Source organism: Pontibacter saemangeumensis, assembly GCF_039541895.1.
Taxonomy (GTDB): domain Bacteria; phylum Bacteroidota; class Bacteroidia; order Cytophagales; family Hymenobacteraceae; genus Pontibacter; species Pontibacter saemangeumensis.
Genome location: NZ_BAABHC010000014.1, coordinates 635309 through 692979, shown reverse-complemented (window position 1 = coordinate 692979; position 57671 = coordinate 635309). Strand labels below are relative to the sequence as shown.

The window sequence follows — 57671 nt, the reverse complement described above, 5'->3', positions numbered from 1 at the left end:
CAACGCAAAACAACAGGACAAGACAGGAGTGGGAAGCATTGTCACCTGGCCGCCACCGACTAGAGGCAGCGGGGTGGCTTCTGCTCGCTGATGAATGGAAGCAATGCGCTTTAAGGCCGGAAAACAGGTTTTATGCTAAAAAGGGGCAGTCACCGAGGAACCTTCGAAATTAGAGAATTGATCTACAATTCATTGCTCTCTTGGCTTGCCTCAAAAAGTACATGCAGCTTTTGCTGTAACAGCTCCTTGTCCGGCAGTTGGGTTTTATACTCGGCTACCAAGGCCGGGGAAAGGTTCCTGCTCAAGGCGTACTCAACTACCTCCGTATCCTTGTCTTTACAGAGCAGGATACCAATGCTGGGGTTCTCGTTTCTTTTCCTCACGTCCCTATCCAGGGCTTCTAAGTAGAAATTAAGCTGCCCCAGATGCCCTGGTTTGAGTTTGTCCGCCTTCAGCTCAAAGGCAACCAGACACTGCAGCCCCCGGTGATAAAACAGCAGGTCAATGTGAAAACCACTGTTCCCGACCTGCAACCTATACTCTTCCCCCACAAACAGAAAGTCCCTGCCCAGCTCCAGAATAAAGCTGTTCATCTGGGCCATAATGCTTTCTGCAGCGCCCCCTCGCTATGTGTCTCCGATAGGTTCAGGAACTCGAATACATAGCTATCCTTGAAGACATTAGCTATATCCTGGTTCATTCCTTTCAATACGGGTGGCTGATTCTGGTTTTCCAGCATAATCCTTTCGAACACGCCGCTGCTGATCTGCCTTTCCTGTTGCTTCACACTGTACTTCTCCTGCATGCAAAGGCGCAGATAGAACTCGCGCTCTTCCTCTGTCCTGGTCCGTGACAGCAAGACCAGGTGGTGGGGCCAGCTTACCCTGGCCAGTATACTGTCCCTCAAACTGCTCGGACCTAATTGTGTCATTGGCGATGACACAATTTCAAAATCCTGGTCTGGCTGCGTTAGTGGTCCTGCCGATGGCGCTAAACTGCTTTTGGAGTAGGTGTCATAGAACTGCTTCATACGGTACAGCACCCTCCGATTAAAGCCTTTTAGCTCCGGATGATTTCGTTTTATATGTTCCGCAAGTTCATCCACTGTTTTCTCACCCCAACTGGCAGAGGCAATCCGCCTGCTGATGTACTCCCCCTCCTGCCAGAACAGATTGATTAATTCCGTGTTAACGACCTTCAAGGCATTGCTTCTGGCCTGCTGAATAAGGGTGGTTATCTCAGAGATTTGGTCCTGTGACATGGGAGGTATCTGGTAAAGTGAATAACTGCAAAGGGACCTCACCGAACACTGCGTGCATGTGTTGGATTGCTTGCTCAACCTGGACTTGGGCTATCAAGCCTCCTGACAACTGACCACATTTCAATTATCTTTTCTAAACCCGCTTCCTGTTTTTGCAGTCCTGACATGCTCTTAAACGGCATTGCCAAACAGGTAGCTTGTACCCACAGCAGCAACAGCACGTAAAGCGGGAGAGGAAGCCTTTGCTTTGATGGTAGGATACTTGATTACAGCTGATGCTTTTGAGGTGTTCTTTGTAGTTTCTATCATCAAAGTTTCGGCTTCAGATTCTGATAATGAAATGTCCTGATGAGGAAAGATCGTCTGAGGCACTTTCTGCGGGGCCAGCGGAAGGCACAGGCCCCTGGAATTTGCTGAATTAGAAGAGTTACAACTCATATATGCGTCCCCACAATAGAATGGACAGCTTCAACATGTGCGGGAGAAGAGTGACTTAATCGGAAAAGGGATGAACGGGATATGAACACGTGCTGCACCTTGCTTTCCCCACCACAGCATGAGCCGGTATGGGGGATCATATATAAAATGGAAGAGAATCCAAAGAAGAGTAAGAGGCATACAAAAACGGTACTGCCAATGTAAAGAGCGTACAAAGGCTAATTCTTATGAGTGAGCAGACAGAAGAACGTCAGTCAAGGGTTGCTGAACTTGAAAAGAAGTTGGCAAATGCTGAGCGGGAGTTAAACATTGAAGCAGCCTTGGAGCGGGTGCGCGCAAGGGCAATGGACATGCATCATTCCTTTGAGTTGAGTGATGTGTTGTCTGTGCTCTTTGAGCAGTATGATCTTTTAGGCATTCACCCGGTGTTCTCTCATCTCACTTTGTTTGATTTGGAAAACAACAGGTTCTCTTACAGGACTACCGGAAGGGATGGCAAGCGGGTACAGGCGGAGCAAATAATTGATCTTGATGCGATAGATGCCTGGAAAGACAGTGTGGAGAACTGGAAGAAAGGCGGTCCCAATCAGGTTAATAGCCACGTGTACCCAAAGGAGATTCTTCCACAGGTGTTTCAGTTGTTCCAGGAAATCCTTTCAGCCGTGCCTCCGGAAGCAAAGTTTTACCCGGAAGATTTCCCGAACGGGTTATTCATTACCCAGGGGTACTGCAGATTCGGGTATGTCGGGTTTGGGCATAACAGGCAGGCGACAGAAGAGGAGAAGGAAGTTGTAGGAAAGATCGCCATTGAATTCGAAAGACTATACCAGCGTTTCATCGACCTGCAAAGAGCAGAAGCCCAGATAAGGGAAGCCCATATTGCAGCTTCCCTGGAACGGGTGAGGGCAAGTGCCATGGCGATGCGCAGCAGCGATGATGTAGGAAATGCCACAGGGGTCTTGTTTAACGAACTGGATAAGCTTGATATTTCGCTGTTGCGCTGTGGCTTGATCATCATCGATGAAAAAGAAAAGACAATGCAGGTCTGGAGGGCCACCACCACCAAAGACGGCACCATCGGTCAGGTAACCGGTAAAGTTTCCATGGCTATTCATCCGATGCTGGAGGCGGCTTATGACAGCTGGAGGCGGAAAGAGTCTTTTTTGCGGTATGACTTATCCGGTGATGACGTGGTGAATTATCAGAGGGCGCTTACAAATCATGCGCCACAGTTCACAAAGAGCGTTACGCCGGAAAGGCAAACCAGCTCAACTTTCTTTTTCGACGAAGGGGCTCTTTTCGCTTTTACCAAAGATCCGCTGGGCGCAGACACATGTGCTGTCCTGCAAAAATTTGCAGCGGTCTTCAGCCTGACGTACCGTCGTTACCTGGATTTGAAAATCGCAGAAGCGCAGGTCAGCGAAGCCATCAGGCAGGCTTCGCTCGACCGGGTGCGGGCTGAAATAGCATCGATGCGTACAACGAGCGATCTTGAAAAAATTACCCCGCTGATATGGAATGAGCTCACCATACTTGGCGTTCCTTTTATACGCTGCGGCGTGTTTATCATGGATGACGGGCAGCAACTCATTCACACCTATCTTTCCACACCCGACGGGAAAGCCATTGCGGCCTTTCGTTTGCCTTACAGCACACCCGGAAACATCTCGCAGGTAGTGCTTCAGTGGCAGAAGAAAAAGCTGTACACAGACTACTGGGATGAGGCGGCCTATACCGAATTTGCCACTAACTTAGTAAAGCAGGGCGTACTTGCATCGCGCGAGCAATACCTTCGTACGTTCCCCCGGAGTGGGTTTTATTTGCACTTTATCCCTTTTTTGCAGGGAATGTTGTACGTGGGCAATACCACCCGCTTAGGTGAAGAAGAAATCAAGCTGATTCAGTCCCTGGCGGATGCCTTCTCTACAGCCTATGCTCGGTACGAGGATTTTAATAAGCTGGAGGTAGCCAAACAGCAGGTTGATAAGACCCTGCTCGACTTAAAACAGACCCAGCAACAGTTGATCCAATCCGAGAAAATGGCTTCGCTTGGACAGCTCACAGCAGGCATTGCACACGAAATACAAAACCCCCTTAACTTCATCAACAACTTTTCTGATGTCAATACAGATTTGATTGCTGAGATGAAGGAAGAAATCGGGAAAGGCAATTTTGAGGAAGTGAAAGCCATTGCAGGTAGTCTGGAAGAGAACGAAAGGAAAATAAACGACCATGGCAAACGGGCAGACGCCATTGTAAAAAGCATGCTGCAGCATACCGGAACCCGTAAGGGCCAAAAAGAGCCAACCAACATCAATGGCCTGTGCGAGGAGTATTTGCGGTTGAGCTTCCATGGCCTTCGGGCAAAAGACAAGGCATTCAATGCGGAAATAGAAACGGACTTCGATGAGAGCATTGGCCGGATAAATGTCGTTCCCCAGGAAATAGGAAGGGTATTATTGAACCTGTTCAATAACGCGTTTTACGCAGTAAATGAGAAACAAAAACTGGATGGAACGTTTAAACCAACCGTAACCGTAGCGACCAGAATTGAAAACGGGATGGCTGTCATAAGGGTCATAGACAATGGCACTGGCATTCCGCAGCATATCGTTGACAAAATCTTCCAGCCTTTTTTCACCACCAAGCCAGCCGGGCAAGGCACTGGCTTAGGTCTGTCGATGAGCTATGATGTGGTAAAGGCACACGGCGGGGCAATAAAGGTGGAAACGAAGGAAGGGCAGGGCTCAGTGTTTGTCGTTGAGTTGCCTCTAAAGGATGCCTGACGTTTACGGCTAAAAAGCCATGAACCATAGAATCGGAGTTATGCCACCTGCCTTGCCGTATATAAAAAACACCGGGAGCTAAGTATGCGGGGAATCCGCGATCCGGTTCAGCAGGCGTTACAGGTGAATTTCTTTCGCAACCCCAGGGCGGGTGCTACAGTAAAACAAGGCGCATAAGAGTTGAAATACTTCTTATCCATTTCTTATAAAGGAAGGCTCCCCATCTCGGGGAGCCTTCCTTTATAGCCGTAAATAAAAAAAGGACAATACAGGCTCGTTCTGAAGAACCGCTCCTGAGGAACGGGGCCTGAAACAAAGCAGCGCAGGAAGTATATGGACCCAATTCGTTCTCCAGAAAGCATCAACTCGTTTTTTATAAACCAGATAAAGGGGTACGCCATTTTCGCCACTGACACGGAAGGCATCATCACTGCCTGGAACAAAGGAGCCGAGCGACTGAAAGGATATAGCGAAGAAGAAATCGTGGGCCGCTTCTACGGCATACTGCACCCGTATGAGTACCAGCAGTCCGGCGTGCCTGAGCAGGAATTAAAACTGGCCTTGGAGAACGGAATCTTTGAGAAGGAGGACTGGCGCAAGCGCAAAGACGATTCCCTTTTTTGGGCCAAAGTCATGCTCACGCCGATTTTCTCGGTCGATGGGCAGCACATCGGCTTTACGAAGATCACCGGTGACATCAGCCAGCAGAAAGAGCTGCAGGACAGGCTGGCGGAGCGGCAGCAGAACGCCCTGGAGAACAAGAACAAAGAGCTGAGGAAAATTAACCTGGACCTGGACAACTTTATCTACACGGCCTCCCACGACCTGCGATCTCCCATTACGAACATTGAGGCGCTGATGGAGATCCTGAAAGGGGAACTGCAGGAGACCAATTGCCTGAGCGCTGATACAGAGGAGGTGTTGGAGCGGGTGCTGGCTTCTGTTGGCCGCTTTAAACGCACTGTCGAAGACCTGACCGAGATCAGCAGACTGGAGAATGGCATCCATGAAAACCCTTCTGACGAGATACTGAACGTGAAGGAGGTGTACGAGGAGATCATAGCAGACCTCGATGACCCTATCAAGCACAAACTATGCTTTGTGCAAACGGATTTTCAGGTTCACCAGCTGAAGTTCTCGAAGAAGAACTTCAGGAGCGTCCTTTACAACCTGATCAGCAACGCTGTCAAGTACCGCTCCCCGAAGCGGGACTGCATTGTCAGAATTTATACGAGGCTGGAAGAGCCTTATGTCGTGCTGAGTGTGCAGGACAATGGACTGGGGATTAATAAGCGGCACCGGGAGCACCTGTTTGGCATGTTCAGGCGTTTCCACGACCACGTAGAAGGCACCGGCATAGGGCTGTTCATGGTGAAGCGCATTGTGGATAACGCTGGCGGAAAGATCGAAGTAGAAAGTGAGGAAGGGGCCGGCAGTAAGTTCACGGTTTATTTTAAATCTAGCATGTGAAAACCGATACAGAGCCCAACACATCCTATATATAGTGTACGACCAGAAAGATGCAAGAAAAAGAGATAGAGAAGCCAGGGCATGAGGGTATTCCTGCAGAGGTGCCACAGCAGCGTGAAACCGTGTTGGTAGTGGACGACGATGAGAACTGGTGCTTTGTAGCAAAGAAACTCCTGAAGAAGGCCGCTGTCGGGAAACAGGTTATCACGGCTGCCAATGGCCTGGATGCTTTGGAGAAAATACAGGGCATTGCTGCCAGTGGCGGAAAACTGCCGGAGCTGATCTTGCTGGATATAAAGATGCCCGTGATGGACGGCTTTGGGTTTTTAGAGGAGGTGGCAAAGGCCCCGGAACTAGACCTCCGCAGTACGAGAATTTATATGTGCACCAGCTCGTTCCTGGCCAAAGACCGGGAAAGGGCGGCCTATTACCAGGTTTCTGGCTTTATCACCAAGCCTCTGACGCATGAGGTGCTGGTAGGTATACTTCATGCGGGTTGAGCGGCTAAGAGAAAGGCGGCGGCCTATATAAACCGCACTGTTCACCTTCCATATACTGTTGAGGCGGCGGCCCTTGGAGGCGAAGGGCGGCGTAGGTTTGGGTCTATTTCTCCTAGGAAACAGAGCGCATTCGCTCTTGATTTGGAGTGTTTATCATGCGGAGCATGAGTACCGTAATAAATTTCGTGTGGAAACCCGGTTCTGGCGCGGGAGGATGAGATTATTCAGACAAGCCTTCCACTCAAAGTGAAAGGAAGAAACAGCCTTTATATAGGTTATTTCATATTTAAAGAAATCGTAAAAACAGGTATGGTGCGGAGTGGCTTGTATGAACAAGCCTCTATGCTGCTTTAAGCTGTTCGCTGGCTTTTTTGCACTCAAATTCCACTAATAGCTTTACAAGAACCTTCAGTTCTTTTGCAGCTTGTGAGTCAGATGCCGCATTTTTCAATTGTTCTATGCGTGAAGCAACTGCGTAGTATTGCACTCGTGTCGTAATCATTCGTACCCTATTAAGATTTGATTAAGAATTAAGGGTTTTACGTATTAAACTCACACTTATTTATTTCATTCACCCACAATTTTGAGCCGTTCACCAAAATAAATGACTGTTTTTCTAGTTTTTGTATCAATTCGTCTGTCACGGAGCGGCTTTTAACACAATTTTATGCCGCCTTTACTGTTTCTGACAGCATTTGTTTAGCCGCAAAGTGTGGCTTTTAAAACCGCTACAAGGATCGCATATCTCCCGGCCTTCACACTGCTCGGGCAACAGGGAAATAGCCAAATCGGAGCGTTCGTCTTTCCCTGCCGTCCGCAATTCTGGGCTATCCAAATTTAGAAGGCTGTCACGCTCTTGCTGCAGTTAGCAAAAGCTGATTTGCCGCCGCCCCAGAATTTTCATAGCCGTGCCCTTGGCTGTTCTTCACCCGCATGAAACTTGCTGAAGTTGTTCTCGCTGATTAACTCATGGGCCGCTCATGCTGCCCCTGGCAATAGAAACATTGCTGCTACCGGACTCTGACAAAGCAACACGACTGCAGGCTGCAAACCCGCTGTTCCTTCGGTATTCCAGCACAAATGCCCGTACAGATCGACTGAAAAAGAAAAAAATGCCTACATTAGGGTTTGAATTATGCGCTTTCCCCTGGTTGCGTGTGCCTTGGTTGACTGCAAGGCTGATGCAGGCACGGTGGCTATATATACCTTGCCATTCGGCTGGGTGAGGAAGAGTCGCAGAGATTCTACCGGGTAGCATAATCCGGGGCATACACAGAATAAATTAAAGTTTTTGAAAAATGCTGAAAATTCAATTGAGCCTGTTTTTTGTATTTCTGATGCTGAGTGGCCTGATCGTAGAGCCCAATCGTTCTGAGACACAAGAAGGCAGGGAGGACCTGAGGCGTGCGAAGGCAGTTGCCCAGGAAGGGCCAAGCGACCTGAAGATTACCACCTTTGCCGGCCCCGACCTTACGCCCAGCCCCGCTGCGCTGGCCGTGTCCCCCACCGGGGAGGTATATGTGGGTGTCGATATGATGGGCTCGCTGGGGAAAGAGCCGGGGAAAGGGAGTATCCTCAAACTGGTTGACAGCGATAACGACGGAAAAGTAGACCGCCACACCAGCTTCGCCACAGTAGATAACCCGCGCGGCATCATCTCGCTCGGCAACCAGGTCTTCGTGCTGCACACCACCTTCTCGAAAGAAACAGGGAAAGCCTCCGGCATGGACCTGGTTGTATTCGAAGACGCCGATCAGGACGGTGTCGCGGATGGTCCCTCCAAGCCGCTCATCCAGAACATAAGCTCGCCTAAGTTCCTGCAAAGCCGGGGCACCGACCACGCCACCAACGGCATCCGGATGGGCATTGACGGCTGGATCTATATAGCCGTAGGCGACTTCGGTTTCCATAACGCCGTAGACCGGTCAGGGAAAAAACTGACGATGCTCGGCGGCGGAATCGTGCGGGTGCGGCCGGATGGCACCGAGATGGAAGTATACACGCACGGCATGCGGAACATATATGACGTGGCCATCGACCCCTATATGAATATCTTCGCGCGGGGCAACACCAACGACGGCGGCGGCTGGAACATTCGCTTCAGTCACCAGATCCAGTCCGGGGAGTACGGCTACCCGGTTTTGTTCAAGCATTTCACGGATGAGATCATCCCGGCCCTGGTTGATGTAGGCGGAGGCTCGGGTACAGGCGCCTTATATATGGATGATCCTACCTGGCCGGAAAAATACAACCGCGTTCCGATGATGGCTGACTGGGGAAGAAACCAGCTCTATATACACCGGGTGACGGCAGACGGGGCAAGCTTTAAGCAGAAAGAAGAAGAGTTCATCAAGCTGCCGCAGATCACCGATCTGGATGTGGATGCCTCTGGCAGGGTATATATGGCGGCCTGGGACGGTGCGGGTTACTCCGGCAACCCGGACAAAGGGTTCGTGGTGCGGGTGGTGCCGGAAAACTGGACGTACAAACCCTTCCCTGACCTTGAAAAAGCATCAGTCAACGAACTGGCGGACCTGCTGAAATCAGAGAGCGCGGTGGCACGCTTGCATGCCCAGCAGGAACTCATTACCAGACCAGCCAAAAAGGCAACGAAAGCAGCCTGGAAAGTGGCTGCAGACAAGAAGCTCCCGCTCTATGCCCGCGTAGCCGGCATGTACGCCTATGCGCAGGCGGCTGGCGAAAGCGGCACCAGGAACCTGGTAAAGCTGGCGCAGGAGGAAGAAATGAAAGAATACGCCCTGCGCGCGCTCAGCGACAGGAAAGGGCGATTGGCAGGCGTTCCCATCGAACCTTATATAGAGGGGCTCAAGAGTTCTTCGGAGCGGGTACAGGCAGCGGCCATTATTGGCTTAGGCCGACTTGGCCGTAAGGAGGCCGCCCAGGCGCTGCTGCAGGTGGATGTTCCCGCTTCCTTTGCCGCACCGGCCAAAGGCACGGAAGGCCCTCATGCCACTCCAAACGCAGCCATCGTTCCCGCGCATTTAGCGGTACAGGCCTTGGTGAGCCTGAATGCCGTAGACGCTACCGTGGATGCGATCGGAACCGAGAACTCCACGCTCGCGCTATGGGCCTTGCGCTACATGCACGACCCGAAAGCAGTGGAGGGTTTGATGGCAGCCTACCAGCAGGCCAAAGACGAAAAACTGAAAGCCGAAATCCTCACCACCTTGTCGCGCCTCTACAAAAAGGAAGCTCCTTATGATGGGTCCTGGTGGTGGAGCACGCGGCCAGATACGCACGGGCCATACTACAAGGGCATTACCTGGGAAGCCTCGCCAACTATAGAGAAGTTCCTGAAAGAGGAATGGAATAAAGCAGACGACTCCGGGAAGCAGTTCTTCGCTGATCTAAATGCCAGGCACCGGATGGAGATCACGGAGTTTGGTGGCGAAGAAGAAGCCGTTGCGGCGAAAGAGGAAATCAACGTTGACCTGGAGAAGATCAAAAACCAGAAGGGCCAGGTGGGCAAAGCCTCTATCGAGGACGTGATGCTGGCGATGGCGAAGATAAAAGGAGACCCCGTGAAAGGCAAAAGCCTCTTTACCCAGCAAGGCTGTATTGCCTGCCACAGCATCAGCAAGGGCGAGGCGATGAAAGGTCCCTATATGGGGCAGATCGGCTCTATCATGAACCGTGAGCAGATTGCAGAGTCTATCCTCAAGCCCAATGCATCCATCTCGCAGGGTTTTGCGTCTGTGCTCATCAAGGCCAAAGGAGACAAGACCTATATGGGCTTCATCACCCAGGAGTCGGCGGACCAGCTGGTGTTGCGCAACATCGCCGGCCAGGTTTTCACCATAAAAACCGCGGACATCGTTTCGCGCAAGGAACTGGAGACATCCATGATGCCCGCAGGGCTCGCCAACTCCCTGTCTTACGAAGAGTTTGCTTCCCTCATCACGTTTTTGTCGGAACAGAAAAAGTAAGTTTTCAGGCCAATGCGTTAGCATATATAAGCAAGCGTATTGGCCCGGATGCTATATATAGATACGCAGTAAAATAGCTGCACTGGGCGGGCAAATTTCCCTGTTACGGCTGGGAGGTTCCTCGTCAGTCTATCAAAGTATATATAAACCTTATCGGCAGGATGAAAATGAAAGCCTTACTAAGTACTTGCCTGCTATTGGCGTGCTTCTCGTGCACAACGCAGCAGAAAGAGGACACCACCCAGCAGCAGAATGCTGACCAGGAGCAGGGGGATTGGATCCAGCTTTTCAATGGGAAAGACTTGGAGGGCTGGGACCTGAAAATAAAGGGGCATGCCTTAAATGAGAACTTCGGAAACACCTTTCGGGTGGAAGACGGAAAGATGGTCGTGCGCTATGATCAGTATGACTCCTTTGATGAGCAGTATGGGCATATTTTTTACAAGGAGCCCTTCTCGGCTTACCTGCTGGTAATGGAGTACCGCTTTGTGGGAGAACAGGCAAAAGACGGTCCCGGCTGGGCCACCCGAAACAGCGGTGCCATGCTGCACTCCCAGGCGGCTGCCACCATGGGCCTCGATCAGGATTTCCCCATATCGCTTGAGGCGCAATTATTGGGCGGCAACGGAACGGATGAGCGGACCACGGCCAACCTGTGTACCCCCGGCACCAACGTGGTGATGGGCGACACGCTCTTCACTCCCCACTGCATTAACTCCAGCTCCAAAACCTACCACGGCGACCAATGGGTACGGGCAGAAGTGCTGGTATTGGGCGATTCCATCGTGAAGCACATTGTAGAGGGAGACACCGTGCTGGTATATGAGAAGCCGCAGATCGGCGGCGGGAACGTAAGCAACCACGACCCGGCAGTGAAGAAAGACGGCCAGCTTTTAAAGGAGGGATATATAGCGCTGCAGAGCGAAAGCCACCCGGTGGAATTCAGGAAGGTGGAGCTGTTTAACCTGGAGCAGTATATGGATGATCCGCAAAAAATGAAGAGCGTGCTGCGCGACCTCAAGAAGCGGGAGGCGAAATAAGGGCTGCCGGAAATCAACCGTTATGGGGGGCTGGGGCAATCAGCTAAAAATCACATGTCGCTGTTTCCGGCCCTGGACCCCGGTGCTGGCAGTAGCATAGCAGGAAGGGCACAGGCGCCCTCTGTATCATCCTGTTCGCTTTCAGGCTCTTCTGGACCTGTGCCCGACAAGTTGCTGCTGTTTTCTCTCGTAGTCAACGATCTGCTTCGTTAACCGCTTCAGCTCCTTTGCTTCTTCTGAGCCAGCCGAGACGTCTTTTAACTGTTCTATGCGGCTGGCCACTATGTCGTACTGCTCCTGTGTCGTGATAGAGGTGTGCTCCGGCTCCATAAATCTGCAATTAAGTAACACTTCATTAATACGGTGAAGCAGCTAATTATTTATACTTAAATTTTAGCTTATTTAACAGCATTTAACAGCATTTAACAGCATTTAACAGCATTTAACAGCATTTCTACTTAAAGACAATCCGTAAAAGTACGGTAACGGCTTTACTCCCTCGGGAGCTCGATGTAAAAGGTCGTGCCTTTGCGTTCCTCGCTCTCAAACCATATCCGGCCCTTGTGCCACTCCACAATTGTCCTGATAATGGACATGCCGAGCCCGGTGGACGGCTCCCCTTCGAGGCCCGGCCGGCGGGCGTTGGTGAACTTATCGAAAAGCGTTGCGTGGTATTTCCGTGGTATGCCCACGCCGTTGTCTTTCACTTTAATCAGCACAGTCTCCTTTTTCTCTTCCAGGGTCACGGTAATGGTGCCGCCCTCGGGCGTGAATTTAATGGCGTTGGAAATAAGGTTGTTGATGGCCTGCATCAACTTAAGGTCATCGAACTTTATATAGACATCTCTGCTGGCGGAGACGAAACGGAAGGTCTTGGCGATCTTCCGCTCCGAATGCTGGTACTGCTCCATTACCTCTTCGATACGTGCCGCAATGTTTGCTCTCCGCTTGATTATGTCTACGCCCGTGGTCTCCAGAAACTCATGGTTGGTCAGGTCATCGATCAGCGTGATCCCATGCTCGCTGGTCCTTTCAATCAGGTCGATGAGTTTGTCGAGCGCGGGGCTGCCGTAGGGTTTTGCCTCTTCGGCCAGAGCCCCGGACAGGCTCTGGATCATGGCAAGCGGCCCGGCCAGGTCGTGCGCCAGGATGTGCAGCACAGAGTCCTTCTTATTTGCGAATTTCTTGAGGTAGTCGTTGTAATGCTTGGAGGCCGTAATGTCCTCTACGTACCCGGTGATGCGCTGCTTGTCCGGCAGGTCGCCCAAGAGGAAATGCGTCAGGCACACCCAGCGTTCTTCGTGGCCGGGTAGCGTAAAACGAAACTCGATTTCGGAGCTTTCTCCCTCATTCAACAGCCGCTGGTACGCTTCCAGCACGTACTTCCGGTCTTGCGGGTGAATCATCTTCAGCAAAGAGCCGGCATCAATGGCAGTGCCTTTGGTGATGTTAAAAGTCTCCTCGAAGGCGGGGTTCAGGAACGTAAACTGCTTTGCCCCTACCTCATATATAAAAATGGCCTGCCGGATATGGTTGGCTAAGTGCTCAAGGTTAGTCGTGTTTGAACGTGGCATGCGGTATGGAAACGCGGCTATCCCGCAGGACGCTTCTGAACGAAAGGTAATCAATTATAAATGAACTTATTCCCGCGCTTCCTGCGTCGGGGGGCAAAGCCTGTAGCGGATGCCGTGTTGTGTGGCATGCCGCCGTTACCACAGCCGGAGCCGCTGCCATTACTAGGAATATGCGAAGCAGTAATTTCAGAAGAGAGGTGTTGTTCAGTACAATTTTTATTGTTAAATAGGACGTTGTTATAAAAGTACCTGGATCAGGCAAAGCCAAAGCGTAATCGGAAAGTATGTTAGAAAGGATGAAAGAGGAGACCGACCAGGTCTTCAGAGAAGCGCTGACAGAAGCGTCAGATTTTAAGTTCAGCGCCAGGGTAGCCAACGTGTTTGACGACATGGTCAACCGATCGGTTCCCTTTTATGGGGAGATCCAGCGAATGGTGGCAGAACTGGCGGCAGACCACGCCCAGGAAGGCACCAACGTCTACGACCTGGGCTGCTCCACCGGCACCACCCTGCTCGGCATGGACACCATGATTCCGCCTGATATCCGGTTTATAGGCATCGACGACTCCCCGGAAATGCTGCAGAAATGCGACAGAAAGCTAAAGGAGGCCGGTGTGGTGCGGCCTTATACGCTGCACACGGCAGATATACAGCAGGGCGCCGAGATACAGAATGCCTCCGTGGTGGTGCTGTGCCTCACGCTCCAGTTCATCCGGCCCATCTACCGCGAAAAGCTGCTGCAGAGCATCGCCGAGGGCCTTGTTGCCAATGGGGTGCTGATACTCGTGGAGAAGGTGCTGACGGAGGACAGCGTCTTCAACCGGGACTTTATTAAGTATTACTACAACTACAAGCGCAGGAACCACTACAGCGAGATGGAGATCTCCCAGAAAAGGGAGGCGCTGGAGAACGTGCTGATCCCTTACAAACTCAGCGAGAACGTGCACATGCTGCGCGAGGCAGGCTTCGCCTCCTGCGAAACGTTCTTCAAGTGGTACAATTTCTCAGGCATCATCGCAATCAAAAAATAAATGATATCCATCGGCAACTTCTTTTTCAAATACAGGAACATTCTTTTCATCTTCCTGTACCTGGCGCTCTTCATCCCGTCACCAGACATCTTCACGAAGGATACCTTCGGCCAAAACTATCATCTCTGGCCCATCGTCATCGGCCTGTTGATTACCGTAACGGGGCAGCTCATCCGCGGGGCGACCATCGGCCTGGCCTATATCATCAGGGGCGGCAAAGACAAGAAGGTGTATGCCGAGGAACTGGTGACGCAGGGCATCTTTAACCACTGCCGCAACCCGCTTTATGTGGGCAACATCCTGATGCTGGCCGGCGTGGGCGTATTATCTAACTCCCTTATATATGTGGCGGTGTTCATTCCGCTGTTCCTGTTCATATACCAGGCCATCGTGCTGGCCGAGGAGCACTTTCTCCGCGGCAAGTTCGGGGCAAAGTTTGATGCTTACTGCTCCCGGGTAAACCGCTGGCTCATAAACCCGAAAGGGCTCAGCGACAGTTTCAGCCAGATGCAGTTTAACGCCAAACGCTGGATTCTGAAAGAGTACAACACGCAGTTTGTCTGGCTGGTGGGCATCGCGCTTATTTTGCTCCTGAAGTACCCACAGCTCACCGGCTACGACATGGATGTGCGAAACGTTATACTGCCTGTCGTGATCTTTATGCTGGGCGCCATCTATCTTTCTGTCAGGTACCTGAAAAAGTCCGGCAAGCTGGTGGCTGGTTAAAAGCCGCGGTTTTGTGCTGCGGCAACCGCTATTGCGTGGCAAAAAAGCCGTTGCCGGTGTATTCACCGGCAACGGCTTTTTTGGCGGTCAGTCACCAATCCATATATAGCCTTGAGGGTTTTGGCCTTGCCTGAAATGCCGGGGCCGCTGGTGCTTTATCTGCGGGATATTGAATATATGCTGATTTAATGAACCGCTATATATAAACTTATCAGTTTACACACGCGTAATTCTTCTTTCTCAGGAGTTTTGGATATATTGCTGTGTGCTTTAGGAAGTAAGAAGAATGGTGCTGTACGACAACAGTTTAATAAGGCTAAACTATAATCCCGCTACTGATATTCTGGACGTTGACTGTCCTGATTTCCATCCACTGATCATGGCTGATGTGAAGGAGGCGTTCAATATTATTGTGGATACGGTAAAGCACTATGATGTGAAGAGGCTCGTGATTGATTCGAGCAAAGCCGTGATTGACACCTCAGACAAGGAGCACAGAGAGGTGCTGGTAAAATTTGCCCGCGACCTGATGGGCACCCGCCTGCAGAAACTCGCCCGCGTCGGCACCCAGGACACGCTGCGGGAAACCAACGTAAGCAAAGCGAAAGAGGATGCCGCGTTCAGCATCGCCTTCCAGAACTTCTCCGATAAGGCCGCTGCCGTTGCCTGGCTAAACAAGAGCAGCTAACGCTGTAAAAACAGGCCTGTCCGTCCATGTATCCACACCTGACAAGGGTTTCCTCTCCCCAACCTAATTAATTCATCTCTTAGTCGCACAGCCAGGTAGATGGGCACCCCCTGGTATCCGTTTTTCTGTTGGCGGCCGGTATGCCATGGCTGTGGGGCGCACCGCCCGCTGCCGGGGCGTTTACGCCCCTACCCGCCGCAAATTATCCTTCCCGGTTCTAAACTAATCTTTATCTGAATTGTCTCTTATCCGGCGGCTTTTCGGGGCCTGTGGGCATTGGGAGCAGTACAAATAAGAACTGCTTTAAAACCCCAGTCTGTATAACAGCAGGCATATGAAGCCGCTTTTCTGGAAGCGTAAATTCTTTTTTCAGAGGGTGTAATCATGCAATTTGCAAGGCTTCAGTACGTTACCTATTTGGTCATGATAAAATATGAAGTTGCTTTGTAACCTTTTCGAGGTTTTGGCAATAGAGGTATAAGGTGGAAATGCCCCTGATTGCCAAGCCCTGTTCTGTGGCGGCTGGTATAACTCCTTTTGCCATGGCTCCCACTCCACAGGTTCATAGCCGGAACGAAGAATGCTGCTTTGTGAACCTTAAAATATATTAATATCGTAATACTCACGAAGACGCGAAGCCTATAGTTCACCCTTAACAAAAACCGAATGCATTTTCTTATACAAAAGCACTTTTACATCTGCTGGCTGCTGCTGTGCTTTCTGTTTGTGGGCCAGGCCTTCGGCCAGGCTCCTGTTACGTGTACTGTATCTATCGTGTCACAGCAGGCTTCCAATATATGCGAGGGCGAGAGCATCACCCTGAACGCCGTGCCGGGCGCTAACTTTACGCCTACCGGTTACCAGTGGTACCGGGACGGGGCAGCAATTAACGGCGCCACGGCTGCCACCTACCAATCGAATATAGGAGGTATATATACTGTAGAGGCAACGGGAGCCAGCTGCCAGGGCACCCCTACGTCCGGGGAGTTTTCTGTTACGGTTGATCCTCGGCCGCCAAGGCCTACCTTTAATATCTCTCCCACAGGCGCGATCTGCTCCGGCACCGAGGTTGCTTTCAATGTCGTGAACCCGACCGAGGATGTGATCTACGTCTGGGACTTTGGGAACGGCAACACGGTCTCCAGCACGGGGGCTGTGCCAGTCACGCAAACCTACGACACCACCGGAACAGGTACCGTCCCTTTCAATGTGCAGGTATATGGCGTGAACCGGCAGGGCTGCTCCTCCGACACCATCACACAGACAATTAATGTCAGGCAGGTGCCAGTGGTGTCCTTCACCGAGGAAAACGACTTCCAGGTGTGCCTGCCCGACACCGTGGCGCCCGGCGACACAGCCATTTTTGCCACCATCACCAACGCCACGCAGGCACCATATCTCGGTGACATCGCCCGCTATTATGTAGACTGGGGAGACGGAGAAGGTGAGAAAGAATACCTGGCGAACCAGTTTCCGCTCAAAAACCCCACGGCATATGATTCGGTGATGAACTACCCTATAACCATCCGTGCCGTGAACAAAAATGGCTGCGAGGCAATCTTCACAGAAGAGTTTAAGCTAAGCCAGGAGCCGAAGGCAAATTTCACCATAGACAAAAAGGAGCGGGTGGAAGAAGACCAGATGCCGCCCTGTGTGCCTGTTACTGTAACGCTGGCTGATAGTTCCACAGGGGGTGGGCTTTCCTATATATGGTCTGTGCAGCCGGAGCAGGGGTGGTTTTTTGAGTCCGGTGACTCGACATCAGCTGCACCGGTATTACAGTTTACGGAGTCAGGCGTTTATAACATTGAGCAGATTGTGAGCAACGGCTGCGGCACCGACACCACCTCGCAGAGCGTGGTGATAGGATGGCCGCAGGTGCAGATACCATCCAGTGTAACCAGCTGCGGGCCTATGACGATTGACTACAGCAGCAGCGGGCCTGGCGGCGGAGGCGGTGGCATTCCGGGCGGCGGAGGCTCAGGGGGCGGCGGCCTGTTCGTAGACAAGAACCTGGGCGAGAACGTGACTGTTACCATCACTATCACCGGCCCGACCAGCGTCACACGCACCTTCAACTCCGACACTTTCGATTTTGAGTACGCCTTTACCAGGCCCGGCACCTATACGGTGTCGGTGGAGGCGGTGAACGAGTGCGGCAGCTCCAATGCCATCTATCAAGGGCAGCCCGCGCCCACACAGGAGGTGGTGATTCTGCAGCAACCGGCAAGGCCCACGATACAGGCACCGGGCGCAGTATGTGCCGGCGACACGGTGCTGCTCTCGCCATCTGGCCCGGGGCCTATATATGCCTGGTTTGATTCTGACCTGCCGGCCGCCATCCCGATCGCTACCGGCGAAACATTCACGACGCCGTCGCTCACAGCTGATATCACGTACTATGTGGCCGCGGTGGATACGGCCAATGGCGTGATATGCATCGGGCCCAAAGCACCTGTAGCGATTGACGTGGTGCCGGGCGTTACCAACAACACCATTGAGGGAGACGAAATACGGAGCCTCTGCACGGGTGCAACGCCGGCAGCGCTAACAGGCAGCACACCGTCGGGCGGCGATACGAGCGTGCCCTACAGCTATACCTGGGAGCTGAGCACCACAGGCCCGGGCGAGGGATTCGCGGCGGCACCTGGCGTGAACAACAACATCAGTTATACCCCTACCGCCCCTATCACGGGCAACACGTGGTTCAGGCGCCTGGTATTCTCCGGCAGTTGCACCGCCGACACCAGCAACGTCGTGGCTATAATTGCTGTGGAACCAGTGCCGGCAAGCGCCAACACCATCGGCCCGGCACAGGAAATCTGCGAGGGCGACACACCGGCTCCATTGGTCGGCTCGCGGCCAACAGGCGGTGGCGGAGGGCCCTACACCTATCTGTGGGAGATCAGCACGCAAAGCGCGACGGAAGGCTTCGTAAGCGCACCGGGCACCAATAACGGCGAGAACTACGATATTCCGGCAGGGGCGTTAGGGCAATCCGAAACCTGGGTCCGGCGCGCGGTGACGGCGGGCGGCTGCACGGCTTACTCCGAGCCGATCAAGATCACGGTCTTCCCGGCCATCGCCGATAACACCATCAGCGAAGACCAGGAGGTCTGCACCGGCACCTCACCCCAGGCTATCACGGGTTCTGCCCCGACAGGCGGCAACGGCCGGTACACGTACCTCTGGGAAAGCAGCACGACAGGCCCGGCCAGCGGCTTTGCCCCGGCAGCAGGCACAAACACAGGCCAGAGCTACACGCCCGGCAACATCACCCAAACCACTTATTACCGACGCGTGGTATCGGCAGGGGACTGTACGCCCAACACAAGCGACGTGGTGACCATTAAGGTGAACGAAGGCATCCTGAACAACAGCATTTCCGCGGAGCAGCCTGCCGTATGCGCCGGCCAGACGACTGTTTCCTTCCGGGGCAGCACCCCGACCGGCGGCACCGGCACCTATACCTATCTTTGGGAAAGCAGCACCAGTGGCCCGGATGTGGGCTTCAACCCGGCGCCTGAGGGGGCTGACGGTAACGACGGGATTAATTACACTTCGCCCACGCTCACGCAAAATACCTGGTTCAGGCGCAGAGTGAGCTCTGAAGGTTGCTCGAGGGTGTCTGAATCTGTGCAGATCACGGTTACGCCGCTGCCGGCCAACCCGGTGCTGACGGTGCAGAACGCCACTGCCTGCCCCAACGGCTCTGCTACCCTGGAAGTGGCCAACGCTGACGGCAATACTATCGAGTGGTATACTGCCCCGGACGGCGGTTCGCCCGTTTTTGTAGGACCGTCCTTTGCAACACCCAACCTGACCCAGAGCACTACTTACTATGTGCAGGCGGTTAATTCGAACACCTGCGTCAGTGCTGCCCGCACTGAGGCGACCGTGACCATCGTGGAGCCTGTGGCTGATGCCGGGGAGGATGTAACGATCATCCAGGGCCGGACAACGGAACTGGAGGCTACGGGTGGGGTGACGTACCTGTGGGAGCCGGCAGAGGGGCTCAACAACCCGACCCTGCCCCGGCCGGTTGCTTCTCCCCAGGAGACCACCACCTATACTGTAACCATAACCACAGCGGAGGGCTGTACAGCGACAGACGAGGTGACGGTAACGGTGATCCCCTCCATCATTGTGCCCAACGCCTTCACCCCGAACCGCGACCAGGTGAACGAGACATGGGAGATCGAGAACCGCGAGAATTACCCGGATATGCGGGTGGAGGTTTTCAACCGGTGGGGAAATAAAATCTTTAGCTCTTCGGCTGGATACGGCACGCCATGGGACGGTACCTACAACGGGGAGGTGCTGCCAGTAGCCACGTACTATTACATCATTTACCTCAACAGCACCGAAAAGCCAATTTCCGGTAACGTGACCATTATCCGCTGATTTATGAAGAAGCCGCTTCTACTGATATTCCTATTTACCGCACTGGGTATGCAGGCAATCGCGCAGCAGCGCCCGCAGTACAGCCAGTATATGCTGAACAATTTCCTGCTGAACCCGGCCATTACCGGCATCGAGGATTACGCCGATGTGCGGGTGAGCCACAGGCGGCAATGGATCGGCCTGGACGGCGCGCCTGTTACCTCCTATGTAACGGCGCACACGCCGCTCAACAAGCCGGCCTCGGGTAACAAGTACCACCGCGCCCTGGCCCACCACGGCATCGGCGCCTCTTTCCACACCGACAAGACAGGCCCGCTCCGCAGGTCCGGGATCAGTTTTTCTTACGCCTATCACCTGCCGCTCACCACGTCGCTCAATGTCTCGGCGGGCGCCTCGGCTGGCCTCATCCGCAACTCCGTGAACTCGGCAGAGCTGGAGTTTACGAACCCGAACGACCCGCTCATTGGTGGCGGCAACATCAACAACAACCTCTTCGACCTGAACCTGGGGCTTTGGCTGTACTCCCGCAATTTTTCCGTGGGCGTTGCGGGGGCGCAGCTTCTGGAAGATGTGGGGAGCTTCCAATCGGCGGAGAGCAGGAGCCCGGCCCTGGGGCTGCAGCGACATTATTTCGTGACGGGCAGTTACCGCTTCGAGCCAACGGAAACGCTTGATGTGATTCCGTCCGTGATGCTGAAGCTGGCCGACCCGAGCCCGGCCTCAATTGACGCCAGCGTGCGCGTGCTGTACGACGAGCGCTTCTGGGTGGGCGCCTCTTACCGCCATCAGGATGCGCTGGTTGGAATGGTTGGGGTTTATGTGAGCCCGCTGCTTGATATTTCGTATTCCTACGACGCCACTACCTCCGACCTGAACAGGGTAAGCGCCGGTACACACGAGGTGGTAGTCGGTTTTAAGTTAATGAACAATAACCGCATCATCTGCCCGCAATGGGTGTGGTAACAGCTACCCGCATATAAACTTTCTAATTTACCAAAGCCGCAGCGGCTCCTGTATAGCAGGGGGCCGCTGCGGCTTTTTTGTTGTCTTTTTTTCTGCACTGTACCACTTCCCGTCAAAAAAATATTTTTCCTTTCTTTAGCATTGGTAAATATTAAAATAATTCAATTTTAACAGCTCCTTAAATTGTGTTTATTTACATAATATAAAATAATATAAAGCAAGTATATTTATTTATCGCTATTATTGCATCAATATTACGATACTAAAAAAGTGAAACTTTTTAGTATATATTGCATTGCCCTTCAATTGATTATATTGCAACTCATATAGAGAAGGACATCTGCCCAGAGGTTCACAGAAGCATATATGCGGATGTGAGGAGCTTGGGGTCTGAGGAACCATCTGGAATGAATGCTATCGAAAGCACGTAAGCGATTGATATTATACAATATACATACCTGGGCGCAGCGGTGTGTCTGGAGAAGGAGAATTTATATATACAGAACGTCTATAAGATTATTTAATGAGCAGCTTTTCAGAAAAAGTCATACTCCTGGTAGTTGGCTTTTGCATGGTGTCTCTTGTTGCTTTTGCCCAGAGTGCCCCTTCGCTGGGTGCTGTGTACGAATTCAATGCGCTTGCTTCGCTTAAGGTGAAAAACGAGGGCGGTACCATCGTGAACGCTAGCGTGGGCGCCTCAGATGGTCCGGTAGAAGGCTTTCCGCCCGGAGAGATCCGGAGAGAGAAGCATGCCCAGGACGCCTATGCGAAGCAGGCTATTGTGGAGGCGCGTTCTGTCCAGGCGCTTTTGGGCAGCTACCCTGCAACAGCTACGCTAAACAGCGGGAATCTCGCAGGGGAAGTGATCGTGCCGGGCGTTTACCACATCAGCGGAGACGCCATCATCAACGGCAAGCTTACATTCAACGGGCAGGGTGGTATCAACCCGCTTGTTATCATCAAAGTAAGCGGCAAGCTCAACATCCAGCGCGCAGAGTATGAAATGCTGAACGGGGCAAGCGGCGTTAACCTCTTCTGGGTGGTGGAGGGCGACGTGACGGTGAACAAAGGCGCCTCGGCCCTGGGGAACATCTTCTCCGGGGGAAACATTACCCTAAGCGACGGTGCGCAGCTGCAAGGGCGTTTAGTTGCCACGGAAGGCGAGATCAGGCTGACGAACAGCGTGCTGAACATTCCGGCTGATTTAGAGGTAAAGCTCAGCAAAACGCCAGGGTCCAGGGGTGTGAACACCTACGCCTTCGGGGAGACGATCACCTACACGATCTCCATCAGGAACAATGGCCCGGTAAACGAAAACGGGGTTGCGGTGGCTGATATCCAATATACGGGAGAACTGCTGAGCTATACTTCCTCCATCGCAAATGCACCCTTCAACGGCAGCACCTGGGCGGTAGGGGCTTTCGATTACAAAGAAGAAGCCACCCTCACGATCACAGCCAGAATAAACAAGGCCGGCTCCGGCTACCTCAGGGCGCTCATATATGGCTACGGGATTGACGAGATAAGAAGCAACAACACCGCTGATCTCAGCTTCTGCGTGCTCCTGTCGGAGACCGGGGAGATTACGGGGCCGGGAGAGGTGTGCGTGAATGAAAATTATATATACAGCATTGCCCCGGTGGAGGGTGCCACCCGCTATACGTGGAGCGTGCCCTCGGGGTGGAGCTATACCCTGCTGGGGCCAACCAGCATCCGGGTGAAGGCGGGGACAAACGCGGGGCTGATTAAAGTAACAGCCAGCAACACCTGTGGCGAAGGGCCGGCCCGGGCGTTCGAGGTGGTGTCGCAGGATGGGCCTCCCGCAAAACCAGGGCCCATCAGCGGGCCCGCCGATTTATGCGGCGGCAAACAAGGCATCACCTACAGCATAGCCCCAGTGGACAAGGCCACCAGCTATACCTGGGCCGTGCCGGCCGGTTGGGCTATCCTGCGGGGGCAGGGCACCACAGAAATAGAAGTGAACGCAACAGGAGCCGGGGGGCAGGTAACGGTGCAGCCAGCCAACTCCTGCGGCACCGGCGACCTGCAGGCGCTGCAGGTCGCCGTGTATGAGAATGTGCCGCCCGCCCCGGCGGCCATCCGTGGCACGCCGCAGGGCTGTGCCGGGTCTACAGCGACCTATGCGGTAGACGCCGTGGCCGGGGCCGGGGCAAACGGGTACAAGTGGGGCGTGCCGGCAGGCTGGACGATCACGGCGGGCCAGGGCTCGCGGCAAATAACGGTAAGGGTAGGCACCGCCGCCGGCAATGTGTCAGTGCAGGTAGAGAATACCTGCGGCACCGGCCCTCTGGTTACACTGCCGGTGCAACCCGTGACGGCCGCCCCGATGGCGCTTGGCCCCATCACCGGCACGGCGATGGCATGCACCCTGGAAAAAGGGCTCTTATATGCCGTTGACCCTGTGGCAACGGCGCTAAGCTACGACTGGCGCTTACCGTCCGGTTGGGTAATTACAGCCGGAGCCGGCACAAACCAGATTACAGTGAATGCTGGCAGCAGTGGCGGAACAGTATCTGTGGCCGCAGTCAACGACTGCGGTGCCAGTAACAGGAGCACCTTGGCTGTGCAGGCTTCCCCCAACGCGCCGGCAGTGCCGGAAGCCATTACGGGGGGGCAGTTCGGCTGCGTTGGCAGCACCGGAGCCTACAGTATTGCTGCTGTGGGCGGCGCATCGTCCTATATATGGACGGTGCCAGCAGGGTGGGGCATCATATCCGGGCAGGGCAGCACAAGCATACAGGTGACGGTGGGCAAGGGCAGTGGCAGCATTACAGTGAAAGCGGTGAGCGCCTGTGGCACAAGCCCGGCGACGTCTTTACCCGTTACCCCGGTGGCTTCCGCTCCTATCAACATCCAACTATCAGAGGAGAACAGCAGCGTCTGCGTGGGCGCTACCATCACCATAAAGGCGCTTAACGCTGTAAACATCGGCACATTTGTGTGGGAGGTGCCCGACGGCTGGACGATTACTTCCGGGCAGGGTACCGCGCAACTGACGGTGAAGGCAGGCAGCGCCAGCGGGACGGTGCGTGTGACGGCCACAAACGGATGCGGTGAACTGAAGGTGAGCAAAGAGGTGACTGTCTCTGCGCTGCCGCCCGTTGCGCCGGGGGCTATTACCGGCCCTTCCGCAGTCTGCGAGGCTAGCCTACAGGTATATAGCATCTCGGCAGTAGGCGGTGCCGCTTCCTATAGCTGGACAGTGCCGGCCGGGTGGTCTATCCTGAAAGGCCAGGGCACAACGGCCATAGAGGTAAAGGCGGGCAAGTTGGCAGGCAACATTACCGTGGCGACCGCCAACGGATGCGGGAGCGGCAGTAAAAGCGCCATCCTGGCGGTGGTGTCTACTACCGGTGTGCCGGCAGCCATTGGCGCCATTACGGCGCCACAAAGTGGCTTCTGCCAGGGCACAGCCAACCTCGGCTACAGTATTGCTGCCTTGGCTAACGCGGCCTCCTATACCTGGGAGGTTCCCGCTGGCTGGGTGATTACCTCCGGGCAGGGCACTACCAGCATCAAAGTAACGGCCGGCACCACCCCGGGCAACATCAAAGTTACAGCAGCCAATGCCTGCGGAGCGGGCAGCACAAAGGCAATTCAGGTAGCCCCTCAGGTTTTACCGGTTGCCCCGCTCATCACCTCCGGTCCGACAAACCCCTGTGTAGGCGTCGCAACCATCTATACCGTAGCGGGCACTGGCGGAGTCGATGCCTATATATGGGAGGTGCCAGCCGGTTGGGCCATCCTTTCCGGGCAGGGCACAGCCTCTATCGAAGTTAAAGCGACACGCACGGCGGGCGAAGTGAGGGTGACTGCCCGCAACAGCTGCGGCGGCAGCACTACCACCGAGTTGGGAGTAGTGCCCTCTGAGGGCCTGCCTGCCGCGCCGGGTGCTGTCGAGGGGCCGGCGAGCGCCTGCACAGGCCGGGCGGTTATATATAAAGTCGCCGCTGCCAGCGCCTCCGCCTCCTACACCTGGAGCGTGCCGGCGGGCTGGGAGATCACCTCCGGACAGGGCACAGGGGAGATCACCGTTATTGCCGGCAACAGTGGCGGTAACGTGGCGGTGGCAGCCTCCAGCGGGTGCGGAAGCAGCCAGAGCGCATCGCTGCAAGTCGGTGTGGTGCCAGTGCTGACACCAACGCTCATCATCGACAGCAGCACGCCTTGCGCAGGGCTGGTATACGAAGTGGAGGCGATAGCCGGTGCCGTGGCATATAACTGGGTGGTGCCCACAGGCTGGACGGTCACCTCCGGCGGCGGCACCAACAAGATTACCGTGACGCCCGGCGAAGGCGCAGGCGCGATTACCTTGTCAGTGAGCAACGGCGCCTGCGACAGCGACCCGATCAGCGTGACGCCGAACAGCGAACTGGCGAAGTCCGAGCTGTCTTTCCCGAACGTTTTCTCCCCCAACAACGACGGGAACAACGACACCTGGGTGATCCGCAACCTGCAGAACTACCCGCAGAACCAACTGACGGTGCTGAACCGCTGGGGCAATGAGGTATATAAAGCCAAGGCATATACCGGCGGCTGGGACGGCGATAACCTGAGTGAGGGCACATACTTTTATATAGCCAGCGTGAAGATGTGCGACGGCGGCGAGAAAGTTTTCAAAGGATTTGTGACGATAGTACGATAAAGAGATGGCCAGGAACGGGAAGATAATGAAAATGTTACTCGTGCTGCTGGGGCTGGCAGCGGCCCCGGCGGCGTTTGCGCAGCAGGCACCGCAGTACAGCCAGTATATATTCAACGAGCTGGTGATAAACCCGGCTTACGCGGGCAGCAAGCAGATACTCAACATCAACGCCACTTACCGCAACCAGTGGACCGGCTTTGACGGGGCTCCGACAACCCAGACCATTAGCATAGACGGGCCCAGCTACAACAAACACCTCGGCTGGGGGCTGCATCTGCTGAACGACGAGATCGGGGTGCAGCGCCAGACCGGGGCGTACCTCAACGCAGCCACCCGCATCAGCCTGGACCATTACTCCACGCTGTCGCTGGGGCTGGCGGCGGGGGCGTCGCAGTACACCCTGGACGGCACCCGGCTGACGCCGGGCAGCGAGGTGCCTGACATGGCAGTGCCGCAGACACGCGTGTCGCAGGTATTGCCGGACTTGAAACTGGGCGTGTTCTTTAACACCGAGCGCTACTATGCCGGGCTTTCGGCGGCCAGCCTGATCCCCTTCAAAGACAGTGAAACAGAGATATCCACCCCGCGCCGCCATTACTTCCTGTCCACTGGCTACCTGTTCGACCTGAGCCGCCATGTGCGCCTCAAGCCCAGCATCCTGATCAAGGAGGATTTCCGAAGCCCCACCAGCGTTGACCTGAACACCTTTCTGCTGCTGCAGAACCGCATTTGGGTAGGCGCCTCTTACCGTACGGCGGTGCCCATGTTCACGAAGCAGGAGATGAAGCGCCTGGACAAGCGGAATGCGCTGGCGGTGATGACGCAACTATATGTCACGCCGAAGTTCCGGGTAGGCTATTCCTACGACATCAGCCTGACGGAGCTGAAGAATTACGGGAGCCACGAAGTATCCCTCGGCTACACGTTCCTGCAAAAGAAATACGGCCGCATCCTGACGCCCCGAAACCTATAATATGTACAGCGTATCCCTTATGAAAATCAACTTTACCCTTGCGCTGCTGTGGCTGTGGCTGATGACCGGAGGGCCTGTGGCGGTGACGGCGCAGGACATGAAGCAGGCAGACAAGTATTTTCAGAATTATGAGTTCAGCCTGGCCCTCGAAGCCTATAAGACCATTCTCGAGAAAGGAGAGCCCACCCTGACGGTGGTGCAGCGCATCGCCGACAGCTACCGTATCCTCAACAACAGCCGCGAGGCCGAGTTCTGGTATGCGCAGACCATTGCTTTCCCGGGGGCGGATCCTTCCAATATTTTCCTTTACGCCGAGGCGGCAAAACGCAACGCCAACTACGACAAGGCGAAAAAGCTGTTCCTGGACTATGGCCAGAAAGTGCCGGCGCAGGCTGCCCTGGCGCTGAAGATGGCCGCCTCCTGCGACACCGCCCTGCACTGGATGCAAACGCCAAGGCCGTTTAATGTACAGAAACACGGAAAACTGAACAGCGACGGGGCCGACTTCAGCCCCGTGAAGCTAGCGGATGGCCTGCTGTTCGCCTCTGACCGGCTGATAGCCGATAAAAAGCAGCAGACGGAGCGCAGCAACTGGACGGGCAACGGCTACATACAACTCTATATAGCCAAGGCTACCTCCGACAGCACCTACGGCGCACCGGCCCCGTTGCCACCGAGCGTGAACACGGCCTACCACAACGGACCGGGGGTATACCTCGACAAGGAGCAGGTGCTTTACTTTACCCGCACGCAGGTGGTAAAGCGCAGCGCCGGCCACACCAACCCTGACCCCACCAGCTGGTTCAAGGGCAGCGACAGCCGCACCCACACCAACCGGCACGGCATCTATATGGCGGAGCGGAAAGGGGAGAAGTGGGAGAACGTGAAGCCTTTCAAATACAACAACACGAACGAGTTCTCCATCGGGCACCCGGCCATTACGCCCGATGGCCAGGTGCTGTACTTTGTCTCAGACATGCCGGGCGGTTTCGGGGAGACGGATATCTATTACAGCGAGCGCCAGGCCGACGGCTCCTGGGGAAAGCCCGTAAACGCAGGCAGTGTGCTCAATACCAGCGGACGCGAGAGTTTTGTCAGCCTGGGGGCGGGCGGCGACCTGTACTTTTCCTCCGATGGCCATATGGGCATGGGCGGTCTGGACATCTTCAAAGCCATCGGGGCGCATAAAGCCTGGGCGAAGGTGGAGAACCTGAAGTACCCGCTCAACACGCCGCAGGACGACCTGGGGATACTGACGGACAGCACCGGCACAAAGGGAATGCTTTCCTCCGGCCGCCTTGGGCTGAACGGCTCTGACGATATCTTCACGTTTGAGGAGTACAAAGTCCCGTGCACGCTGATCGGCAGGACCATCGAGCGCTTCACCGTGGCCGGCACTTCGCGGCGGGTGGAAGAGCCGGTGGAGCAGGTGCTGCTGCAATTGCTGGAGGAGGGGAGCGCCACGCCGCTCGAGATCTACTCTGATAAAAACGGCGGCTTCCTATTCCCGGTAAAGGCCGGCACCAACTATACCATCAAGGGCTCGAAACCCGAGTACCTGACGCAGACGCTGCAGATAACCCCCGACTGCCGCTTCAACACGGACTCGGTGAAGGTGGAGATGATCTTTAACCGCAGCACCCCGAACAAACCCATCGTGCTCGAGAACATCTTCTACGACCTGGACAGGCACAACATCCGGCCCGATGCCGCCAGGGAACTGGACAAACTGGTGCAGACGCTGAACGACAACCCTTCTATCCGCATCGAGCTGAGTTCCCACACCGACAGCCGCCAGACCAACCGCTATAACGAGATGCTTTCGCAGCTGCGGGCGCAGGCCGCCGTGGATTATATCATCTCCAGGGGCGTAGACAGGGGCCGGCTGAAAGCGAAAGGCTACGGCGAGACAAAGCTCATCAACCGCTGCAAAGATGGCGTGTCCTGCTCCGAGACAGAGCATCAGGAGAACCGCCGCACCGAATTCACGATCCTGAAGTAGCTGGCTATATCCATATATAAACCGCAGCGTGCGCAGCTCCTGCGGGTGTTGGCTTCTGTGTGCCAGACGATCGCAGGAGCTGCGCACGCTGCGAGGTCCTGAGAGAACGTTAGAACTTCTCCTCCAGCCACAGAAACCCGCTGCTCAGCACGAACAGGACAAAGAACCAGATCAGCGGCACCGGCTCCTCTATATATACTACGGGAGCAACTTCAGAGGAGGCTTTTGTCTGGGCTATATAGGCCAATGTTGCCTGGCGCCTGGCTTGTATCTTGGTGAAATCCCAATCATCAGCATCCTGCACATAAAATAGATAGGGCGGCGCGCCGGGTGCCTGCACCTGGTACCAGCCGCTGCGGTGGGGCCAGAACGTGCCGCTGTACTGTGTAGGCTGCACCGGGTTTTGCGCCAGCGGCATCTTTATATATAAAGCTGAGTCTGCCAGGCTGGTGACGGTAGCTGAAGGTAAAGCAGAACCACTTGCGGAATAATCTATATAGGTAAGTGTGACGGGCCAGTTGGGCTGCGGCACCTGCGGCAAGGTGAGCTGCCAGAACGTTTCCTGCACCTCCTGCTTCGCCACTTCCGACAGCAGGTGCGCCCAGTAGCTGGCATAAATCTCCTCCTTCCCCTCCAATTGCCACGCAAAGGTTTGCGGCACCAGGCTGAGCGCCACTTTTCCCCATCCTTCGCGTTTTGCCCCGGCCAGCAACTGCTCGTTCTGCTCCGTCACCAGCACTGATACGGCGGCGGAATTCACCAGCATATAGGGGGCAGCCGTTGCGGTGGCGGTTACGTTGTCCTCCCAGGAGGCGCGGGTGGTGCGGGTGTCCTGGGGCGCAACTCTTTTCGTCTGGAACGAGGTAAAGAAGGCCGTGCTGCGGTTGGTGGCGGGGGCGTTGGTGATGGTCAGCACACCCAGGCCATCCGCGGTGACGGCCCGCTGCAGGGCGGCACGTTCCCCGGCGCTGAGGTTTTGCAGCGCCTGCGGCTCCGTCACCACCAGGTCGAACTGCTGCAGGAGCTTTGGCGTGAGGCGGTCCAGGCTGGTGCGGGGCATGTTGAGCCACTCGCTCTGGCTGATGCCTTTGCTGATGGTGATGCGCCAGGCGACGCGGTGCCGCAGCCCGGCCAGGTGGTTCTTCAGAAACCGGAACTCGAACAGCGGCGACGAGGCCAGCAGCAGCACGCCTAATTGCTTCCCCGGCCTCACCTGCACCGGCACCCGTCCTAGGGTGTCCGTGCCTCCGGCTGCTTTGCTTGTGACGGTATATATAAAGCGGCCTTCCTGCCTGGGGGTGTAGCGCAGCGTAAAAGCAGACGTGTCGCCTGCCGGGATTTCCAGCGAATCCCGGGCCTGCCCGGCAGCATCTAAATAAAGCCAGGCACCGGATTTTCCTGGGCTTATATAGGTGCCAGTCACTTCCACGGGCTCTCCCAAAAATATATTTTCAGGCCAGTAAAGGGCCGCCATACCGGCCGGGGCAGCGGACAGATGCGGCTCTACCGCTATGCCCTCCAGCGCCTGTAGTTCCTCCTGGTGTAAGCCATATCCCAGCAAATGCACCTTCGTGAGGCCGGGGTGCTGCCGCCGGAAGGTATATAAATCTGGTACAGGCGCGGCTTTGGCTGCCGGGGTATGGTAGCTGAAGAGGAGGGGCGCAGCCGTAAATTCCCGTAACAATGCCCGGAGGGTGTCGGCGTTATATCCCTCCGCTAAAAGAATCGCCGTGCCGGGGCTGACTGCCTGCTTCGTGGCAGGCGGGAAAACCAGCAGAACCAGGCTCACGCCCGCCACCGCGCTCGCAAGCAACCGCCACGCCCGCCGCTGCCGGTTAGGCCGCCGCCACGCCAGCCACAGCAGGAGCAGCACAACAAAGGCGGCGAGCAACAAGGCTATATAAAAAGGCAGGTTCTGTAGCACAGGTTAATTGTCGTTTAGCTGTTTCAGGTATTCACGGGAGAGCGGACTGCGGCGCACCGTCTGCTGTTGCGGCGTCTGCTCCACCGGGGGCAGCAGCGCCACCCACGCCCGCTCCACCGTTTGCAGGCAAGGCACGCAGAGTGTTTCCCCGCTGTTTATGTTGGCGATAACCGTGCGGAGGTCCTGCAGGGTCCGGAGGTAGCTGCCCGGGCCTTGCAGCGCCTGCTGCGCCAGTTCCTGCCCCGCCTGCTCCAGCACGCGCGCATCCGAGGGGCTATATATACCCCGCTGCCGGTAGCGCGCCAGCCAGGTAAGGGCGGCCCGGGTTGAGGGCAGTTTCGCTTCTGTTTTGATGGTGCGGGTCTCCGACAGCGGCGTGATCTTGCCCAGCTCGCCCGACAGGCGCAACTCCGGCTCCTTCAGGGGCGGCGCCTCGAAACCTGTTTTCGCCACATAAGCGCGGGTGCTCTGCTGCACCTCCTTCAGCATCCGCAGCGCTTTGTATTCGTAAGGCAGCGCCTCCTTTGGCTTGTGCGTGCGCAGCCGCAATTCCGCCTCCCACATCTGCGCCAGCGCGCCTTTCAGCTTCGCTTTCACGGCCGGCTCAAAAATAGTGGCCGCACCTTCCTGGTCGTGCTTGTGCAGGTACGGGTCGAGCAGCGCGGCAGGGTCGTTCTGGTTCTCGAACTCGGGGTGATCATGCCCGTCGCCGGCGGCATGCGCGGCCTCCTCATGGCCTTCTTCCCCTTCCGGGATACCGCCTCCCGGCCCGATGCCCGACTGAGCTTCTTCGCCTAAAAATTTGCCGTAGCGCAGCCGCAGCAGCTTCTGGTCGATGCCGATGTTGTTGGAGCGCTCCTCAAACGAAGCGCGGGAGATGCTTTTCTGCTCTTTCAGCAGTTTCTCCGTGTCGATGATGATCTGGCGCTGGCTGCGGAAATACTCCGGCACCGGGTTCACGCCCGCCGTCATGTCAAAAGCCGCCTCCACAATGGCCGTGTCCTCGATCTGCACAAAGTAGGTTTCGGAGCGGGAGTAGCCGCGGTGGTTGTCCCAGGCCTGCACATAAAAGTACAGCTCGTCGCCGTACGTCATGCCCAGCTGCCGCAGGTCCAGGGCCTTGCGGATGTCGACGCTGCGGCGGTTGCCGCTCAGGCCAAGGGTAATCTTCTCCTCCCGGAACTTCACCGCCTCGCCCGATCCCCTGGCCACGGTCGCGATCATATTGGCGTCCCGGATACCGTAGTCGTCGCTAAGCTGCGCCCGCAGGCTCACCCGCTGCGGCTCCCCAAACAGGATCTCGGTGTACTGCTTTGGCTCTTGTATCCGGATCACGGGCGCCTCGTCCGGGATGATCTCCAGGGTATAGAAGGCCGATTTCTGCCCGTTGAGGCGGAGGTGGTACAGGGCCGGAGCCGTAACAGTGCGCGATAAAGTGTAGGCACCGGTCTTGCCTGTGAACGCCACGGGTGTAGCCTCGTTCAGCACCAGTTGCAAAGCCCTGGCTGGTTTGTTGGTGCGGATGCGCCAGGATACAGTGGCGCCTTCCTCCACGCGCAGGCTCGGGCTTTCGGCGGCGTAGGGCGCCTTGCCGGTATAGGCAGGTGGTGTGATGGTGATGTCTATTTGCTCGATGACGGTGGCCGTGTTTGCAGCCGTGGCGGGGGCTTCCGGAAAATCCACCTGCACTTGTCTCGGGGTGACAGGCGCTAACACCGGGGCGGCAGGCAGGTAGAGAATACCGGCTGAGAGTATCAGCCCGAGACCCAGCGCCATATAGGAGGCCGTGCTGCGGAGAGTGAAAATTTTCTCTTTCTCCGGGTGAAGCTGCTGCAGGGCAGCGCCTACTTTCTGCTGCTGCAGGCGCTCCAGCAGGGTAAGCGTATCCGGGTCGCGAAGCAGCAGGGCGGTGCTGTCCTCCAACTGCGGGTACTGGCGGTCGAGGTGGCGGGCCACCTGCTTCAAACTCGTCTTGCGGATGCTGTGCCAGCGCCACAGGCTATATATAATAGTAACTGAAATGAGGGCAACGGCAATGGCGGCAAGCAAAGGGAGCTTAAACTCCCATTTATATAGTACGGCAGCGCCCACCGCAACGGCTGCCAGCGCCTGCAGCGCATACAGCAGGGCCTTCGCCTGCACATACTGCCGGCGGATGCGGTGAAGCATACGGGTGCTGTCTTTTAAAGCCATGGCTATATAGTCGCGCGCCTCCTGGCGAGGATCCGTTCCGTTAAAAATAAGATAAAAGCCGCTGACACGAGCCACGGCACCAGGGAAATGCGCCGCGCCTCCGGCGCTTCTGCTGTAGCTGTAACCGGCTGTAAGGCTGGCTTTAGCTGCTGCTCGTCGAGCGCCCGCACATCCTGACCTCCTGCTTCGGGCTGCGGAAACAGCAGGGGCAACAGCAGTTCGGGCAGCTGCGCGCTCTGCCCCAACCCGCTCAACGCCGGGCTGAACCCGCTCCGGAAACGGTATATATGGCCGCTTCCGGAAGGTTGCACCGTCAGCAGCGCGCCACCGTTTCGGGTGGCCCAGAGGATGTGCTGGTCTTCGTTGCCTGCTGCGCCGCGGAGTTGGTGCACCGGCACGTCTTCCCCGGCTGTCGCCATGTAGGTGTTGATCGCGGTAGGTTTGGCAGTTGGCTGCACCCACAAATTAAGGCCATTTTGCGCTACCTGTTGCTGCAGCTGCGGCGGCACCTCTCCGTCTTTTAGCCAGAAGACCCAGTCCGCGGCGGTGTCCTGCTCCGTGGTGATCTGGATGGGAAACCGGGTATAGCGGCTGATGGCGCTCAGGGCGGCCTGCAGGTAGCGCAACTCCGGCTGCTGCGCCTCATCGGCCAGCAGGGCTATATACAACGGTTCCGTCTGCACCCGCACGTTGCTGCTGCTGTTGCCGGGGAACGTGGCCTGCAGGGTATCCCGCAGCCATTGTAGCTCCAGGGTTTGGCCGTGGAGCGTGATCTCTTTTGTGGCAGTTCCGATAAACTGGCGGCTGTAGGTGATGCCCTCGCGGGAGCCTTCCCCGATCAGCAGCAAGAGGCTGTCAGGCGCGGTTTGCACTGCCGCCTGCAACCAAAGAGCAGCAGCCCCGGAGGCAACTGGAAGCCAGCGGATGTTAGCCGGCACGGCGACCGGGCGGGCACCCGCAAAGTAGCGCTGCTGGTCGGAGGTAAAAAGCCAGATACTGTCCTGCGGCTGTTTGTGTTTCTCCGCCAGGGCGGGCAATAACCCCCAATAGTTGGCGGGGCTATATATAACAGAGTCTTGTGTGCTGCTGCTGATCTGCTGCCATTGCTCCTGCGGAATGGCGGCAAAGCCAGGGGCATAGCTATACAGGCGGTAGCCGCGCTGCAGCAGCGCGGCGATGGTTGGCTGGATCTGTTGCCGGGCGGTGGAGGTATAGAGCAGCTCCTGCCCTATATACACTGCCTTCTGCGCGTCGGGCTTTTGCGGAGGCCGTACCAGCACGGGTTGCGCCAGCGCGGCCGCCAGCAGGAGCAGGACAAAGCAACGCAGCAACAGCAGCCATACCTCGTTCAGCTTCACGCGGCTCCAGCGCCTGCTCGCCGACGCCTCCAGCCAGCGCAGGCTGCCCATCTTCACCGTCGTGCCCTGCCGTTTGTTCCAGAGGTGAATGGCAATGGGCACGAGAAGGGCAGCCGCCGAAAAGAGCCAGAATGGAGCGAGAAAGATCAATTTTGAATAACTGAGTGCTGAATTTGAAACAAGTAAGCTGAATGCCCTGGTTGAACAGCTGTTGAATTACCCATACAGTAAACGCTTCTGCAGGAAGGCCCGCAGGGCTTTGTCCAGCGGCTCGTCCGTCACGAAGCGGTCGTAGGCGATCTGGCGGTTGCGCATGTCGCGCTCGGTTTGCTGCAGCCATGCCTGCAGCTTTGTTATGTAGCTGCTGCGCTGTTCGGCGGTGCCCACCTGCAGCGTTCGCCCCGTCTCCAGGTCCTCGAAGGTGAGGGTGCCGCTATACGCAAAGTCCAGTTCGTTGCGCGCCACCAGGTGGAACAGCAGCAGCTCGTGCCGTTGCGCGCCCAGCCTGAAAAGCAGGCTGGTGATCTCATCTTCCTGCTCATACAAATCCGTCAGGAAGATGGTGAGTTCTTTTTGCCGCCGGTCTGCCAACAGCTTGCCGGCAGCCTGGGCATCGGGGAATTTGCCCTGCGGCTCCACCTCGCTGAGCCGGTGCCAGAAGCGCTGCAGGTGCATGTTGTCGGAGCGGGGCGTAAGGTTGATCAGCCCGGACTCGCGCAGCACATATAACCCCACCGCATCGCCCTGCAGGGAGGCCAGGTACGCCAGCGAGGCCACCAGGAAGCGGGCATAATCGAGTTTGCGCAGGCCGTTTGTGTCCTCGTGCGCCATGGAGGCGCTGCCGTCCAGCACGAAGCGCACAGTGATGTTGGTGTCCACCTCCGCCTCCCGTATATAGTAGCGGTCGGAGCGGGCAAACATTTTCCAGTCGAGCTGCCGCAGGTCGTCGCCGGGCTGATAGCTGCGGTACTGGCTGAACTCCAGCCCCGCCCCGCGCCGCAGGCTCTGGTTGTGGCCCGCCATAAAGCCTTCCACCACTGTTTTGGCTAGCAGCGGCAGGTCCTTGATAGTGGCCAGTACCTCCGGGCGGATAAACTTCTCTTTAGACAAGGGTGTACCGTCGTTTCAGTTGGCTGATCTGGGATTCAATAAAGGTGTCATCCAGTATAATGTTGATGCCGCCCACCAGTTCCTGCCTTGCCTGCAAAAGGTATTTCTTTGTCTGGGAGTAAAAAACCATCGCGCAGTCGTGCAGCCGCCCCTTCTCCCCCGACTTATTGGTGTTCTGGTAAATCTCTATCATCAGGATCGGGTCTGAGAAAACCTTCAGGCTGGAGAGTTTCCCGAACTGCAGGGCTCCTTCCTGCCACAAAGGGGCACCGCTCACGTTCACATCGAACTCATAATAGGTGCTGGCGTCTTTCGGGCAGGTTCTGTAGTCGGCGCTGATGTTGATGTAGGTCCTGAACTTACCGGGCGGCTGGTTGATGGTAGACAGGGCAATGGCAAAGCCGTTTGCCCAGAACACATATCCCTCGTCCAGGAGCTCCACCTGCAATTTGTCGGAGTACAGAAAGTAAATCCGTTCTCCCAGCACGTTCCGCAGTATCTTTACCTGCTCTTCCGAAATCCTGACTATATCTACTTCCCCCTGCATAGTCTCTGCGTTTATATTTTTCTCACTCTACGACAATACGGCTTTCGGCAGCCTGACCTGCTGCAGGAGCTCGTCCACCACCCGGTCCGGGGTGATGTGCTCCGACTCGGCCGTAAAGTTTACCAGCACCCGGTGGCGCAGCACCGGGTAAGCCATGGCCTGTATGTCGGCGGCGGTTACCGCAAACCGGTGCTGCAGCAGCGCGCGCGCCTTGGCCGTTAGTATAAGCGCCTGCCCGGCCCGTGGCCCGGCACCCCAGCGGCAGTAGGTTTTCACATACGCCACAGCGGTGCTGTCGGGGCGCGTGGCGCGCACTAAGTTGTTTACGTATTGCAGCAGTTCTTCGCTGATACTTACTTCACGAACTAACTGCCGGAGTTGCAACACCTCCTCCCCGGATATACAGGGCCGCGCCTGCGCCTGCCGGTTGCCGGTGGTGTTGGCCAGAATGCGAAGCTCTTCCTGCTCGGTGGGGTACTTGATTTTTATATATAACAGGAAGCGGTCCAGCTGCGCCTCGGGCAGCGGGTAGGTGCCTGCCTGCTCGATCGGGTTTTGGGTGGCCAGCAGGAAAAATGGGCGCGGGAGCGGGTAAGTTGTGCCCGCGTACGTCACCTCATGCTCCTGCATGGCCTCCAGCAGCGCCGCCTGTGTTTTGGGCGGGGTGCGGTTTATCTCATCCGCGAGTACAATATTGGAGAAGATCGGCCCCTCGTTGAACTTGAAAAAGCGCTTGCCGGTCACGTGGTCCTCCTCCAGCACCTCGGTTCCCAAAATGTCGGTCGGCATCAGGTCGGGCGTGAACTGGATGCGCCGGAAGCCCAGTTCCATGGCGTTCGCCAGCGTGCGCACGAGCAGCGTTTTGGCCAGGCCCGGCACGCCTTCCAGCAAGCCGTGCCCACCGGCCAGCAGGGTAATCAGCACCTCCTCCAGCACCTCCTCCTGCCCCACAATCACTTTCTGAATCTCCTGCTTTAGCTGTGGCAGCTTGCTTAGCAGGCGTTGCACGTCTTGTTCCGTCAATTTTATATAGGTTGAAGGCTGATATTAGTTTATTGCAGACACTCACAGGAGCTGTGCACGCTGCGAGGTCGTATATATATATATATATATATATTAACTTGTCAGGGCATATAGGATGATGTTGACACCGAACTTGGTATTGTCCTCAGCCAGCCAGCGCTTGTTCCGGAAATCATAGTCCCATTCGCAGCCGTAGTCTTTGTTGCTGTAGAGCACGGCTATTCTTCCGTTTATTTCTATCGCTTTCAGGTAGTCGTGCACCAGGTCGTCGCCCCAGCCGTTTAACTCAAAGCTTGTGGTGGGCGGCCCCTCTTCAAACGTGAAGAAGGATGTATATATAACGTGGTCGTTGGGAATCTTCTTCAGCGCGCCCTGCCCGAAGACCTGTCGCATCTGCTCCTCAAAAGAGCGGGCGAACAGGCCGTCGATGTCGTGGTTGCAGTCGTCCACAAACACAAAGCCGCCGTTGCGCACGTACGCTTCGAAGTTCTGCCGCTCCTTCTGATTGAACTGCACCAGCTTGTGCCCGCTCATATAGCTGAAAGGGTAGCGGAACAGCTCCGCACTCTCCAGCGCCACTACCTTCTCCTGCTCCTCCACCTGCACCGTGGTGTACTGGATGAGCGAGTGCAGCAGGTTGCTCGGCATCCGGGGGTCAGTATCCCAGTTGCCGGAGCGGTACTGCAGGCGGACGAAGGTGAACGGTTGCACTTGATGGAGTTATGAATTCTGAGTTATGAGTCTCGGGTCAATTCTTTCATGTGAATGCCGCACACGGTTTCGCTGTATGCGGCATCTCATCGTTTCAGTAGTGCTTACACCGCATCCGAAAGACTCGTGAACGTAAAGTCGCGGATGCGCATGGGTGGCACCAGGCTGCCGCCGATGCGCTGCGGCTTGCCCAGGGCGTCCAGGTTGTTGAGCATGATCACCGGGCTCTCGTTGAAACGGAAGTTCTTCACCGGGTACAGGATCTTGCCATTCTCAATGTAAAACGTGCCGTCGCGGGTAAGGCCGGTGTAGAGCAGCGTCTGCGGGTCCACGGTGCGGATATACCACAGGCGCGTTACCAGGATGCCGCGCTTGGTGCCTTTGATCATATCCTCCAGGCTCATCGTGCCGCCTTCCATAATCATGTTGCCCGGCGGCGGCGTAGATACGGCGCCTTTGTTGGAAGCCCAGAAGCGGGTATTGTACATGTTCTTCACCACGCCTTTGTCTATCCAGACTACTTTTTTCTGTGGTCGCCCGTCGGCGGCGAATGGCGCGGTGGGCACGTCTGCGTTGTATGGGTCAGAGGATATGGTGATGCGCTCATCCACCAGTTTCTCGCCTACTTTGGTCTTGCCGCCGGGCTTGCTCAGGAAGCTGCGGCCTTCCTCGGCGCTGCGCTGGTCCATGTTGCCGAACATGTTCTGCAACAGATCGATCGAAGCGGCGGGCTCTAAGATAACCGTGTACTTGCCAGGCTCCAGGGCCCTGGCGTCTTTGGAGTTGGCGGCCTTCTCAGCGGCTATCTGCGAGGCTTTGCCTGTGTCCAGCTTGCTGACATCGCTGTAATCCTGCGTCACGTAACCGGAGCCGGTGCCGTCTTCGGTGCGCATGGTCACCGAGAAGTCCACTACCGTCGCCGGGTGGTAGGCGAACAGGCCCTTGTTGTTCATCTTCGCCGTGAAGCTGCTGTAATGCTCCAAGAAGCCGGCTGCCGTCAGGCCTTTGGCGGCGGCAGCGGCAATGCTTTTGGCGGCGGCATCGGCGCGGTAAGCCGGGTCTATCTTGTTGGTGCTCTCAAAGAACTCTTTGGTAGCGGTGTACGTCTGCGGGCCGAGCAGCTCTATATACTCCGGGCTTTCCGGGGCCAGGCGCGCCGTCTCCTCTGAGCGCTGCATCACTTTCTGCAGCGAAGCGTCATCGAACTCGTTGATGGTGGCCACGCCCGAGCGCTTCCCGAACCGCGACTCCACCGACATCGACACGTTCTCCTCCGCACCGCTCGTGGACACCTCGTTGCGGGCGTAGCGGATGTTCCCGCCAATGTTGCCGGTGAGCGTTATCTCGCACTCGTCCGCCTTGGAATAGCCCAGCGCCTTTTTCAGGATCGCCTGCGCCTCTTCTTTACTTAATATTGCCATTTGTTTAGTTAAGAGTTAGGAGTTATGAGTTAAAAGTTACGCAATAGAGACCCTTATATGCCGCCATTCATGCTGTTACTAAAGTGAAGGGTTCTATGATGAAACTCTTCACTTTTGACTTTTAACTCTAAACTTAAAATCATTAGATTTTACGCGCTGTGTTGATCACGTTCACGCCGTTGAAGCGCGTGTGGGCGGAGCCGTGCGATACCGCGCTGATCTGGCTGGGCTGGCCCTTGCCGTCGAAGAACGAGCCGAACAGGCGGTAGTCGCTCTCATCGCACATGTCGGTGCAGGAGTTCCAGAATTCCTGGGTGTTGCTCTGGTAGGCCACATCCTCCAGCGGGCCCACGATTTTACCTCCCTTGATCTCGTGGAACGTGGTGCCGCCGAACTGGAAGTTGTAGCGCTGCTGGTCGATGGAGTATGAGCCGCGGCCCGCTATATAGATGCCCTTGTCCACGCCCGCGATCAGCTGATCAACGTTCTTCTTCTCCTTGCCCGGTGCCAGCGACACGTTGGGCATGCGCTGGAACTGCACCGAGCTCCAGCTGTCGGCGTAGCAGCAGCCGTGCGATTCTTTCTCGCCGATGATGTGCGCCTGGTCGCGGATGGCCTGGTAGTTCACCAGCGTACCGTCCTTGATCAGGTCCCACTTCTTCGTTTTCACGCCTTCGTCATCCCAGCCCACATAGCCCAGCGAGCCCGGCTGTGTCTTGTCAGCGAAGATGTTCACTTTGTCGGAGCCGTATTTGAAGTTCTTCGACTTCCACTTGTCCAGCGTGGCGAAAGAGGTGCCGGCGTAGTTGGCCTCGTAGCCCAGCACGCGGTCCAGTTCCAGCGGGTGACCCACCGACTCGTGGATGGTGAGGCCCAGGTGGTTCGGGTCAAGCACCAGGTCGTACTTGCCCGCCATCACCGATTTGGCCGTGAGCTTCTCTTTCGCTTGTTTAGCAGCCAAAGCAGCGTCCTCCAGCATGTCGTAGGCGTAGCGGTAGCCAACCAGCCCGGTGCCTACAGGGCCCTTTATCTTCTCCGATGCCTTCGGGTTCATATACTCGTAGCCCATGCCCATCGGCGCGCTCAGCGCCTCTCGGGTCCTGAACTTGCCGGAGGCTTTGTCTACAGCCGTTACCGTAAAGTTTGGCCAGATGCGATGGATGTCCTGGTCTATATAGGAGCCGTCGGTGGAGGCAAAGTACTTTTGCTCGTTCACCTGGAAAAGGGCGGAGTTGACGAAGTTGGCGCCGTTTTCCAGGGCCTTGGCGTTGGCGGCCAGCAGCAGGTCAGCCTTCTCGCCTACCGGTACCTCAAAGGCGTTTTTCTCGATGGGTGTTTTCCAGGTAACCTCGCCGTAGCCGGGCACAGGGGCCAGTTGCACCGGCTCCTTCTGCAGCTTGGCATTGGCTTTGGCAATGGCCACGGCCTGGTCGGCGGCTTTGGCCACGCCTTTATCCGATACGTCGGAGGTTGCGGCAAAGCCCCAGGTGCCGTTGGCCAGCACACGCACGCCCACGCCGAACGATTCGGCGTTCACGATGTTCTGCACCTGCTTTTCGCGGGTGAAAATGTACTGCTGCAGGTAACGGCCGATGCGCACATCGGCATAATTGGCGCCTTTCGATTTTGCAGTGTTCAGGGCCACGTCAGCCAGCCTTTTTTTCAGGGCCGGGTCCACCTGCTGCAGCAACCGCTCCGGCGCTATCATGTTGCCGAACACCGGGATGGAAGGCAGCATCAGTCCGCCAAAGCCCAGGGCCGACAACTCAAGGAAGTTTCGTCTTTTCAAAGTATATTCAGTTAATGATAGGTGAAAGCATTAGTTTCGGTAGCTAAGTATATATAAATCCATCTGCTTTTCAAAGTTGCGCCACCAGTTATCTGCCATACGCCTCCTTCCATAGAATAAGGCAGGTGGATGTTCTACCAAGAAACAGGAAAGAAGGCGAAAGGTTGGCCCTGCGATATATAGGAAAACGTGAGCACGAACACCAACTATATATAAACGGAAAAAGCAGCGGGCGCAGGATGTGTCATCCTGCGCCCGCTGCTTTTGGCAAAATTGTTTATTAGGGTCTATGCTTCTTTCACAAGGCCGGAAAGACCTTCTTCTTTCAGCAGGTCGTTGAATGCCTCTGCATGCTGGCGGCTTTCGAAACGGCCTGCCTTGATGCGGTGGATCTTTTTGCCTCGCACCAGTTCGTCAGTCAGCTCTATTTCCAGATGCTTGTCGAAGGCTTTCAATTTCTCGCTCAGGCGCTCAGCGTGTTGTTTGGTCACGTAGGTGCCTGTCTGGATGGTGAAGATGCCGGCGTTCTGCGGCTTGTAATCCTCGGGCAGCTCCAGCACTTCCACTTTCACGTTTCCGATGCCCTGGGCGTGAAACTCCAGTTTGCGTGCGGCTACCTCTGATACGTCGATGATGCGGTCTCCTACAAACGGCCCCCGGTCGTTGATGCGAACGATCACAGATTCGTCGTTGTCGAGGTTGGTTACTTTCACTTTTGTGCCGAAAGGGAGTGTTTTATGCGCGGCGGTCATTTTGTTCTTGTTGTAGAGTTCGCCGCTGCTGGTCTTCCTGCCGTGGTACTTGCTCCCGTACCAGGAGGCCTCGCCTTTTTGGGTTTTTATGCTTTGTGCTGAGAGGGGTTGGCTGATGCCGATAAATAGAAAAATGATTACTGATAATATGTAGCACTTTCTATTATAAATCATATCTTTTTAAAATTGGTGAAGCCGTAAAGTTAGGCAAAATTTCCAAAATAGAGACTTATACGGCAATTCGCGGCCAGGGATGTGGAGGGATACAGCTTCTGTGGGTTCTGATGCTGTAGGTCATGTTTTAAGCAAAAGTGTGTTTAGAGGAAGTATGGCAAGATTTTAAGGCATCAGCAGTATTGTTTATTTGAGATATAAAATAGTTGAAAAAAAATTTGCGGGAAATGTAAAACGTGCAGGTAGAATGCCTCGTTTTTGCTATCGAAGCACGGGGCCCGGGCACCAATCCGGTTCCCTTTGCCAAGTGCGGACGTATATAAAGTACAAACTCTGGCCCTATGGATTTTGGGAAACTACAAGACATCAGCCGCGTAGATTTTACGCTGCCCCCCAACCACCCCGACACGCTGCCTCTGCTCCAGCGGTCCGGCTCGTACATCAAGCCCCGCGTGCACGTCGGGCTGCCGGTGTGGGTAAACAAGGCATGGGTCGGCGGTATATATCCGGGCAGCATGCGCGACAAAGACTCGCTGCTGTGGTATGGGCGGCAGTTCAACACCATTGAGCTCAACAGTACGCACTACCATATCCCCAGCCCCGACACCATCGACCGCTGGCGGCAAAGCGTGCCGCAGGGCTTCACTTTCTGCCCCAAGTTTCCGCAGCTTATCAGCCACGAGGCCGCTCTGCGCAGCACACACGATATCACGGCTGCCTTTTGCGCGGCCATCGCCGGGCTGGAGGAGAAGCTGGGAGATGCTTTCCTGCAACTGCCGCCCACTTTCGGCCCCCGGCAGCTTCCGGACCTGGAAGCCTTCCTGAAGTTTATCCCGGAGAGCATCCCGCTTACCGTAGAGCTGCGCCACCCCGACTGGTTTGCGGATAATGTGGCGAGCCTGCCGCTGTTTGAGGTGCTGGAGAAGTACAGGGCAGGCACGGTGCTGACGGACGTAGCCGGGCGACGCGATGTGCTGCACATGCGGCTCACCATGCCCTCGGCCATGGTCCGGTTTGTGGGCAACGGCCTGCACCCGACGGATTACGTCCGCATCGATGCCTGGGTGGAGCGCCTGAAGGAGTGGTTCGACAACGGCCTGCGCCAGCTCTACTTCTTCGTGCACGAGCCGGACAACACCCTGGCGCCTGACCTGGCTATCTACCTGATCGAAAAGCTCAACAACGCCTGCGGCCTCGACATCAAGCCGCCGAAGAAATTTGTGCAGCCGGTGCAGGGGGAGTTGTTCTGAGGGGCGTCAGAGGTTTATAAGTGCCTTCGGGAAAGCGCCCTATTGCCGCACCGTGACGTAGGCAGACAGCTGGCCGCCCGCCGTGCTGCGCCACTCGCCCAGGCTCACGTTGCGGGCGAATATATGGCCGCCGAGCACGGCACCGTAGAAAAACAGGAACTTCTCCGTCTGCCGACTGTCGGGCAGGTACTCGAAGCCTATGTAGAAATCATCGTCCACCAAAATACCGTAGGGCTGCAGGTCCACCGTTACCCATCCCTTGTCGAGCGGCAGCCGCTGGATAATGCTCTTCTCCACGAGGCGCTGCGCCAGTTTCCCGTCTTGCTGCCGGTAAAAGTTGACCCGGAAAGTGGCGGAGTCGGCTTTGGTGCTTTTCAGGTAAACGGTGGTGGAAAGGAGTTCAGCGCTTTTGCCATGGATATTGATCAGTTGCGCCAGTTCGGAGACATCGTCGGTGCTTTTGGTTTCGGCGCTGCCAAACAGGAACGGCATTTTGTAGCGCACGCCCAGCTTTCGTATTTTCGGCGCTTTGCCCAGCACCAGCACCTCCTGCAGCACCTGGGCTTTTTCGGTCAGCAGGAACTGGTGCGTGTTGTTGGCTGCCATGTCGCGTATGGGAACAGACAGGTCTTGAAAGCCGATGGCGGAGAAGGTGAGCGTATCTTGACGGAAGGTGTCCTCCAGCCGCAGCTTAAAGTTGCCCTCGACATCGGAAGCGGTGCCAATCCCCTTCTTTTTGATGCCGATGTTCACGAACGGAAGGGGCTCCTGCCCGGATGCGCTTTTTACCGTACCCCGGATAAAAGCGGTTTGCGCATATATCGCTGCAGATGAGCCAAGGATAAGCAGGGAGAGCAGGAGCGGTAGTATATGGGTGAAGGGCTTTTGCATGAATAAGGTTTCAGATTAACGTGTAGCATACAGCGCTATGTATATAGGCAGATGCCTTCGGCGGCGAAAGGGGTCCATGGCGTGTTGGGGGCTTGCCATGAAAGTTATCAAACTCTAACAGGAGGCATTATACCAAGTCGCCTAAACCTTCTTCCATACATGGCTTTATACTTTAGAATAATATAAAATGGGAATGGCATTTTACTGTAGCTATGGAAGAAGTATACAGGATTTGGGATTACCTGTTTGATTTTGGGCCTGCCTCGCTGTCATAACTAAAGGCACAAAAAAAGCGGCTAACCTATATATGGCCAGCCGCTTTTCATTTCATCAGATATAAAAAAAATAACACCTACATCTTAAACGTGTCATCAGGCAGGTTTTTATTGACTTCGATGTTCTGGACCTCTGCCTTGATCGTCTGCGGGCCAACCACTGTTTCTACCACGTACGGGAATTTTACACCGTTTACCTCCTTGTAGTCGCTGTAGCTTTTTGTCTGCGTCAGCACGCCTTGCGGCGTCTCCAGGTTGTTCACTTCCTTCAGGCGCAGGCCGGTGCTTTTGTCGAAGTAGTGCGTGGATTTCTGCCCGTTCGGAAGCGTTACCTCCACCGCGTATGCGTCTTTGCCGTCCACTTTCTCCATGCCCGTCAGCTTCGTTTTGATGCCCAGCTTCTCGTACTGCAGCACCGGGAACTGGCTTACTTCCAGCTTCTGTGTGGCGAGCTCCTCTTTCGTCAGCTCTTTATTCACTCCCTGCATCGGGGCCTCCATCCTGCCTTTGTCGCCGTTGATGGTCACGCGCTGCACCGGGCTGTTGTTCATCATGACCTGCGTCACGAATTTGTCGTTGCCCTTTTGCTGCTGCACCAGCGTGAGTGCCATGCCTTGTACTGTCGCGCTGCTGGTGACGGTGATGTCCTTCAGCTTGTCGATGTTGGCCTGGCCTCCAAGCGCTTTGATATAATCCGCGATCACCTGCTCGGCTGTCACGCCGGCCGGCACGCCCATGGCCGCACGGTCTACCTTCTCTCCGGTGGCGCTGTAGTAGGTGATGGTGTTGTCGTCCTTGTCGAAAGGCTGCAGTTTGCCGGATACCTCAGCGGCGTTGCCCACAGCCAGTATATAGAGCTTGTCCGGGTGGATGTACTTCTGCGCCACGCGCTGCACATCCTCCGCCGTCACGGCCTCCACCTTCTTCAGGTAGTTGGCGTAGTAGTCTTCGGGCAAGCCGTAGCGGGCGGTGTTGATGGCATATACCGCTACCGTGGCGGGGTTCTCCAGGCCGCGGCCGAAACTGCCCATGACATAGGCTTTGGCGTCGCGCAGTTCCTCGTCGCTCACACGTTCATTCCGGATCTTGTTCAGCTCGCTCATAAACTCCACCACCGCACTGTCTGTCACGGCGTTGCGCACGTTGGCGCTGGCGTTGAAGCGGCCCAGTATTTCGTCGCTGTTCACCGAGGAGTAGGCGCCGTAGGTGTAGCCGTGGGTTTCGCGCAGGTTCTGGAACAGCCGCGAGTCCATGCCGCCGCCCAGGATGTTGTTCATCAGCGAGGCCGCCACGGCATCAGCCGCGCCGGGCTTCAGGTCGGCGGGATTGGTGAGCACCAGGGAGCTCTGCACGGAACTTGGCCGGTCCACGATCACCACCTGCGTTTGCTCGGGTTGCTGGGGCAGGTCGAATTTCAGCTCCTTTACATCGGCTTTCTCCCACTTCTTCAGCGACTTCTTCAGGAGCTTTTTCATTTCCTTCGGCGTCACGTCTCCTACCACCGCCAGGTACCCGATGTTTGGCTTGAAATAGGTGTCGTAGTAATTCTGCACGTCCTGCAGCGTGATGTTATCCACCGTCTCCTCGGTCATCAGCTCGCCGTAGGGGTGGCCTTTGCCATACAGCACCAGGTTGCGCGTGCGGCTGGCAATGGCATCCGGGTCGTCTTTCGACTGCGCCAGGTTAGCCTTTATCTGTTTCTTTATCTTGTCCAGCTCCTCCTGCGTGAACTTCGGGTGTAGCAGGGCGTCTGTGGTGAGGGCGAGGAGCGTGGGCAGGTGCTTCTTCAGCGCCGACGCATTAAAGCCGGTGGAGGAGAAGCCCAGGTCAGCGCCAATGAAATCCACCTGCTCGTCGAACTGGTCCTTGGTGCGGGTAGTGGTGCCGGTGCGCATCATCTGCCCGGCCGCCTCCACATAGCCGGCCTTGTCACCCTCCAGGATCGGGTCACGGTCCAGCACCAGCGACATCGACACCACCGGCTGTTTATGGTTCTCCACTACATATACCTTCAACCCGTTCTTCAGGGTGAAGTGCTCGTATTCGCCCAGTTCAATTTTGGGGGCAGGGCCCGGAGGCGGAGGCGTTGTCTGCTGGGCACGGGCCGGGGTTATATATACCAGCGCCAGCGCCAGAAGTGCGGTACTATATAATTGCTTTATCATGATTGCTTTTTTATGATGGGATCAGGTGGAAAGACACAAGACTCTGGGTGAAATCTAAATCAGCCTTATGGCCTATATAGCCACGCTTTAGTCTATTGTCCTGAGGCCTATAGCTTAAACCTATTGCTGCGTTTTTGCTGCCTGTGGAAGGTAATGCAGCACGACGCGGTTGTCCTTGGTGAGGTATTCCCTTGCCACGCGCTGGATGTCTTCCTTCTTCACGTTCATGTAGCGCTCCAGTTCTGTGTTGATCAGGTTGGCGTCGCCGAAGTACACGGAGTAGTTTGCCAGGCTCTCGGCACGGCCGGCCACGGTGCTGTTCTGCTGCACGAAGTCACTTTCCACCTGGTTGCGCAGTTTCTGGAATTCCCGGTCCGAGAGCGGCTCCGTTTTCACGCGCTCGATCTCGGCGTTCATGGCTTGCTCTAAATCGTCCACGTCCACGCCCATGTTGGCGATGGCAAATGTCAGGAACAGGCCCGGGTCTTCGGTCGGGAAGGGGATAGAGGCGGCGGCCACGGCTTTCTGCTGCTTATCCACCAGCGCCTTCGGCAGGCGCGCGCTCTCCCCGCCCGATAGCAGCGTCGTGAGCATGGACAGGGCATAGAAATCCTCCGTGCCCTGCTCCGGCACATGGTAGGCCTGGATCACGGCCGGCAGCTGGATGTTATCATACACCGTTTTGCGCCGCTCCTCCGTCTGCTTCGGCTCCTTTATATCCGGCCGTGGAATCGGCCTGGTGCCTTTTGGGATGCCGGCGAAGTACTGCTCGACCAGCTTTTTTGTGTCTTCTATGTTGATGTCACCGGCGATGGAAAGCGTCGCGTTGTTGGGCACGTAGAAGGTCTTGTAAAAGTCGCGGAACTCCTCAATACTCGCCGCGTTCAGATCCTCGAAGGAACCGATCGGCATCGTTTTGTACGGGTGCACCTTAAAGGCTGTGGAGAACACATTCTCCCCCATCGAGCCATAGGGCTGGTTGTCGATGCGCTCGCGCTTCTCCTCCTGCACCACCTTGCGCTGCGTCTCCACCCCGATCTGGTCTACCTTGGCGTGCTTCATGCGCTCTGCCTCCAGCCAAAGGCCCAGGGCCACCTGGTTGCTTGGCAGCAGTTCGTAATAATAGGTGCGGTCGAAGGAGGTGTTCGCGTTCAGGGCGCCGCCGGCCTTCTGCACCAGCGAGCTGTACTCGCCGCGGCCAATGTTCTCGGTGCCCTCGAACATCAGGTGCTCGAAGAAGTGCGCGAAGCCGGAGCGGCCCTCCACCTCGTTCTTGGAGCCGACATGGTACAGCACCGATACCGCCACATTCGGAGTCGAATTGTCCTGGTGCAGGATGACGTGCAGGCCGTTGGGGAGGTCGTACTCCGTGAACTCGATCTTGTTGTCTTTGGTCTGTGCCAGCGCCGCAAAGCCGGTGGCGCACCACAAAAGACAAATGATAAGCTTTCGTTTCATATCGTTGTTGTTGCGTTTAGGTGGTATGCGTGTCTGCCTCTGGCAAAGAGGCAGTGCATCCCATAAATTTAACACTTAAAAGGGGAAATGCCACCCAGCACCTAGCGAGTGCTCCTGACATTCGGCCAGGGTGTTGCGCCGGCGGATGAATTTGGGTTTTTTATAGACGAACGAGGGGTGCGTAAATCAATGGCCTCTACTGCAGGAGATGCTTCAACTGCCCTAAGATGTACTGCTTGGGAAGGTTGAGGAGCAGTGAGATGAGAAAAAAAGCAAAGGCCATATATTTCGCCTGCACAACACTTTTAGATGTATCCGGCAAAGAACAAAGCACATGCACCAGGCCGATCCAGAACAGGAAGCTGAAGGGGGCGAGCAAACGGTAATCCAAGTCATCAAAGTGAGAAATGCTTCTTAGCAGTAGAATCGATAGAAAGTATAAAGCGGCTGTTATCAGGCAGGTAAGAGAGAATATGTTCCTTTTCGTCTGCTCTTTCAGATGGAACGGCTTCTTTACTTTTGTGATGATAACTGCCACCGTGATCAATTGCAGGAGCGTGGCGATGTAAAGCAGGTAGTCGGGCTGGTTGCCGGCGCGGTACTTCCGGATGAGGAGCAGTTCGTTCAGTAATCCTTCCGTCATCATGCTCACAAAAGCTCCCATCGGCTCAGTTCCTGCCGCCATGCGGTCGAACCCTGTTGTGAAGCCGCTCAGGAGGTAATTCATATATAAATAGAGGGCAGCGAGCATTCCCAGAATAGTGGACACAGCAAGCAGTTTTAGAGCAGGCGCATTTCTCTTTTTATAATATAAGTAAAAAGCCAGCAAGGTAGGGGCGCTAAACGAGAAGGCGCCTATATAGCGAAGCAGGAATAGGGAGAAGCACGTCAGGAATAAGAAAAGGATGCTCTTAGTGGCGTATTCTTGTGTCAGAATCTTGTCAGACAGGTAGCACAGGTAGAGTAAACCCAGCAGGAACGGAGCCTCTGACCAGGTAAAGCTGTAGACTTCAAGTAACGTGTAGGAGCAATAAACGGAAGCAAGTATAAAAGCGTATTTCCTGTTGATCTGGCGCAGCACCAGGAAGCTCAGGCCCAGCAGCAGCAGGTTTAGCACTTTTGAAGCCCAGAAAACGCTTAAGGTAGACACTGCCGAGACTACATATATGAGTACCGGATAGCCAACGGGCCACGTAGAGAAGAAAATCCTACGACCACTTTCGCCATCGTACAGATACAGCCCTTTGCCATCCTTAAGATTCTGCGCCAGCTCCAGATACTTCGCCGAGTCAGGGCTTATATAGCCTGTTGCCTCTGCCTGTATCCTGAAAATAAGGACGGCGGCAACGGTTATATATAAGCCGAGTAGCAAAAAGTCTGATGTAGCATCTGCCCTTAAAGTACGTTTTGGATTCCAGATCATATAGGGGCTTACGGTTGCAGAAGCTTGCCAAGAAGATACTCCTTTGGCAGGTTTAACAGTAAGGAGATGACGAAGAAGCAAAAGATCAGCACTTTTGCCCTTACCAGTGCTTTAGACTTTTCCGGTAGCGCCACAACATAATGAACAGCGGCAAACAAAACCAGGAAGGTAAAAGGCGATAACAGCCGGTAGTTTATAGGGTCAAACTGGGAAAAGCTTCTTAAAAAGACGAGTAACGCCAGGTAGAGCAGAGCAGCCAGCAGGCAACTATGCGAGAGCGTGTTCTTCCTCAACTCTTTAATCAGGCTCCCCTGGCTTCTAAGTGCTCTGCCGATGATGAAGAGCACCGGGAGCTGAAGCGCTATGGTGGCCCAGGTGAGCAGGTCGGGCGTACCGGTAAAGTAGTACCTCCTGATCAGGAAGAATTCCCCTGCAAGGCTTTTGATGGTCATGGCGGCTATCTCTCCGATGCTTTCCATTTCGGTGTGGATGCGTGCAATGCCGGTAGGGTGCCCAATCAGATAGTAATTCCTTCCCAAATAAGCGCCTATGAAAATACACAAAATCAATAGGACAAGGAGTAGCTTGTTGCTGGTGGCATGCTCCCTGCGCAGCCAGTAGTATACTGTGGCCAGTGCTAAAAAACCAACTGTGAAGATGCCGATGTACCGCACCACAAATATGAATGCGCTTATGCCCAGAAGCAATATGAACGCTGTCTTGCTTTGTTTGCCATTGTAGATCGTTGCCATAAGGTAGGCAAAGCACAGGCATCCATATATGAAAACACCCTCAGACCAGGTATAGGAATACATCTCAATAATAGAGAAGGCACCATAGATGGAAGCCAGTACAAAAGCGTACTGCCTGTTGATATGCCGCATCAGCAGAAACCCAAAGCCGATGAACAGCAGGTTGAGAAGCTTCGAAGCCCAGAAAAGATCCAGCCGGCTAAGCCAGGAGGCCATATAGATCAATGTTGGATACCCAACAGGCCAGGCCGTGAAATATGCTTTGGCCGATGCATCGCCGGTGTGCAGCCCATACAGATCATGGATGTAAAATTGCTCGCCTTCTCTCAGGCTGCGGGCTGCCTCCATGTAATACTCAGAATCCGGGGAGGTGTAGCCGGTGCTCTCTATGCTTACCCTTAACAGGATGGCTGCGCAAACAGCAGCATAGAGCAGGAGCAGCAGAGCATCTGCCAAACGATAATCAGCTTTAAACATCAACGGCAAAGGTAATCAATACATCCGTGGCAGCTCAATGCCCTTTATCTTGCGGTAGAGCCCCAGCGCCGCCTGGTCGGTGAGGCTGGAGACGAAGTCGGTGATGTGGAGGATGCGCTCGTAGGCAGAGGCGTCTTCGGGGAGCTGCAGGTAGTGCGGCGGGATGAGCGCTGCCAGCTTGCGGTGGTGCCGCGACTCCGGGTGGAACACGGCCTTCACGCAGGCGTCCAGCAAGCCGCCCAGCACCTCAAACCCCGCCGCCTCAATCTCCAGCACCGGGCGGTTCTGGTAAATCAGCTTTACGGAGAGGTCTTTTATCTCGTCCAGCACCGGTTTGCAGCCCAGTTCGTTGATGAGCGGCTTGTCATATATCCCCTGCAGAATCTCCTGCTCGTGCTGCAGGAAAACAGCGGAAGTCTCCTCGATCAGTTTGCCGATGATGCGGGCGCGCAGGTAGCCGATCTCCTCGCGCCAGTCGTAGAAGTGGAGGCTGGACGTGCGGTTCGGGTTGTCGTTGAGGATCTGGCGGAGCAGGTAAATGCCTTTCTCGTGCGGCACCAGGCCCAGCCTCAGGCCATCCTCGAAGTCGATGATGCGGTAGCAGATATCGTCGGCGGCCTCCACTAAGAAAGCCAGCGGGTGGCGGTGGTAGAATACCTCCTCCCCCTCCCCCTTCTTCAGCAGCCCCAGCTCCTTTGCGATGTTCTGGAACCACGCCTTCTCCGTCTGAAAAAAGCCGTACTTCTTCTCGCTGGTGTTTCTGGTGCCCGGCACTACCGGCAGCGACTCCTTCGGGTACTTGGTGAACGTGGCCAGCGTAGTGTACGTGAGGCTGAGGCCGCTGTGACTGACGCCGTCAGGCAATTTGCAGTGCGCCGGGTAGGTGTAGGTGAGGGTTCTGAAACCGGCAGCGTTGCCCTCAAACCGCTGCAGGTCGGCTTTCTCGGCGTTGGTGAGCGTAGCCATATAAGGCTGCGCCGCCTCGCCCAGGAAGTAAGCGGAGATGGCGTCTTCGCCGGAGTGCCCGAAGGGCGGGTTGCCGATGTCGTGCGCCAGGCAGGCGGCGGCCACCACATCCCCGAAGTCTGCCTCCTGTATGTGCTTTTCCTGCGCCAGTTCCGGGTGCCGCTCCAGGATGCTTTTGCCCACGATGCGGCCCAGCGAGCGGCCCACCACCGAGGCCTCCAGGCTGTGGGTGAGACGGGTGTGCACGAAGTCGCTCTCGGGCATGGGCATCACCTGCGTCTTGTTCTGCAGCCGCCGGAAAGCGGAGGAGAACACCACGCGATCATAGTCGCGCTGAAACTCGCCCCGCACCGATTCGTCGGAACTGTATTTCGGGTCATTCGTCTCGAAGCGCTTTTTGGATATCAGTCTGTCCCAGGAAGTGGAGTTCGGCATAAGTATATATAAGGTAAAGCCTTAGCTCATCAGGACGCTGATGGCCAGGGTGCCAAGGAAGAATAAAGTAAGCGAGAAAAAGTACACGAAGGCAATCGGGATGAGTTTAAAGAACGTGCCTAGGTAAGAGCCCTTGTATACCTGGTGCAGTGCAAAGTACAGGTAAAGCATCGAAATCCAGAAGACCCACATATCGACATCAAACCCGCTGTATATAAACTCAATCCCCAGGGCCAGAATCGTCAACAGAAAAAAGAAAGTATGGAAATGCACAGAGAACATGAGGTGCTCTACATAGTTGCGCCGCTGCCTGTAGTAGAAAAGGTAGAGGATATAGCCGAAAAAGGGCATCAGGATGAACATCATGAACGAGACGTTCTTCAGTAGCTTTTGTCGCGATACTTCGCCGCCTTTAGAGAAGGACACCAACTTCTCCATAGCCATTTTAAACGTAGGGTTATCGATGTTCTGCACGGCGGAGTCGGCGGGAGTACGCTCCGGGGTGATCACGGTCGCATCGCGCGCATACAGCAGCGAGTCTCCTAGCCGCACCTCCGGTATGGCTGGTACCTCAATGGGTGGCAAATCCTTCTTCAGGGGTTCGGTTTCGCGGCTTGCCCGCAGCGACAACACAAAGAAGAACACCAGGCTGACAAACACATACAGCCGGAACGGCGGGACATAAGACGCACGCTGCCCGATGTTAAACTTCTCGGTGAGCAGGCCCGGGCGGAAGAGCAGGTACTGGAGCGTGACCCAGAACTTGGTGTCGTAGTGGAGCGTGCCCTCCAGGAACTCCCAGAGCAGGTGCTTCACGGGCACGTTCAGGTCGTGGTTCTCCTGGCCGCAGTTGGGGCAAAAGTTATTGACATCCTCAAAGGTGTAGCCGCAGTTTGGGCACTGGGTAAACTTGCGTCTGTTTTTCTTCATATGTTCTGTATGGCAGCCAGCGGGCCGTTCTCATCCAAATATAGCCTTATAGCGATAATAATGCTATGGTCAGTCTCCCGGAGCGGCAGCAAAATAAAGAAATCCAGTGGGGCAACAAATAATATATAGAAAATGCGATGTTGCAAAACGGAAGCGGTCTGCACAATTTTTTATGCAAAATACGTCAAGGCTGCGTTTATGGCCTATATCCTCTGCTGAAACAGTAATTTAGGCGATGTTACAAACAGGCGAAGGAATACCTTGTGTTACAGGTTTAATCGCCTCAATTTTGAACCATAGCACCACTGCTCTTTCCAAGTTCTGAAAACAAACTGCTCCTGAAAATCTTTCACTGTTACCGAAGGCGCAGCTGCTTCCATGTGCAGCCCCCGTGCCGGACGTGCGGTTTTTGTTGACAGGCAGGTAATTGCCAGCTTCCCCGGTTGGTGGTTGCGTGCTTTTAATCTTAGGTGTGCGTATGGCTTTGTTTCCGGCAGTCCCTGCTGGAGATGAAGCCATACCTGCTTTGAGTGGTTCCGGTAACTGGGCAGACTGTATGTTACAAGCAGGCGCTGTTTTGCCTCCCTTCTTACTGATGCTTCTTCACCTCGATGTTTATATACAGGCATATATAAAACAGGCCGGATCTGGAGCTTTCGAAAACCCAAGGGATATAGGGCATGGCAAGTTGCTGCCGGGTCCCTGTCACAGCCTTTCCTTTTTAAAACCAACTGTTTTACCTGATGATTTAGGCCAGGCTGCCTGAGCCTTCTTCCATTTAGAGCTCCGTTGTTTTGAATGGAAGGGCAGTTGGGTTTTCGATTTGGAAAATAGTAGATGTGATCTGGTTTTATATACACAGATCCGCCTGATCGAACCTGTTCCGGCACAGCTTCAGGCACATCTGGTGTTCATGTTTTATATATAGCCGCGCATGCATAGCCAGTCTCAGAACAGCTCAGGCGGCACTTTCGCACCGCCTGAGCTGTTCTGGCCTGTAAAAGGTTTGTCGCCTGAAGCTTGCCGGATCTAGAAAGCCATAACCACTTCCTCGATTATATCGCAGCAGGCGTCCAGTTGGGCCTCTGTCATTACCAGCGGCGGCGCGAACCGGATGATGTCGCCGTGGGTAGGCTTGGCCAGCAGGCCATTGTCTTTCAGCGCCACGCACACGTCCCAGGCGGTGCGGCCGTCGGGGGTAGGCTTCACCACGATGGCGTTGAGCAGGCCCCTGCCGCGCACCAGCGTCACCAGCTCGGGGCGACGGGCTATGAGGCGGCGCATGCGCTCCCGGAAAATTTCCCCAAGCCTGTCTGCATTCTCCGTCAGTTCCTCCTCCCTGATCACCTCCAGCGCCGCGATGGCCACCACGGCCGCCAAGGGGTTGCCGCCGAAAGTGGAGCCGTGCTCGCCGGGCTGGATGCACAGCATGATCTCGTCGTCGGCCAGCACGCACGAAACCGGCAGCACCCCGCCCGACAGCGCCTTGCCCAGTATCAAGATATCGGCTTTCACATCGTCGTGGTAGCTGGCCAGCAGCTTGCCGGTGCGCCCGATGCCCGTCTGTATCTCGTCGGTCATCAGCAGCACGTTGTATTCTTTGCAGAGCGCATGCGCCCTGGCCAGGTAACCCTCATCCGGCACCACAACGCCTGCCTCGCCCTGTATCGGCTCCACCAGGAAACCGCAGATATTGGGGTTTTCCTTCAGGGCGCGCTCCAGGGCATCTATATCATTATATGGAATAACTTTGTAGCCCGGCATATAGGGGCCGAAGCCTTTGGTGGAGTCCGGGTCGGTGGAGAAGGAGATGATGCCGGTGGTGCGGCCGTGGAAGTTATGCTCCACCACCACAATCTCCGCTTTGTTCGGCGCGATGCCCTTCTTCATATAACCCCACTTGCGCGCCAGCTTGATGGCGGTCTCCACGGCCTCGGCACCCGAATTCATATATAAGGCCTTGTCGTACTTGAAGCACTCGCATATATACTTTTCGGCGGCGCCCAGCTTGTCGTTGTAAAAGGCGCGGGATGTGAGCGTGAGCTGCCCGGCCTGCTCAACCAGGGCATTGATGATTTTGGGGTGGCAGTGGCCCTGGTTCACGGCGCTGTAGGCCGACAGGAAATCGTAGTAGCGCTTTCCTTCCACATCCCAGAGGTATACCCCCTCGCCCCGGTTCAGGACCACAGGCAGCGGGTGGTAGTTGTGGGCGCCGTACTGGTGCTCTGTGTCAATGGCCTGCTGGCTGGAGGTAATTGTTAGCGTGTTCATAGTTTTAGGTTTAGTTTTTCTGAATCGTCAGCTGCTGTGCCTTTACTGCCTGCTTGCTATTCCGGATGATATAAGATATATGGTAAAAGTAATGAATCGGAGGCTGGTTTAAAACCTGCGGCATCAGGCGCGCATGCCCTTGCCGAGCTTGCAGCGCGTGAAAATCTTTTTGAATCCCTCCATGTCGTACTCGGCGTAGGTGCTGGTCATCAGCCCCAGCACGCTGTCGTCGGTGCGGAAGCCGAACACCTCGCGCTCCCCGCCGATGGAGTCGGGCGAGGGCACCTGGTGGTGCTCGATCAGGGTGAGCTGCTCCGGCGGGATAACGGTGCTGAGCTCCGGGCAGTAAACCTCCTCTTTCTGAATCGTGAAGGTGTGGACGAACCCGCGCGCGCGCATGGCCTCGATGGCTTCGCTGAAGGTGCTGTATGCTGGCATAGGCGTATGTGGTTAAGTGGTTTGGCTCAGGTTGGGACAGGCCGCGCCGGCGCCTGAATTATAACGTACGTGTGGCGGATGGAGGTGTTGGGCTGTGCGGGTTTTGGCTGTTGCCGGCTAATTTGAGTAACTTGCGGGCTGATGCTGAAACCGTGACCCAGGAACTGAAAGAAGGCGAGGATTACTACCTGAACGGACAGGGGCTGCTGGTGTTTACGGCAAAATACCTCCTGAAGCGCGGCTACTGCTGCCAGAACGGCTGCCGGCACTGCCCTTATGGTTTCCGGAAGCAGGAGGGGGCGGAAAGGCCGAAAAAGGTATAATATCTGTTACCCGGCAGGGCCGCCGCACACATTCTCAGGAAAAATATTCGCGATGCCTTTGAATTTGTGTATCTTTTTTAGGATATTTGCACCCCTATTGAAATAATATTAGAAGAATATAACGATGGCACGAGTTTGCGACATTACAGGAAAAAGACCACGCGTAGGTAACAACGTATCTCACGCTAACAATAAGACAAAGCGTAAGTTCTACCCGAACCTTCAGAAGAAGCGTTTTTACATCCCGGAAGAAGATGCCTGGGTAACGCTGAAGGTGTCTACGTCTGCGCTGAGGACGATCAACAAGAACGGCATCTCTGCCGTGCTGAAGAAAGCTGTAGAGCAAGGCCATATCATGTTCTAGTGGCCGCCGGGCCCTGCTGCTCCGGTGATCGCACCTGAGGGCGGCAACGGAGCCTGGCACGCCATCTGACATATAAAACGATTTCACCGGCAACGGAGAGAGGTGCCTCGGCAATAGCTGCCGCCTCGCTCCGTTGCCGTTTTTTCAAGCTTCGCCGCGCTCACCGAAAGGTGCGGGAGAGGGCTTTCCGGGGGCGAACTGCTTCCAAAACAGGCGCCGCTTTGGCGGGCTGCAGGTATATATAATTGGTGTGAAGCCGGTGTGAACAGTTTCGCAATAAAAATTATACATTGTTTGTAATTAGAGATTTAAGATTTTATATTTGCAGTCCCAAATAAAAAAATTACATTAGAGATGGCTAAAAAAGCAAAAGGTAATAGAATCCAGGTTATTATGGAGTGTACAGAGCAGAAGACTACTGACATACCTGGAACTTCAAGGTACATCACTACCAAAAACAGAAAGAATACTGCTGAGCGTCTTGAGCTGAAGAAGTATAATCCGAACCTGAAGAAAGTAACCGTTCATAAAGAAATCAAATAACCATGGCTAAGAAAACAGTTGCAACCCTAAAAACCGCCACAGGTAAAGACTGGGCAAAAGTGATCAAAGCTGTTAAGTCTCCTAAAACAGGCGCCTATAGCTTTAGAGAAGAGATGGTGCCTGTAGACAAAGTACAGGAGTTCATTAAGAAGTAATAAGCCTCTCTGCTATATATAGATTACATGAAGAAGTCCCACTGGTGGGACTTTTTTAGTATATTACCGTTTCACCGGAAGTTTTTCATCCTTACAAACGCATCGGTATGGGCATTTTTGATTTTTTCAGCAAAGAGAAGAAAAAGGAGTCGCTGGACAAAGGCCTGGAGAAAACCAAGAGCAGCTTCTTTGATCAGCTAAGCAAAGCAGTAGTCGGCAAGTCCACGGTAGACGTGGAGGTGCTCGACGAGCTGGAGGAAATCCTTGTGCATGCTGACGTGGGGGTGGGGACAACCGTGAAAATAATTGACCGCATCGAGAAGCGCGTAGCCAAGGACAAGTACGTGAACACCGACGAGCTGGATCGCATCCTGCGCGAGGAGATCGCGGCGCTGCTGGAGGAGAACAACTCCGGCGACGGCGCCGACTTTGAGCTTCCGGCGGGCATCAAGCCCTATGTGATCATGGTGGTGGGCGTCAACGGCGTGGGCAAAACCACGACCATCGGCAAGCTGGCCGCCCAGTTCCATAAGGCGGGCAAGAAAGTGGTGCTGGGCGCCGCCGACACCTTCCGGGCCGCCGCTGTAGACCAACTCATTATTTGGGGAGAGCGCGTGGGCGTGCCGGTGGTTTCGCACGGCATGAACACCGACCCAGCCTCCGTGGCCTACGACGCGGTGAAGAAAGGCGTGGAAATGGGCGCCGATGTGGTGATCATTGACACGGCCGGCCGACTGCACAACAAGGTCGGGTTGATGAATGAGCTTTCGAAGATCAAGCGCGTGATGCAGAAGGTGACGGAGGACACGCCGCACGAGGTGTTGCTGGTGCTGGACGGCAGCACTGGCCAGAACGCCCTGCTGCAGGCCCGCGAGTTCACCAAAGCCACCGACGTAACGGCGCTGGCCATCACCAAGCTGGACGGCACCGCCAAAGGCGGCGTGGTGATCGGCATCTCCGACGAGTTCAAGATCCCGGTGAAGTATATAGGCGTTGGCGAGAAAATCGAGGACCTGCAGCTGTTCGACAAGCACGAGTTTGTGGAGTCTTTCTTCTCGCGCAAATAGGCAGATAGCCATGGAAA

Annotated in this window: 46 protein-coding genes (1 of these 46 cut by a window edge); 20 read left to right on the top strand and 26 right to left on the bottom strand. The window is 55.4% G+C overall.

Features of this window, described 5'->3' with window-relative positions; translation table 11 throughout:
- Window positions 1-182: 182 nt before the first annotated feature.
- The 3 genes from ABD920_RS13785 to ABD920_RS13775 form a co-directional block, all read right to left on the bottom strand.
- The gene (locus tag ABD920_RS13785; RefSeq protein WP_345159810.1) at window positions 183-602 is read right to left on the bottom strand and encodes a PDDEXK nuclease domain-containing protein; all 420 of its coding nucleotides are present in this window, start codon (window positions 600-602) and stop codon (window positions 183-185) included.
- Entirely contained in the window at window positions 590-1261 is a 672-nt protein-coding gene (locus tag ABD920_RS13780; protein ID WP_345159809.1) for a DUF1016 N-terminal domain-containing protein, read from the bottom strand. Before ABD920_RS13780 ends, ABD920_RS13785 begins: the two co-directional genes overlap by 13 nt.
- A gap of 171 nt (window positions 1262-1432) precedes the next feature.
- Complete coding sequence (locus tag ABD920_RS13775; protein ID WP_345159808.1) at window positions 1433-1570, bottom strand: hypothetical protein; 138 nt, start codon at window positions 1568-1570, stop codon at window positions 1433-1435.
- A 356-nt stretch (window positions 1571-1926) separates the two neighbouring features.
- On the opposite strand from ABD920_RS13775, the gene ABD920_RS13770 reads away from it, so the two are divergent.
- From ABD920_RS13770 to ABD920_RS13760, 3 genes are all read left to right on the top strand, one after another.
- Window positions 1927-4485: a sensor histidine kinase gene (locus tag ABD920_RS13770; RefSeq protein WP_345159807.1), complete on the top strand. Its 2559-nt coding sequence runs from the start codon at window positions 1927-1929 to the stop codon at window positions 4483-4485.
- 333 nt (window positions 4486-4818) lie between these two features.
- Entirely contained in the window at window positions 4819-5955 is a 1137-nt protein-coding gene (locus tag ABD920_RS13765; RefSeq protein WP_345159805.1) for an ATP-binding protein, read from the top strand.
- Window positions 5956-6005: 50 nt separating this feature from the next.
- Entirely contained in the window at window positions 6006-6455 is a 450-nt protein-coding gene (locus ABD920_RS13760) for a response regulator (RefSeq protein ID WP_345159804.1), read from the top strand.
- Between the two features lie 340 nt (window positions 6456-6795).
- Here ABD920_RS13760 and ABD920_RS13755 read toward each other — a convergent pair whose 3' ends face one another.
- Complete coding sequence (locus ABD920_RS13755; RefSeq protein ID WP_345159803.1) at window positions 6796-6957, bottom strand: hypothetical protein; 162 nt, start codon at window positions 6955-6957, stop codon at window positions 6796-6798.
- A 796-nt stretch (window positions 6958-7753) separates the two neighbouring features.
- Between ABD920_RS13755 and ABD920_RS13750 the strand changes: the two genes are divergently transcribed.
- Window positions 7754-10402 (top strand): DUF7133 domain-containing protein, encoded by a 2649-nt coding sequence (locus ABD920_RS13750; protein ID WP_345159801.1) that lies wholly within the window; start codon window positions 7754-7756, stop codon window positions 10400-10402.
- Window positions 10403-10563: 161 nt separating this feature from the next.
- Window positions 10564-11442: a 3-keto-disaccharide hydrolase gene (locus ABD920_RS13745; RefSeq protein WP_345159800.1), complete on the top strand. Its 879-nt coding sequence runs from the start codon at window positions 10564-10566 to the stop codon at window positions 11440-11442.
- Between the two features lie 141 nt (window positions 11443-11583).
- On the opposite strand, the gene ABD920_RS13740 is transcribed toward ABD920_RS13745, so the two are convergent.
- Together ABD920_RS13740 and ABD920_RS13735 are read right to left on the bottom strand one after the other, a co-directional pair.
- Complete coding sequence (locus ABD920_RS13740) at window positions 11584-11772, bottom strand: hypothetical protein (RefSeq protein WP_345159799.1); 189 nt, start codon at window positions 11770-11772, stop codon at window positions 11584-11586.
- A gap of 161 nt (window positions 11773-11933) precedes the next feature.
- A complete protein-coding gene (locus ABD920_RS13735; protein WP_345159798.1) occupies window positions 11934-13016 on the bottom strand; it encodes a sensor histidine kinase in 1083 nt (360 codons plus the stop codon).
- A 284-nt stretch (window positions 13017-13300) separates the two neighbouring features.
- On the opposite strand from ABD920_RS13735, the gene cmoA reads away from it, so the two are divergent.
- The 8 genes from cmoA (at window position 13301) to ABD920_RS13695 (ending at window position 28469) form a co-directional block, all read left to right on the top strand.
- On the top strand, window positions 13301-14047 hold the full coding sequence (gene cmoA / locus ABD920_RS13730; protein ID WP_345159796.1) for a carboxy-S-adenosyl-L-methionine synthase CmoA: 747 nt from the start codon (window positions 13301-13303) through the stop codon (window positions 14045-14047).
- Window positions 14048-14773 carry a methyltransferase family protein gene (locus ABD920_RS13725; protein WP_345159795.1) on the top strand — a complete coding sequence of 242 codons (726 nt, stop codon included), beginning with the start codon at window positions 14048-14050 and terminating at the stop codon, window positions 14771-14773.
- 379 nt (window positions 14774-15152) lie between these two features.
- Entirely contained in the window at window positions 15153-15461 is a 309-nt protein-coding gene (locus ABD920_RS13720) for a hypothetical protein (RefSeq protein ID WP_345159794.1), read from the top strand.
- Window positions 15462-16127: 666 nt separating this feature from the next.
- Window positions 16128-19865, top strand: coding sequence for an Ig-like domain-containing protein (locus tag ABD920_RS13715; protein WP_345159793.1), 3738 nt, complete (start codon window positions 16128-16130; stop codon window positions 19863-19865).
- Between the two features lie 3 nt (window positions 19866-19868).
- Window positions 19869-20828, top strand: coding sequence for a PorP/SprF family type IX secretion system membrane protein (locus ABD920_RS13710; protein ID WP_345159791.1), 960 nt, complete (start codon window positions 19869-19871; stop codon window positions 20826-20828).
- A 523-nt stretch (window positions 20829-21351) separates the two neighbouring features.
- Entirely contained in the window at window positions 21352-25494 is a 4143-nt protein-coding gene (locus ABD920_RS13705) for an ice-binding family protein (RefSeq protein WP_345159790.1), read from the top strand.
- Window positions 25495-25519: 25 nt separating this feature from the next.
- Complete coding sequence (locus ABD920_RS13700) at window positions 25520-26467, top strand: PorP/SprF family type IX secretion system membrane protein (RefSeq protein WP_345159788.1); 948 nt, start codon at window positions 25520-25522, stop codon at window positions 26465-26467.
- A 19-nt stretch (window positions 26468-26486) separates the two neighbouring features.
- The gene (locus tag ABD920_RS13695; protein WP_345159786.1) at window positions 26487-28469 is read left to right on the top strand and encodes an OmpA family protein; all 1983 of its coding nucleotides are present in this window, start codon (window positions 26487-26489) and stop codon (window positions 28467-28469) included.
- Window positions 28470-28578: 109 nt separating this feature from the next.
- Here the strand turns inward: ABD920_RS13695 and ABD920_RS13690 are convergent, their stop codons facing one another.
- From ABD920_RS13690 to ABD920_RS13645, 10 genes are all read right to left on the bottom strand, one after another.
- Window positions 28579-30393: a hypothetical protein gene (locus ABD920_RS13690; protein ID WP_345159784.1), complete on the bottom strand. Its 1815-nt coding sequence runs from the start codon at window positions 30391-30393 to the stop codon at window positions 28579-28581.
- Between the two features lie 3 nt (window positions 30394-30396).
- Window positions 30397-32586 carry a DUF4175 family protein gene (locus ABD920_RS13685; RefSeq protein ID WP_345159783.1) on the bottom strand — a complete coding sequence of 730 codons (2190 nt, stop codon included), beginning with the start codon at window positions 32584-32586 and terminating at the stop codon, window positions 30397-30399.
- A gap of 2 nt (window positions 32587-32588) precedes the next feature.
- Window positions 32589-34094 (bottom strand): BatA domain-containing protein, encoded by a 1506-nt coding sequence (locus tag ABD920_RS13680; RefSeq protein ID WP_345159781.1) that lies wholly within the window; start codon window positions 34092-34094, stop codon window positions 32589-32591.
- Between the two features lie 66 nt (window positions 34095-34160).
- A complete protein-coding gene (locus ABD920_RS13675) occupies window positions 34161-35054 on the bottom strand; it encodes a DUF58 domain-containing protein (protein ID WP_345159780.1) in 894 nt (297 codons plus the stop codon).
- A complete protein-coding gene (locus ABD920_RS13670; protein ID WP_345159778.1) occupies window positions 35047-35601 on the bottom strand; it encodes a hypothetical protein in 555 nt (184 codons plus the stop codon). Before ABD920_RS13670 ends, ABD920_RS13675 begins: the two co-directional genes overlap by 8 nt.
- A 27-nt stretch (window positions 35602-35628) precedes the next feature.
- On the bottom strand, window positions 35629-36624 hold the full coding sequence (locus ABD920_RS13665) for an AAA family ATPase (protein ID WP_345159776.1): 996 nt from the start codon (window positions 36622-36624) through the stop codon (window positions 35629-35631).
- 93 nt (window positions 36625-36717) lie between these two features.
- Window positions 36718-37335 carry a DUF4159 domain-containing protein gene (locus ABD920_RS13660; RefSeq protein WP_345159775.1) on the bottom strand — a complete coding sequence of 206 codons (618 nt, stop codon included), beginning with the start codon at window positions 37333-37335 and terminating at the stop codon, window positions 36718-36720.
- Between the two features lie 104 nt (window positions 37336-37439).
- A complete protein-coding gene (locus tag ABD920_RS13655) occupies window positions 37440-38756 on the bottom strand; it encodes a TldD/PmbA family protein (RefSeq protein ID WP_345159774.1) in 1317 nt (438 codons plus the stop codon).
- A 142-nt stretch (window positions 38757-38898) separates the two neighbouring features.
- The gene (locus tag ABD920_RS13650) at window positions 38899-40545 is read right to left on the bottom strand and encodes a TldD/PmbA family protein (RefSeq protein ID WP_345159772.1); all 1647 of its coding nucleotides are present in this window, start codon (window positions 40543-40545) and stop codon (window positions 38899-38901) included.
- A gap of 287 nt (window positions 40546-40832) precedes the next feature.
- Entirely contained in the window at window positions 40833-41471 is a 639-nt protein-coding gene (locus ABD920_RS13645; RefSeq protein WP_345159771.1) for a septal ring lytic transglycosylase RlpA family protein, read from the bottom strand.
- Between the two features lie 341 nt (window positions 41472-41812).
- Here ABD920_RS13645 and ABD920_RS13640 point away from each other — a divergent pair, with 341 nt between their 5' ends.
- On the top strand, window positions 41813-42721 hold the full coding sequence (locus ABD920_RS13640; protein ID WP_345159769.1) for a DUF72 domain-containing protein: 909 nt from the start codon (window positions 41813-41815) through the stop codon (window positions 42719-42721).
- Between the two features lie 39 nt (window positions 42722-42760).
- Here the strand turns inward: ABD920_RS13640 and ABD920_RS13635 are convergent, their stop codons facing one another.
- The 10 genes from ABD920_RS13635 to ABD920_RS13590 form a co-directional block, all read right to left on the bottom strand.
- Window positions 42761-43612 carry a carboxypeptidase-like regulatory domain-containing protein gene (locus ABD920_RS13635; RefSeq protein WP_345159768.1) on the bottom strand — a complete coding sequence of 284 codons (852 nt, stop codon included), beginning with the start codon at window positions 43610-43612 and terminating at the stop codon, window positions 42761-42763.
- A gap of 352 nt (window positions 43613-43964) precedes the next feature.
- The gene (locus tag ABD920_RS13630; protein WP_345159767.1) at window positions 43965-46052 is read right to left on the bottom strand and encodes an insulinase family protein; all 2088 of its coding nucleotides are present in this window, start codon (window positions 46050-46052) and stop codon (window positions 43965-43967) included.
- A gap of 120 nt (window positions 46053-46172) precedes the next feature.
- Window positions 46173-47510 (bottom strand): M16 family metallopeptidase, encoded by a 1338-nt coding sequence (locus ABD920_RS13625; protein WP_345159766.1) that lies wholly within the window; start codon window positions 47508-47510, stop codon window positions 46173-46175.
- A 196-nt stretch (window positions 47511-47706) separates the two neighbouring features.
- Window positions 47707-48882 carry a hypothetical protein gene (locus ABD920_RS13620; RefSeq protein ID WP_345159765.1) on the bottom strand — a complete coding sequence of 392 codons (1176 nt, stop codon included), beginning with the start codon at window positions 48880-48882 and terminating at the stop codon, window positions 47707-47709.
- A gap of 59 nt (window positions 48883-48941) precedes the next feature.
- Window positions 48942-50141 carry a hypothetical protein gene (locus ABD920_RS13615; RefSeq protein ID WP_345159763.1) on the bottom strand — a complete coding sequence of 400 codons (1200 nt, stop codon included), beginning with the start codon at window positions 50139-50141 and terminating at the stop codon, window positions 48942-48944.
- Window positions 50142-50177: 36 nt separating this feature from the next.
- Entirely contained in the window at window positions 50178-51563 is a 1386-nt protein-coding gene (gene dgt / locus ABD920_RS13610; protein WP_345159761.1) for a dGTP triphosphohydrolase, read from the bottom strand.
- 21 nt (window positions 51564-51584) lie between these two features.
- Window positions 51585-52493 (bottom strand): DUF3667 domain-containing protein, encoded by a 909-nt coding sequence (locus tag ABD920_RS13605; protein WP_345159760.1) that lies wholly within the window; start codon window positions 52491-52493, stop codon window positions 51585-51587.
- A gap of 228 nt (window positions 52494-52721) precedes the next feature.
- A complete protein-coding gene (locus ABD920_RS13600; protein WP_345159758.1) occupies window positions 52722-53012 on the bottom strand; it encodes a hypothetical protein in 291 nt (96 codons plus the stop codon).
- Window positions 53013-53522: 510 nt separating this feature from the next.
- On the bottom strand, window positions 53523-54764 hold the full coding sequence (gene rocD, locus ABD920_RS13595) for an ornithine--oxo-acid transaminase (protein WP_345159756.1): 1242 nt from the start codon (window positions 54762-54764) through the stop codon (window positions 53523-53525).
- A 123-nt stretch (window positions 54765-54887) separates the two neighbouring features.
- Window positions 54888-55202: a hypothetical protein gene (locus tag ABD920_RS13590; protein ID WP_345159755.1), complete on the bottom strand. Its 315-nt coding sequence runs from the start codon at window positions 55200-55202 to the stop codon at window positions 54888-54890.
- A 152-nt stretch (window positions 55203-55354) separates the two neighbouring features.
- Here ABD920_RS13590 and ABD920_RS13585 point away from each other — a divergent pair, with 152 nt between their 5' ends.
- The 6 genes from ABD920_RS13585 to ABD920_RS13560 form a co-directional block, all read left to right on the top strand.
- Window positions 55355-55525, top strand: a complete 171-nt coding sequence (locus ABD920_RS13585; protein WP_345159754.1) for a C1orf53 family protein — start codon at window positions 55355-55357, stop codon at window positions 55523-55525.
- 124 nt (window positions 55526-55649) lie between these two features.
- Entirely contained in the window at window positions 55650-55889 is a 240-nt protein-coding gene (gene rpmB, locus ABD920_RS13580; protein WP_345159753.1) for a 50S ribosomal protein L28, read from the top strand.
- A 354-nt stretch (window positions 55890-56243) separates the two neighbouring features.
- A complete protein-coding gene (gene rpmG / locus ABD920_RS13575) occupies window positions 56244-56432 on the top strand; it encodes a 50S ribosomal protein L33 (RefSeq protein ID WP_345159752.1) in 189 nt (62 codons plus the stop codon).
- 2 nt (window positions 56433-56434) lie between these two features.
- Window positions 56435-56587, top strand: a complete 153-nt coding sequence (locus ABD920_RS13570) for a DUF4295 domain-containing protein (RefSeq protein WP_345159751.1) — start codon at window positions 56435-56437, stop codon at window positions 56585-56587.
- Window positions 56588-56694: 107 nt separating this feature from the next.
- On the top strand, window positions 56695-57654 hold the full coding sequence (ftsY, locus tag ABD920_RS13565) for a signal recognition particle-docking protein FtsY (RefSeq protein WP_345159750.1): 960 nt from the start codon (window positions 56695-56697) through the stop codon (window positions 57652-57654).
- Window positions 57655-57664: 10 nt separating this feature from the next.
- Window positions 57665-57671: the 5' end (the start) of a peptidase associated/transthyretin-like domain-containing protein gene (locus tag ABD920_RS13560; RefSeq protein ID WP_345159749.1), read on the top strand. It continues 500 nt past the right edge of the window; the window shows 7 of its 507 coding nt (coding positions 1-7); it begins with the start codon at window positions 57665-57667; its stop codon lies beyond the right edge, outside the window.

Bases quoted from the DNA above. Each gene is read 5' to 3' on its own strand.
- ABD920_RS13630 (WP_345159767.1), bottom strand. From the start codon at position 46,052: ATGATAAAGCAATTATATAGTACCGCACTTCTGGCGCTGGCGCTGGTA.
- ABD920_RS13695 (WP_345159786.1), top strand. From the start codon at position 26,487: ATGAAAATCAACTTTACCCTTGCGCTGCTGTGGCTGTGGCTGATGACC.
- ABD920_RS13635 (WP_345159768.1), bottom strand. From the start codon at position 43,612: ATGCAAAAGCCCTTCACCCATATACTACCGCTCCTGCTCTCCCTGCTT.
- ABD920_RS13740 (WP_345159799.1), bottom strand. From the start codon at position 11,772: ATGGAGCCGGAGCACACCTCTATCACGACACAGGAGCAGTACGACATA.
- ABD920_RS13720 (WP_345159794.1), top strand. From the start codon at position 15,153: ATGGCTGATGTGAAGGAGGCGTTCAATATTATTGTGGATACGGTAAAG.
- ABD920_RS13765 (WP_345159805.1), top strand. From the start codon at position 4,819: ATGGACCCAATTCGTTCTCCAGAAAGCATCAACTCGTTTTTTATAAAC.
- ABD920_RS13605 (WP_345159760.1), bottom strand. From the start codon at position 52,493: ATGAAGAAAAACAGACGCAAGTTTACCCAGTGCCCAAACTGCGGCTAC.
- ABD920_RS13655 (WP_345159774.1), bottom strand. From the start codon at position 38,756: ATGGCAATATTAAGTAAAGAAGAGGCGCAGGCGATCCTGAAAAAGGCG.
- ABD920_RS13700 (WP_345159788.1), top strand. From the start codon at position 25,520: ATGAAAATGTTACTCGTGCTGCTGGGGCTGGCAGCGGCCCCGGCGGCG.
- ABD920_RS13645 (WP_345159771.1), bottom strand. From the start codon at position 41,471: ATGATTTATAATAGAAAGTGCTACATATTATCAGTAATCATTTTTCTA.
- cmoA (WP_345159796.1), top strand. From the start codon at position 13,301: ATGTTAGAAAGGATGAAAGAGGAGACCGACCAGGTCTTCAGAGAAGCG.
- ABD920_RS13735 (WP_345159798.1), bottom strand. From the start codon at position 13,016: ATGCCACGTTCAAACACGACTAACCTTGAGCACTTAGCCAACCATATC.
- rocD (WP_345159756.1), bottom strand. From the start codon at position 54,764: ATGAACACGCTAACAATTACCTCCAGCCAGCAGGCCATTGACACAGAG.
- ABD920_RS13745 (WP_345159800.1), top strand. From the start codon at position 10,564: ATGAAAATGAAAGCCTTACTAAGTACTTGCCTGCTATTGGCGTGCTTC.
- ABD920_RS13775 (WP_345159808.1), bottom strand. From the start codon at position 1,570: ATGATAGAAACTACAAAGAACACCTCAAAAGCATCAGCTGTAATCAAG.
- ABD920_RS13785 (WP_345159810.1), bottom strand. From the start codon at position 602: ATGGCCCAGATGAACAGCTTTATTCTGGAGCTGGGCAGGGACTTTCTG.
- ABD920_RS13625 (WP_345159766.1), bottom strand. From the start codon at position 47,510: ATGAAACGAAAGCTTATCATTTGTCTTTTGTGGTGCGCCACCGGCTTT.
- ABD920_RS13600 (WP_345159758.1), bottom strand. From the start codon at position 53,012: ATGGCTTCATCTCCAGCAGGGACTGCCGGAAACAAAGCCATACGCACA.
- ABD920_RS13670 (WP_345159778.1), bottom strand. From the start codon at position 35,601: ATGCAGGGGGAAGTAGATATAGTCAGGATTTCGGAAGAGCAGGTAAAG.
- rpmB (WP_345159753.1), top strand. From the start codon at position 55,650: ATGGCACGAGTTTGCGACATTACAGGAAAAAGACCACGCGTAGGTAAC.
- ABD920_RS13640 (WP_345159769.1), top strand. From the start codon at position 41,813: ATGGATTTTGGGAAACTACAAGACATCAGCCGCGTAGATTTTACGCTG.
- ABD920_RS13725 (WP_345159795.1), top strand. From the start codon at position 14,048: ATGATATCCATCGGCAACTTCTTTTTCAAATACAGGAACATTCTTTTC.
- ABD920_RS13590 (WP_345159755.1), bottom strand. From the start codon at position 55,202: ATGCCAGCATACAGCACCTTCAGCGAAGCCATCGAGGCCATGCGCGCG.
- ABD920_RS13780 (WP_345159809.1), bottom strand. From the start codon at position 1,261: ATGTCACAGGACCAAATCTCTGAGATAACCACCCTTATTCAGCAGGCC.
- dgt (WP_345159761.1), bottom strand. From the start codon at position 51,563: ATGCCGAACTCCACTTCCTGGGACAGACTGATATCCAAAAAGCGCTTC.
- ABD920_RS13710 (WP_345159791.1), top strand. From the start codon at position 19,869: ATGAAGAAGCCGCTTCTACTGATATTCCTATTTACCGCACTGGGTATG.
- rpmG (WP_345159752.1), top strand. From the start codon at position 56,244: ATGGCTAAAAAAGCAAAAGGTAATAGAATCCAGGTTATTATGGAGTGT.
- ABD920_RS13760 (WP_345159804.1), top strand. From the start codon at position 6,006: ATGCAAGAAAAAGAGATAGAGAAGCCAGGGCATGAGGGTATTCCTGCA.
- ABD920_RS13750 (WP_345159801.1), top strand. From the start codon at position 7,754: ATGCTGAAAATTCAATTGAGCCTGTTTTTTGTATTTCTGATGCTGAGT.
- ABD920_RS13705 (WP_345159790.1), top strand. From the start codon at position 21,352: ATGAGCAGCTTTTCAGAAAAAGTCATACTCCTGGTAGTTGGCTTTTGC.
- ABD920_RS13570 (WP_345159751.1), top strand. From the start codon at position 56,435: ATGGCTAAGAAAACAGTTGCAACCCTAAAAACCGCCACAGGTAAAGAC.
- ABD920_RS13770 (WP_345159807.1), top strand. From the start codon at position 1,927: ATGAGTGAGCAGACAGAAGAACGTCAGTCAAGGGTTGCTGAACTTGAA.
- ABD920_RS13685 (WP_345159783.1), bottom strand. From the start codon at position 32,586: ATGGCTTTAAAAGACAGCACCCGTATGCTTCACCGCATCCGCCGGCAG.
- ftsY (WP_345159750.1), top strand. From the start codon at position 56,695: ATGGGCATTTTTGATTTTTTCAGCAAAGAGAAGAAAAAGGAGTCGCTG.
- ABD920_RS13715 (WP_345159793.1), top strand. From the start codon at position 16,128: ATGCATTTTCTTATACAAAAGCACTTTTACATCTGCTGGCTGCTGCTG.
- ABD920_RS13755 (WP_345159803.1), bottom strand. From the start codon at position 6,957: ATGATTACGACACGAGTGCAATACTACGCAGTTGCTTCACGCATAGAA.